At 65.5% G+C, this 55946-nt stretch carries 53 protein-coding genes (1 of these 53 only partly in view); 35 read left to right on the top strand and 18 right to left on the bottom strand.

The annotated features are described in order from the left end of the window. Positions 1-111: 111 nt before the first annotated feature. The 4 genes from ACSQ3P_RS06350 (at position 112) to ACSQ3P_RS06335 (ending at position 6291) form a co-directional block, all read left to right on the top strand. A complete protein-coding gene (locus tag ACSQ3P_RS06350; RefSeq protein WP_436165172.1) occupies positions 112-2190 on the top strand; it encodes a hydantoinase/oxoprolinase family protein in 2079 nt (692 codons plus the stop codon). Between the two features lie 18 nt (positions 2191-2208). Continuing rightward, on the top strand, positions 2209-3927 hold the full coding sequence (locus tag ACSQ3P_RS06345) for a hydantoinase B/oxoprolinase family protein (protein ID WP_436164734.1): 1719 nt from the start codon (positions 2209-2211) through the stop codon (positions 3925-3927). Between the two features lie 164 nt (positions 3928-4091). Then, positions 4092-4907: an NAD-dependent epimerase/dehydratase family protein gene (locus ACSQ3P_RS06340; protein WP_436164733.1), complete on the top strand. Its 816-nt coding sequence runs from the start codon at positions 4092-4094 to the stop codon at positions 4905-4907. A gap of 100 nt (positions 4908-5007) precedes the next feature. Continuing rightward, on the top strand, positions 5008-6291 hold the full coding sequence (locus ACSQ3P_RS06335; protein WP_436164732.1) for an NAD(P)/FAD-dependent oxidoreductase: 1284 nt from the start codon (positions 5008-5010) through the stop codon (positions 6289-6291). An 18-nt stretch (positions 6292-6309) separates the two neighbouring features. On the opposite strand, the gene ACSQ3P_RS06330 is transcribed toward ACSQ3P_RS06335, so the two are convergent. The 6 genes from ACSQ3P_RS06330 to ACSQ3P_RS06305 are packed head-to-tail and all read right to left on the bottom strand — an operon-like array spanning position 6310 to position 10966. Further along, the gene (locus ACSQ3P_RS06330) at positions 6310-6741 is read right to left on the bottom strand and encodes a PPC domain-containing DNA-binding protein (protein WP_436164731.1); all 432 of its coding nucleotides are present in this window, start codon (positions 6739-6741) and stop codon (positions 6310-6312) included. A gap of 8 nt (positions 6742-6749) precedes the next feature. Next, positions 6750-7529 carry an SDR family NAD(P)-dependent oxidoreductase gene (locus ACSQ3P_RS06325; protein ID WP_436164730.1) on the bottom strand — a complete coding sequence of 260 codons (780 nt, stop codon included), beginning with the start codon at positions 7527-7529 and terminating at the stop codon, positions 6750-6752. A 12-nt stretch (positions 7530-7541) separates the two neighbouring features. Further along, positions 7542-7868, bottom strand: coding sequence for a MoaF-related domain-containing protein (locus ACSQ3P_RS06320; RefSeq protein WP_436164729.1), 327 nt, complete (start codon positions 7866-7868; stop codon positions 7542-7544). Positions 7869-7918: 50 nt separating this feature from the next. After that, the gene (locus ACSQ3P_RS06315; RefSeq protein WP_436164728.1) at positions 7919-9127 is read right to left on the bottom strand and encodes an MFS transporter; all 1209 of its coding nucleotides are present in this window, start codon (positions 9125-9127) and stop codon (positions 7919-7921) included. Between the two features lie 10 nt (positions 9128-9137). Continuing rightward, on the bottom strand, positions 9138-9962 hold the full coding sequence (locus tag ACSQ3P_RS06310) for an aldo/keto reductase (protein ID WP_436164727.1): 825 nt from the start codon (positions 9960-9962) through the stop codon (positions 9138-9140). Between the two features lie 20 nt (positions 9963-9982). After that, positions 9983-10966 carry a TIGR03571 family LLM class oxidoreductase gene (locus ACSQ3P_RS06305; RefSeq protein ID WP_436164726.1) on the bottom strand — a complete coding sequence of 328 codons (984 nt, stop codon included), beginning with the start codon at positions 10964-10966 and terminating at the stop codon, positions 9983-9985. A gap of 89 nt (positions 10967-11055) precedes the next feature. Between ACSQ3P_RS06305 and ACSQ3P_RS06300 the strand changes: the two genes are divergently transcribed. From ACSQ3P_RS06300 to ACSQ3P_RS06270, 7 genes are all read left to right on the top strand, one after another. After that, positions 11056-11961, top strand: coding sequence for a LysR family transcriptional regulator (locus ACSQ3P_RS06300; protein ID WP_436164725.1), 906 nt, complete (start codon positions 11056-11058; stop codon positions 11959-11961). A gap of 359 nt (positions 11962-12320) precedes the next feature. Continuing rightward, positions 12321-12983: a DUF1028 domain-containing protein gene (locus ACSQ3P_RS06295; protein ID WP_436164724.1), complete on the top strand. Its 663-nt coding sequence runs from the start codon at positions 12321-12323 to the stop codon at positions 12981-12983. 166 nt (positions 12984-13149) lie between these two features. Continuing rightward, on the top strand, positions 13150-14658 hold the full coding sequence (locus ACSQ3P_RS06290; protein WP_436164723.1) for an ABC transporter substrate-binding protein: 1509 nt from the start codon (positions 13150-13152) through the stop codon (positions 14656-14658). 1 nt (position 14659) lies between these two features. Next, positions 14660-15616 carry an ABC transporter permease gene (locus ACSQ3P_RS06285; protein WP_436164722.1) on the top strand — a complete coding sequence of 319 codons (957 nt, stop codon included), beginning with the start codon at positions 14660-14662 and terminating at the stop codon, positions 15614-15616. Beyond that, on the top strand, positions 15616-16467 hold the full coding sequence (locus ACSQ3P_RS06280; RefSeq protein ID WP_436164721.1) for an ABC transporter permease: 852 nt from the start codon (positions 15616-15618) through the stop codon (positions 16465-16467). Before ACSQ3P_RS06285 ends, ACSQ3P_RS06280 begins: the two co-directional genes overlap by 1 nt. Continuing rightward, positions 16460-18502: a dipeptide ABC transporter ATP-binding protein gene (locus tag ACSQ3P_RS06275; RefSeq protein WP_436164720.1), complete on the top strand. Its 2043-nt coding sequence runs from the start codon at positions 16460-16462 to the stop codon at positions 18500-18502. Before ACSQ3P_RS06280 ends, ACSQ3P_RS06275 begins: the two co-directional genes overlap by 8 nt. Positions 18503-18726: 224 nt before the next feature. Further along, complete coding sequence (locus tag ACSQ3P_RS06270) at positions 18727-19674, top strand: LysR substrate-binding domain-containing protein (protein WP_436164719.1); 948 nt, start codon at positions 18727-18729, stop codon at positions 19672-19674. Here the strand turns inward: ACSQ3P_RS06270 and ACSQ3P_RS06265 are convergent. Beyond that, positions 19638-20618, bottom strand: a complete 981-nt coding sequence (locus ACSQ3P_RS06265) for an agmatinase family protein (RefSeq protein WP_436164718.1) — start codon at positions 20616-20618, stop codon at positions 19638-19640. The genes ACSQ3P_RS06270 and ACSQ3P_RS06265 overlap by 37 nt on opposite strands. 276 nt (positions 20619-20894) lie before the next feature. Here ACSQ3P_RS06265 and ACSQ3P_RS06260 point away from each other — a divergent pair, with 276 nt between their 5' ends. From ACSQ3P_RS06260 to argH, 10 genes are all read left to right on the top strand, one after another. Then, positions 20895-22109, top strand: a complete 1215-nt coding sequence (locus ACSQ3P_RS06260; RefSeq protein WP_436164717.1) for an amidohydrolase family protein — start codon at positions 20895-20897, stop codon at positions 22107-22109. A gap of 17 nt (positions 22110-22126) precedes the next feature. Next, positions 22127-23158, top strand: a complete 1032-nt coding sequence (locus tag ACSQ3P_RS06255) for an ABC transporter substrate-binding protein (RefSeq protein WP_436164716.1) — start codon at positions 22127-22129, stop codon at positions 23156-23158. 42 nt (positions 23159-23200) lie between these two features. Continuing rightward, positions 23201-24259 carry an ABC transporter ATP-binding protein gene (locus tag ACSQ3P_RS06250; protein ID WP_436164715.1) on the top strand — a complete coding sequence of 353 codons (1059 nt, stop codon included), beginning with the start codon at positions 23201-23203 and terminating at the stop codon, positions 24257-24259. Next, on the top strand, positions 24256-25110 hold the full coding sequence (locus ACSQ3P_RS06245) for an ABC transporter permease (protein WP_436164714.1): 855 nt from the start codon (positions 24256-24258) through the stop codon (positions 25108-25110). The genes ACSQ3P_RS06250 and ACSQ3P_RS06245 overlap by 4 nt, the downstream gene beginning before the upstream one ends. Next, the gene (locus ACSQ3P_RS06240) at positions 25107-25922 is read left to right on the top strand and encodes an ABC transporter permease (RefSeq protein ID WP_436164713.1); all 816 of its coding nucleotides are present in this window, start codon (positions 25107-25109) and stop codon (positions 25920-25922) included. The genes ACSQ3P_RS06245 and ACSQ3P_RS06240 overlap by 4 nt, the downstream gene beginning before the upstream one ends. A gap of 67 nt (positions 25923-25989) precedes the next feature. After that, entirely contained in the window at positions 25990-26874 is an 885-nt protein-coding gene (locus ACSQ3P_RS06235) for an amino acid ABC transporter permease (protein WP_436164712.1), read from the top strand. Next, the gene (locus ACSQ3P_RS06230; protein WP_436164711.1) at positions 26871-27653 is read left to right on the top strand and encodes an amino acid ABC transporter ATP-binding protein; all 783 of its coding nucleotides are present in this window, start codon (positions 26871-26873) and stop codon (positions 27651-27653) included. Before ACSQ3P_RS06235 ends, ACSQ3P_RS06230 begins: the two co-directional genes overlap by 4 nt. 11 nt (positions 27654-27664) lie before the next feature. Beyond that, entirely contained in the window at positions 27665-28543 is an 879-nt protein-coding gene (locus ACSQ3P_RS06225) for an ABC transporter substrate-binding protein (RefSeq protein WP_436164710.1), read from the top strand. Positions 28544-28572: 29 nt separating this feature from the next. Next, positions 28573-29952, top strand: a complete 1380-nt coding sequence (locus ACSQ3P_RS06220; RefSeq protein WP_436164709.1) for an MmgE/PrpD family protein — start codon at positions 28573-28575, stop codon at positions 29950-29952. 64 nt (positions 29953-30016) lie between these two features. Next, the gene (gene argH, locus ACSQ3P_RS06215; RefSeq protein WP_436164708.1) at positions 30017-31522 is read left to right on the top strand and encodes an argininosuccinate lyase; all 1506 of its coding nucleotides are present in this window, start codon (positions 30017-30019) and stop codon (positions 31520-31522) included. 185 nt (positions 31523-31707) lie between these two features. Here the strand turns inward: argH and ACSQ3P_RS06210 are convergent, their stop codons facing one another. From ACSQ3P_RS06210 to ACSQ3P_RS06200, 3 genes are all read right to left on the bottom strand, one after another. Next, on the bottom strand, positions 31708-32379 hold the full coding sequence (locus ACSQ3P_RS06210) for a 4-carboxy-4-hydroxy-2-oxoadipate aldolase/oxaloacetate decarboxylase (RefSeq protein WP_436164707.1): 672 nt from the start codon (positions 32377-32379) through the stop codon (positions 31708-31710). Positions 32380-32498: 119 nt separating this feature from the next. Next, the gene (locus ACSQ3P_RS06205) at positions 32499-33434 is read right to left on the bottom strand and encodes a LysR substrate-binding domain-containing protein (protein ID WP_436164706.1); all 936 of its coding nucleotides are present in this window, start codon (positions 33432-33434) and stop codon (positions 32499-32501) included. A gap of 90 nt (positions 33435-33524) precedes the next feature. Continuing rightward, positions 33525-34217: an SDR family NAD(P)-dependent oxidoreductase gene (locus ACSQ3P_RS06200; RefSeq protein ID WP_436164705.1), complete on the bottom strand. Its 693-nt coding sequence runs from the start codon at positions 34215-34217 to the stop codon at positions 33525-33527. A 246-nt stretch (positions 34218-34463) separates the two neighbouring features. On the opposite strand from ACSQ3P_RS06200, the gene nac reads away from it, so the two are divergent. The 5 genes from nac to ACSQ3P_RS06175 all read left to right on the top strand — a co-directional run bounded on the left by nac (position 34464) and on the right by ACSQ3P_RS06175 (position 38623). Beyond that, positions 34464-35408, top strand: coding sequence for a nitrogen assimilation transcriptional regulator NAC (gene nac, locus ACSQ3P_RS06195; RefSeq protein ID WP_436164704.1), 945 nt, complete (start codon positions 34464-34466; stop codon positions 35406-35408). A gap of 138 nt (positions 35409-35546) precedes the next feature. Further along, positions 35547-36302, top strand: coding sequence for an SDR family oxidoreductase (locus ACSQ3P_RS06190; protein WP_436164703.1), 756 nt, complete (start codon positions 35547-35549; stop codon positions 36300-36302). A 48-nt stretch (positions 36303-36350) separates the two neighbouring features. Continuing rightward, complete coding sequence (accB, locus tag ACSQ3P_RS06185) at positions 36351-36803, top strand: acetyl-CoA carboxylase biotin carboxyl carrier protein (RefSeq protein ID WP_436164702.1); 453 nt, start codon at positions 36351-36353, stop codon at positions 36801-36803. A gap of 51 nt (positions 36804-36854) precedes the next feature. Continuing rightward, a complete protein-coding gene (accC, locus tag ACSQ3P_RS06180) occupies positions 36855-38219 on the top strand; it encodes an acetyl-CoA carboxylase biotin carboxylase subunit (RefSeq protein ID WP_436164701.1) in 1365 nt (454 codons plus the stop codon). Then, a complete protein-coding gene (locus ACSQ3P_RS06175; protein ID WP_436164700.1) occupies positions 38216-38623 on the top strand; it encodes an acetyl-CoA carboxylase biotin carboxyl carrier protein in 408 nt (135 codons plus the stop codon). Before accC ends, ACSQ3P_RS06175 begins: the two co-directional genes overlap by 4 nt. Positions 38624-38780: 157 nt before the next feature. Here the strand turns inward: ACSQ3P_RS06175 and ACSQ3P_RS06170 are convergent, their stop codons facing one another. After that, entirely contained in the window at positions 38781-39983 is a 1203-nt protein-coding gene (locus ACSQ3P_RS06170; RefSeq protein WP_436164699.1) for a pyridoxal phosphate-dependent aminotransferase, read from the bottom strand. Between the two features lie 640 nt (positions 39984-40623). On the opposite strand from ACSQ3P_RS06170, the gene ACSQ3P_RS06165 reads away from it, so the two are divergent. The 7 genes from ACSQ3P_RS06165 to ACSQ3P_RS06135 all read left to right on the top strand — a co-directional run bounded on the left by ACSQ3P_RS06165 (position 40624) and on the right by ACSQ3P_RS06135 (position 47214). After that, complete coding sequence (locus tag ACSQ3P_RS06165; RefSeq protein ID WP_436164698.1) at positions 40624-41475, top strand: ABC transporter permease; 852 nt, start codon at positions 40624-40626, stop codon at positions 41473-41475. Then, positions 41472-42275 carry an ABC transporter permease gene (locus tag ACSQ3P_RS06160; RefSeq protein WP_436164697.1) on the top strand — a complete coding sequence of 268 codons (804 nt, stop codon included), beginning with the start codon at positions 41472-41474 and terminating at the stop codon, positions 42273-42275. Before ACSQ3P_RS06165 ends, ACSQ3P_RS06160 begins: the two co-directional genes overlap by 4 nt. A 70-nt stretch (positions 42276-42345) precedes the next feature. Continuing rightward, positions 42346-43410, top strand: a complete 1065-nt coding sequence (locus ACSQ3P_RS06155) for an extracellular solute-binding protein (protein ID WP_436164696.1) — start codon at positions 42346-42348, stop codon at positions 43408-43410. Position 43411: 1 nt separating this feature from the next. After that, a complete protein-coding gene (locus ACSQ3P_RS06150; protein WP_436164695.1) occupies positions 43412-44518 on the top strand; it encodes an ABC transporter ATP-binding protein in 1107 nt (368 codons plus the stop codon). A gap of 180 nt (positions 44519-44698) precedes the next feature. Next, the gene (gene pxpB / locus ACSQ3P_RS06145; RefSeq protein WP_436165171.1) at positions 44699-45403 is read left to right on the top strand and encodes a 5-oxoprolinase subunit PxpB; all 705 of its coding nucleotides are present in this window, start codon (positions 44699-44701) and stop codon (positions 45401-45403) included. Continuing rightward, positions 45400-46401 carry a biotin-dependent carboxyltransferase family protein gene (locus ACSQ3P_RS06140; RefSeq protein ID WP_436164694.1) on the top strand — a complete coding sequence of 334 codons (1002 nt, stop codon included), beginning with the start codon at positions 45400-45402 and terminating at the stop codon, positions 46399-46401. The genes pxpB and ACSQ3P_RS06140 overlap by 4 nt, the downstream gene beginning before the upstream one ends. A gap of 45 nt (positions 46402-46446) precedes the next feature. Then, positions 46447-47214, top strand: coding sequence for a LamB/YcsF family protein (locus tag ACSQ3P_RS06135; protein ID WP_436164693.1), 768 nt, complete (start codon positions 46447-46449; stop codon positions 47212-47214). Between the two features lie 196 nt (positions 47215-47410). Here the strand turns inward: ACSQ3P_RS06135 and ACSQ3P_RS06130 are convergent, their stop codons facing one another. Beyond that, complete coding sequence (locus tag ACSQ3P_RS06130; protein ID WP_436164692.1) at positions 47411-47629, bottom strand: hypothetical protein; 219 nt, start codon at positions 47627-47629, stop codon at positions 47411-47413. Between the two features lie 60 nt (positions 47630-47689). Between ACSQ3P_RS06130 and ACSQ3P_RS06125 the strand changes: the two genes are divergently transcribed. Continuing rightward, positions 47690-47911 (top strand): hypothetical protein, encoded by a 222-nt coding sequence (locus tag ACSQ3P_RS06125; RefSeq protein ID WP_436164691.1) that lies wholly within the window; start codon positions 47690-47692, stop codon positions 47909-47911. Between the two features lie 76 nt (positions 47912-47987). Then, positions 47988-50060: an ATP-dependent helicase gene (locus ACSQ3P_RS06120; RefSeq protein WP_436164690.1), complete on the top strand. Its 2073-nt coding sequence runs from the start codon at positions 47988-47990 to the stop codon at positions 50058-50060. A gap of 207 nt (positions 50061-50267) precedes the next feature. Here the strand turns inward: ACSQ3P_RS06120 and ACSQ3P_RS06115 are convergent, their stop codons facing one another. From ACSQ3P_RS06115 to ACSQ3P_RS06090, 6 genes are all read right to left on the bottom strand, one after another. Continuing rightward, entirely contained in the window at positions 50268-51680 is a 1413-nt protein-coding gene (locus ACSQ3P_RS06115) for a M20 family metallopeptidase (RefSeq protein ID WP_436164689.1), read from the bottom strand. 100 nt (positions 51681-51780) lie between these two features. Then, positions 51781-52659 carry an ABC transporter permease gene (locus ACSQ3P_RS06110; protein WP_436164688.1) on the bottom strand — a complete coding sequence of 293 codons (879 nt, stop codon included), beginning with the start codon at positions 52657-52659 and terminating at the stop codon, positions 51781-51783. A gap of 1 nt (position 52660) precedes the next feature. Beyond that, entirely contained in the window at positions 52661-53596 is a 936-nt protein-coding gene (locus ACSQ3P_RS06105) for an ABC transporter permease (RefSeq protein WP_436164687.1), read from the bottom strand. Further along, positions 53596-54591, bottom strand: a complete 996-nt coding sequence (locus ACSQ3P_RS06100) for an ABC transporter ATP-binding protein (RefSeq protein WP_436164686.1) — start codon at positions 54589-54591, stop codon at positions 53596-53598. Before ACSQ3P_RS06100 ends, ACSQ3P_RS06105 begins: the two co-directional genes overlap by 1 nt. Beyond that, positions 54588-55604, bottom strand: a complete 1017-nt coding sequence (locus tag ACSQ3P_RS06095; protein WP_436164685.1) for an ABC transporter ATP-binding protein — start codon at positions 55602-55604, stop codon at positions 54588-54590. The genes ACSQ3P_RS06100 and ACSQ3P_RS06095 overlap by 4 nt, the downstream gene beginning before the upstream one ends. Before the next feature lie 250 nt (positions 55605-55854). Then, a protein-coding gene (locus tag ACSQ3P_RS06090; RefSeq protein WP_436164684.1) for an ABC transporter substrate-binding protein crosses the window boundary here: on the bottom strand, positions 55855-55946 show its 3' portion. It continues 1549 nt past the right edge of the window; 92 of the gene's 1641 nt are visible here — the last part of the coding sequence; its start codon lies beyond the right edge, outside the window; the stop codon is at positions 55855-55857.

Genomic DNA, 55946 nt, shown 5'->3' with positions numbered 1-55946 from the left:
ATAGGTATTGAAAGGTGGCTTTCCGTGAGCGGTGTTGCATCGTCCCAAAGTACATCGTCCCCAAGTCCATCGTCCCAAGCTACATCGTCTCAAGGCAATCTCGGCGCCGATATCGGCGGCACCTTCACCGACGTCGTGCTGGAGATCCGTGGCGAGACCTTCTCGGCCAAGGTGCTGACGACCTATGATGCCCCCGAGCGCGCCATCATCGAGGGCATGCACCGCGTCTGCGCGAAGGCAGGGGTGACGCCCGCCGCGATCGGCCGGATCATCCACGGCACGACGCTCGCGACCAACGCACTGATCGAACGCCGCGGCGCGAAGACGGCGCTGATCACGACGGAGGGCTTCCGGGACGTGATCGAGATGCGCACCGAGAGCCGGTTCGAGCAGTACGACCTCAACCTGACGCTGCCCCAGCCCCTGCTGCCGCGCAACCGGCGCTATACGCTGCGCGAGCGCATCGGTGCCAATGGCGCGACGCTCATCCCGCTGCTGCGCGAGGACGTCGTTGCGCTGGCCGAGGAGATCGCGGAAGCGGGCTATGAGAGCGTCGCCGTCGGGCTGATCCATTCTTATCTCGATCCGGCGCATGAACGGCTGGTCCGCGAGGTTCTGCTGGAGCGTATTCCGGGCCTTGCGGTCTCGATTTCATCCGAGGTTTCGCCCCAGATGCGCGAATATGAGCGCTTCAACACCGTGGTGGCGAACGCCTACGTCAAGCCGATGATGAAGCGCTATCTCGCCAGCCTCGCAGCGAAGCTGGCCGATGAGGGCGCCAACTGCTCGATCTTCCTGATGCATTCGGGCGGCGGGATCATGTCGCTGGAAGGGGCGGCGGAGTTTCCTGTTCGCCTCGTCGAATCCGGGCCTGCGGGCGGGGCGATCTATGCAGCCGATGTCGCGGCGCGCTTCGGCCTCGACCGCGTTTTGTCCTTCGACATGGGCGGGACCACGGCCAAGATCTGCCTGATCAAGAACCAGACGCCGAAAACGAGCCGGGTCTTCGAGGTCGCGCGGAGCTATCGCTTCAAGAAGGGCTCCGGCATGCCGATCTCTATTCCCGTGATCGACATGGTCGAGATCGGCGCCGGCGGCGGCTCGCTCGCCCAGGTCGACTCGATGCGCCAGATCCGGGTCGGCCCCGAGAGCGCCGGTTCGGAGCCGGGGCCGGCTTGCTACGGCCGCGGCGGAGCAAGGCCTGCGGTGACGGATGCCGACGTGATGCTCGGCAAGATCGACCCCGCCAGCTTCGCCGGCGGCAGCATGGTGCTGGACATCGCCGCATCGCGCCGGGCCGTGCTGGCGCATGTCGCCGACCCGCTGGGGATGACGGACGAGACCGCAGCTTTCGGCATCGTCGAGGTGGTCGACGAGAACATGGCCAATGCCGCCCGCGTCCATGCGGTCGAGAATGGCGAGGACCTCTCCGCTTACACGATGATCGCCTTTGGCGGTGCGGCGCCGCTGCATGCCGGGCGGCTCTGCGAAAAGCTTGGCATCCAGCGTCTGCTCGTGCCGCCAGGCGCCGGCGTGGGCTCGGCGATCGGCTTCCTGCGGGCGCCGTTCAGTTTTGAGGCGACACGCAGCGTCTATATGCGTCTGGCTGCATTCGACGCGTCGACGGTGCGCGGTCTCCTGTCAGAGCTTGAAAACGAAGCCACGACCTTTGTGCGCTCCTGCGACGCAGAAGCGCCGCTCAGCGTCGAGACCAAGGTCTATATGCGCTATGTCGGCCAGGGTTGGGAAATCCCGATCGACGTCAGCCACGCCGCGCCGACGATCGACGCCTATCGCGAGCTGTTCGAGGCCGAATACGCCAAGCTGTTCTCCCGGACCGTCCAGGGGCTGGATATCGAGATCACCGTCTGGGCGGTCAATGCAAGCACGGCGAAAGCGGTGCCGGTGAGGGCCGAGTCGCTGGGACCCCTGGTGCCGCTGACGGCGATCTCGCAACGCGAGGTCTTCGATCCCGCCCTCGGGGCTCGGCTGACGGCGGGCGTGTTCCAGCGATCGCAGATCGCGGTCGGCCGGGTGGCGGAGGGGCCCTGCGTCATCGTCGAGGATGAAACCACCATCATCGTGCCGACGGGCTGCTCGGCGACGTGCCGCAGCGATGGCTGCATCGAGATCTTCAAACACGGGTCCGAGCCTGCGAAAGCGCGCTTGGCCGAGATGGCCGAGGCCTGAGCCATGACACAGCTATCCATGACACAGCTATCCACCGTTTCGCTGCAGGTGATGTGGAACCGCCTGATCTCGATCGTCGAGGAGCAGGCCCAGGCCCTGATCCGCACGGCCTTCTCGACGTCGGTCCGCGAGGCAGGCGACCTCTCGGCCGGTGTCTACAACCGGGCCGGGCTGATGCTGGCGCAGGCCGTGACCGGCACGCCGGGCCATGTCAACGCCATGGCCGATGCCGTCGCACATTTCATCCGCGAGATCGGGCCTGCGAATATTCTCGAAGGCGACATCTACATCACCAACGACCCCTGGATGGGGACCGGGCACCTTCACGACATCACCGTCGTGACGCCGTCCTTCTACGAGGGGCGGCATGTCGGCTTCTTCGCCTGCACGGCTCATGTCGTCGACATCGGCGGGCGCGGCTTCGGGGCGGACGCCAACTCCGTCTATGAGGAAGGCCTCTACATCCCGATCATGAAGTTCGCCGACCAGGGCAAGGTCGACCAGCCCTTCGTCAGGCTGGTGCGCGGCAATATCCGCGAGCCCGACCAGGTCGTCGGCGACATCTTCGCGCTCGCGACCTGCAATGATGTCGGCCATCGGCGGCTGATCGGCATGCTCGACGAATTCGCTCTCGACGGGTTGGAGCAGGTCGGGGATTTCATCCTCGAGAATTCACGCCGCGCGACGCTGGAACGGATCGCGGCGCTGCCCCACGGCGAGGCCGAGGGCTCGATGCTCAGCGATGGCTTTGCCACGCCGATCGAACTGAAGGTCAAGGTCACGATCGGCACCGACGAGGTCTGCGTCGATTTCGCCGGCTCTTCCGGCGTCGACCCCAAGGGCATCAATTGCCCGATGGTCTATTCCAAGGCCTATGCCTGCTATGCGCTGAAATGCGCGATCGCGCCCGAGATACCCAATAATGCGGCCTCGCTGGAACCCTTCCGCATCACCGCGCCGGAGAACACGATCGTCAACGCCCTGCACCCGGCGCCGGTCGCGTTGCGCCATGTCATCGGCCATCTGATCCCGGACACGGTCTACAATGCGCTCGACAAGCTTCTGCCCAAGACGGTTCCGGCCGAGGGGGCAGGGCCGCTCTGCAATTTCCAAGTTTCGCTGCGGCCGGCCTCGGAGGCCTCGCGCCTGGCCGGGGCAAGGCGCGCCGAGGTGTTGATGTTCAACTGCGGTGGCTCGGGGGCGCGCCCGACGCTCGACGGCATGAACACGACCGCCTTCCCATCCGGCGTCATGACCATGCCGATCGAAGCGACGGAGCATGCCGGCCCGATCATCATCTGGCGCAAGGAGCTGCGGCCTGATTCCGGCGGCGCCGGCCGCTTTCGCGGCGGCCTCGGTCAATTCATGGAGGTTGGAGCCGTCGAAGGGCATGTCTTCGACATGTCCGCGATGTTCGACCGCGTGAAGCATCCGCCGCGCGGACGCCTGGGTGGCGCTGATGGCGGCGCGACCGAGATCCGGCTCGACGACGGCACGGCGATGGCCGGCAAGGGGCGTCAGGGCGTCCCCGAGGGCCGCAAGGTCATGCTGTCGCTGCCTGGCGGCGCCGGCTACGGTCCGGCCGCCGAGCGGGGCCGCGCCGAGGTGCTGCGCGACCTTGCGCTCGGCTATATCTCGGCCAAGACCGCCAGAATCGATTACGGGCTTGGCGACGCCGAGATTGCGGCGGTTGAATCCGGACTGAAGCGCGGCGAACTGCCATCGGCAGAACGATGATGCGCCACGACATGAGAGCAATGCTCTAAGCTTTTAGAATCGATCACGTTTCCTGCATTCTGACGGAGTCGTCCGAATGCGACGTGATCTAAGGACGCCGATTATCTCTATCGCTGCCGCGCTGGCATGGTGTGGCGGTCAGCCTGTGACGACGCGAGGACCGAATGCCACATTACGACCGAATCCTGATCACTGGCGCGGCCGGCCGTCTCGGCTCGCAGCTTCGCACCGGCCTTGCGCCGCTGGCCAGGACGATCCGCGTCGCCGATCGCGAGCCGCTCGGCCCGCTTGCCGCCAATGAGGAGCAGGCGATCTTCGACTTGGCGGATATGGAGGCGACGATCGCAGCGACCGAAGGGTGCGATGCTATCGTCCATTTCGGCGGCGCGCCGACCGAACGCGAGTGGCAGACCATCCTCGATGCCGGTATTCGCGGCTCCTACCACATCTACGAAGGCGCCCGGAAACACGGCGTCAAACGCATCGTCTACGCGTCATCGGTCCATGCGATCGGCTATCACGAGGTTGGGGCCCAGATCTCGGTCGATGCACCGGTTCGCCCCGACTGCCTGTACGGCGTCGGCAAGACCTTCGTCGAAAGCCTGAGCCGGCTCTATTGGGACAAGTTCGGCATCGAGACAGCGTGCCTGCGCATCTTCTCGTCCTTTCCCGAACCCGTCGACCGCCGGATGCTCTGGTCCTATCTGTCCTTCGCCGATTGCGTGCGCCTCGTCGAAGCCGCGCTGACGGCGCCCTTCGTCGGCCACACGATCTCGTTCGGCACCTCGGACAACAAGGTCAAGGCCGTCGACAACAGCGGTGCCGGCCATCTCGGCTACCACCCGCAAGACAGTTCGGAGCCGTTCCGCGCCAAAGTCGAAGCCAACGCGCCGGCTCTCGACCCGAAATCTCCAGCAGGCCGATATCTCGGCGGCAAGTTCTGCGAGATGGGCCATCCCGACGACGAAGCGACGGCATGATCCTCGCAGCGGCCAAGGTCTTCGCAGGGGCATAATCGCGGTCGATGTGACGGCGACCGTCCGCGATCCTAATCAGATCACATGAGAACGGAGCAGACAGATGCTGGATGACAAGCGGTCGCATGGGCTGTGGGAGCTGTCCGCGCCGCCGCCGCCGCCGACTACCGCTCTGACCGGCGCCGTCTCGGCCGATGTGGTCGTCGTCGGCGCGGGCTATACCGGGCTGTCGGCTGCCCTGCATCTCGCCAAGGCCGGCAGGTCGGTCGTCGTGCTCGAAGCCGTCGAGATCGGCTTCGGCGCGTCCGGCCGCAATTCCGGCTTCGTCAATGCGGGCCTCTGGGTCATGCCCGACGACCTGATCGCGACGCTCGGCCCGGTCTATGGCAACCGCCTGATCGGGCTCCTCGGCGAGGCGCCGCGAGAGGTCTTCGCTCTGACGGAACGCTATGGCATGCAATGCCAGGCCGACCACCGAGGAACCTATCACTGCGCTGTCGGCGCCAGCGGCCTGAAGCAGCTTCGGGAGCGCCAGGCGCAGTGGAGCCGTCTCGGCGCCAAGGTCGAGCTGCTGAGCGCCAGCGACACGCAGTCCAGGACCGGGGCTACCGGCTATACCGGCTCGCTGTTCGACCCCCGCGCCGGCACGATCCAGCCGCTTGCCTATGCTCGCGGCCTGGCGAGCGCCGCGATGACCGAAGGCACAACCATCCACACCGGCAGCGCGGTAACGTCCTTCGACCGCACCGGCGACGCCTGGCTGGTCAAGACCGCCGGCGGCAGTGTCAGCGCCGATTGGCTCATCCTGGCGACGGACGCGTATTCGACCGGAGCGACCTCCGCCATCCGCGAGGAGCAGGTCCATCTGCCCTATTTCCACGTCTCGACCGCGCCTCTGAGCCACAACCTCCGCAAGACCATCCTGCCGAATGGCGGCGCGGGCTGGGACACCAAGACCATCCTGAGCGGCTTCAGGCTCGACGCGGAGGGGCGGCTGATCGTCGGCAGCGTCGGCGCATTGCGCGGGACCGGGCTCAGCGTTCATCGCGCCTGGATCAAGCGGCATATCCGCAAGCTGTTCCCGCAGCTCGGCGAATTCGAGCTCGAGACGGAATGGTACGGCAAGATCGGCATGACGCCGGATCACCTGCCGAGGCTGCACAGCTTCGGCCCGAACGCGATCGGTTTCAACGGTTACAACGGGCGCGGCATCGCGCCAGGCACGGTCTTCGGGCGCGAGCTCGCCCGCCTCATACTCGGCGAAATCGATCTCGAAGGCATGCCGCTTCCGGTGTCCGAGGTCGCCATGCCAGCCTTCCGGGCCATGAAGGAGGCCTATTACGAGGTCGGTGCGCAGGTGGCGCATCTTCCGATCGCGCCGGCATGAAGCGCTTAGGTCAATCGCTCAGAGCTGCAGCACGTTTGCGCCGATGCCGGGATCGACCGCGCGCTCCAGGCGGGTCGGGATCACGGTCACGCTGATCTCCAGCGAACCGCGCCCCACTTCGAGCGCCAGCAGATGGCCGCCGAAGGTGCGAAAGCTGTCGTCTCCGGCGGTGCCATGGGCATGGATGGATGGCTCGCCGTCCTTCCAGGCCAGCGTCCCGGACAGGTTCGTCAGCTCCAGGTTGTTCATCGTCTTCGGCGCGTATTCCTTCTTCTCGTAATCGAAGAAGCCGAAGGTCACATGGCCTGCGAAGCCGAGGCCACTGATGAAAGCGGATGGGATTGCCTCCTCCCGCATCAAGGCCTCAAGCCGCGCGAAGACATCGTCGCCCGGGCGCAGGACCATCAGGAAACCGGTCGGCGTCGCGATATGGCGTCTGGGCTCGCGCATGGCGGGGCTCATATGATCGTCGGCGTGATGCCGCCATCGACCCGCAACGCGGCGCCGTTCGTCGCCGCCGAGAGCGGGCTTGCCAGATAGGCGACAAGGCTGGCGACCTCCTCGGGTTCGATCATGCGCTGGATCAGCGAGCTTGGGCGTTCCTTGGCGAAATACTCCTGCTCCATCTCGCCGGCGGGAAGGTTAGGGTCGCTGGCGACACTGCGCAGGAAGTCCTCGATACCTGCAGAGCGCGTCGTGCCGGGCAGCACGGAATTGACGGTGACACGCGTGCCCTTGGTCGTCGCCGCCAGCCCGCGCGAGATTGCGAGCTGCGCCGTCTTGGTCATGCCGTAATGGATCATATTCGGTGGAACCAGGACCGCGCTTTCGCTGGAAATGAAGATGATCCGCCCCCAGTCCCGTGCGAGCATGCCCGGCAGATAGTGCCGCGAGAGGCGGGCGCCGCTCAATACGTTGATCTCGAAGAAGCGACGCCAGTCCTCGTCGGTGATCTCGCCGAATTCCTTGGATTCGTAGATGCCGAGATTGTTGATGAGGATATCGATGTCCGGCACAGCGGCGGTCAGTGCCGCCGCCCCTTCAGCGCTGGCCGGGTCGGCGAGCACGGCGCGAACGCTGCCGCCGATCGCGCTGGCGGCAGTATCGAGATTGGCCTGTGAGCGGCCGCAAATGACGACCTTCGCGCCTTCCGCGGCAAGTGAGCTGGCGATCGCCAGTCCGATGCCGGCGGTCGCGCCGGTGACGAGCGCGGTCTTGCCGGTGAGTTGCAGATCCATGGGGTCGTCTCCTCAATTCTGATGGACGGGTTCCAGCGGCTTCAGACTGCCTTCCAAGCGGAAGAACTGAGCGTCGGGAGTGGTGAAGAAGGCCAATGAGCGGCCTGCTTCGAAATCGTCGATATGAACGACGGTCGAGCCGTCGGCCTCCTGCCAGGAGATCGCATAGGTGCCGCCGAATAGATGGCGCCACGCGAACGCGACGGTCGCGCTGTTTCCGGTGAGCGCACCGCTCGTGATCTCGTAGGTCAGCGAGAGGCTCGCTTGGGCATAGGCGTTGGTGGCGACGAGATCGCCATAGTCGACTTCGAAGCGTTGTCCGGCCAGCGGAAAAGACATCTCATTCATCCCTGTTCTATCTCGCTTGTTCGATCTCGAAACGCGGCATGTCACGCTTCGCATGCCCTTAGCTTCGGGCGGGCGCGTCCGAGCCAGACCAGGCCCAGCCCTGCAGCCGCGAGCAGCCCGCCCGCGACCGGCACGGCCGCATAGCCGAGGCCGAGACTGATCACGGCGCCACCGACGGCCGCGCCGAGCGCATTGCCAAGGTTGAACGCGCCGACATTGATCGACGAGGCAAGGCCCGGCGCCTCCGATGCCGCCTGCATCACCCGCATCTGGACCGGCGGCACGATGGCGAAGGCCGCTGCGCCCCAGACGACGAGCCCGATCGCGGCGCCGACATGGCTGGAAAGCACGAAGGGCAGCGCCAGCATGATGAGCGCGAGCGCGCCCAGGAAGATCCTGGTCGCACCGTTGAGCGACCAGTCGGCGAGCTTTCCGCCGAGTCCGTTGCCGATGGTGAAGCCGACGCCGATCAGCACGAGGGCGAGCGTGACGAAGCCCTCCGAGGCGCCGGTCAGTTCGGTCAAGGTCGGCGCGACATAGGTGTAGAGCGTGAACATGGCGCCAGCCCCCATCACCGTCGTCGCCATGGCGAGCAGCACGGCCGGGCGCGTGAGGACACGCAGTTCCCGCCTGACATCCGGCATCGTGCCGGCTTCGCCCCTCGGCAAGGCGAGCCACAGCGCCGCGATGGCGATGAGCCCCAACCCCGCCGTGCCCGCGAAGGCCATGCGCCAGCCGATCTGCTGGCCGATCCAGGTCGCCGCCGGCACGCCGCCGATATTGGCGATGGTCAACCCCATGAACATGGTTGCGACGGCGCTGGCTTGCTTCTCCTTCGGCACCACGCTCGCGGCGACGATCGAGCCGAGCCCAAAGAAGGCGCCGTGATTGAGGCTGGTGACGAGGCGCGCGGCCAGCAGCGTCCAGTAGTCGGGTGACAGCGCCGACAGGAGATTGCCGATGGTGAAGATGCTCATCAGCAGCATCAGTGCGGTGCGCTTGCCGAACCGGCTGAAGGTGAGCGTCATCACCGGGGCGCCGATCATCACGCCGATCGCATAGGCGCTGACGAGCAGGCCGGCAGTCGGGATCGAGACATTCACCCCCTCCGCGATGACGGGCAGGAGCCCCATCGGCGCGAATTCGGTCGTGCCGATGCCGAAGGCGCCGACGGCCAGGGCTAGAAGCGGCCAGTTGATACCGGCTGCATCACCCTGTTTGGGCTGGATGCTTGAGGTTGCAGTGGTCATGTCCTGTTCCTCAGGCGTCCCAGGCGGGTGCCAGGCCGGGAGGACTGACGAGCCGGCCATCGGGACGAGCCAGCTTGCCGATCGCCGCCATGTCCTCGTCGCTGAGAGAAAAATCGAAGACGGCGAAATTCTCGGCGACACGCTCGGCCTTGGCGGTCTTGGATAGCGCGATGAAGCCCTGCTGGATCAGCCAGCGCAGCCCGACCTGCGCGGCGCTCTTGTCGTAGGTCTTGCCAATGCGCTGGAGCAGCGGATCGCGCGGCACCGCGCCGTCTGCCATGCCGTAATAGGCGGTGAGCGCGATGCCGGCCGCCCGGGCAGCCTCGATCATCGCGCTTTGGTCGAGATAGGGGTGCAGTTCGATCTGGTTGGTGACGATCGCTGCCTTGCTCGACGAGATCGACTCCCTGAGCTGCGCGACGTTCTGGTTGCTGACGCCGATGAAGCGGGTCTTGCCGGCTGCCTGCACGGCATTGAGCATCTCGATCTGAGCCGCGATGGTGACCTTGTCGGCCGGCCAGTGCAGCAGGAGCAAATCGACCTGATTGACCCTGAGCTTGTCGAGGCTCTCGTCGACCGACGCCGCGAATTTTTGCGGGCTGTAGTTGTCGACCCAGACCTTGGTGGTCAGGAAGAGATCCTGCCGCCGCGCGCCAGCGACGTGCAAGGCCTGGCCGAGGGCCGCTTCGTTGCCATAGATCTGGGCGGTGTCGAAATGTGTGAAGCCGGCTTCCAGAGCGGCTGGAACGACGCGCTCCACTTCAGCGTCCGACATCCGGAACACGCCGAAGCCAAGGGCGGGGATTTCGGCGCCGTGCGCCTTTACGATCTGCATGGGTCGTTCTCCTGTGATTGTCACGCGGCCAGTGCCGCCTTGTTGTCGGCGAGCGCCGGAATGACCTCCGACGCCAGTTCCTCGATCACCTCGCCAAGCGGTCGCGCCGACTGCCGCAGATTGATCGCGATATGGTCGACACCTCCGCACCCAAGCGCGCGGAAATGCGTGATCAGCGCCTTGCGCCCGATCCGTGCGCCAAAGCGGATCGGTTGGGCCGGAGCGTCGGGATCGTCGAGGAGATCGAGATGGAAGGCGCTGATGAAGGGGCGCATGCCGCCGGTCGCGTTCGTCCAATCGCTCGCCTGCGCGATCAGCCGATCAACGCTGCCGGGATAGACGAAGCGGCCATCCATGGTCGCCGCGAGCCATTCCTCGTCCTGCTGGGCGCGGCCGGCGACGATGAGCGGGATGCTCGCCTGTGCCGGCCGAGGCAGGAGATCGAGCGACGGCAGGCGCTGCCCGTCAACCGGCAGGCCGCCGTCCTGCCAGGCGGCACGGAGATAGCCGACCGCATCGCGGAAAGCCTGCCCGCGGCTGTCGAAGTCGATCCCGAGCAAGGGATACTCGATCGGCCGGTCGCCACTCGCCACGCCGAGGATCAACCGTCCGCCGGAAAGGGCGTCGATCGAGGCCGCGGCCTTTGCCGTCATCAGCGGATGGCGGATGGGCAGGACCACGGCGGCGGTGCCGAGCGCAACGTAGCGGGTGATACCCGCGAGAAAGCCGAGAAAGGCGAAAACATCGTAGACTGAGCCGGCATCGCCCATGTTCACGGCATCGAAGACGGGGACGTCGCGCACCCAAAGCGCCGCAAAGCCCAGGCTGTCGATCTTGCGGAGGAGGTCGCTTTGCGCGGAGAGGCCGGGTACGCCGCGCGGGCGTCCGTCGAGAATGCGACGCGCCTCGCCGTCGGGAGACCAGTCATTGTCGAGCGGGAGCTCGATTCCGAGCGTCAGCCGGTCGGTCGTCCTGATCAGGTCGAGTGCGGAAATTTTTGACATGCAGGGAAGATGGGCCCCGCAGACGTGCTTGATAATCCGCTCACCCTCCACATTATCTGTGAAGCAGATTCACAGATAGGAAGGCCGTAATGGATAACCGCGCTGGCGAGATGCAGGTCTTCCTCAGGGTCGTCGAAGCCGGGAGCTTTTCCGAGGCGGCACGGCTGCTGCGCATGACACCCTCGACGGTCAGCAAGCTGATCGGCCGGATCGAGGCGCGCCTCGGCGTCCGCCTGCTGGAGCGTTCGACCCGCCGTCTCTCGCTGACCAACGAGGGCCAAATCTACTACGAACGAAGCCTCGCGCTGCTGTCGGAGCTTGAGGACATGGAGCGTGACCTGGCGCAGGGTGGGGCGAATACGGGCGGCACTGTTCGCGTCAATGCCTCCGTCGCCTTCGGCGTGCTCGGCCTGGAGCCCTTGCTTCCGGCATTCTGGCAAGCGCATCCCAACATCATCGTTGATCTGTCGCTGTCTGATGAGATCGTGGATCTTTATCTGGACCGTACCGATGTCGCCTTCCGCGTCGGGGCGTTACAGGATTCGACCATGATGGCGCGGCGGATCGGCGTCGCCCACCGCAAGATTGTCGCGGCGCCGGATTATCTCACCCGCTACGGGACACCCCGGACGATCGACGATCTTGAGCGGCACAACTGTCTTGGCTTCAACTTCCGCCGCGCTGCTCCCGTCTGGCCGCTCAGGGAAAGCGGCCGCATTGTTGATCGCACGGTGAATGGCGCGCTGCTCGCCAATAATGGAGAGACGGTACGGCGCATGGCGCTCGCGGGTGTCGGCCTGGCACGCCTCGGCGACTATCACGCCCGCGCCGACATCGCCGCCGGACGATTGGTCGAAGTTCTGTCGGACGCGGTCAAGGGCGACGAGGAGGAGATTCACGCGCTCTATCTTGGCGGTCCCCGGTTGCCGCAGCGCGTTCGCGTCTTCCTCGATTTCGTCAGCCCGCGGCTTCAGCACTTCTTGAACGAGCCATAGCTCGTGCCGGCGGATGAATTTGAAGCGGCTTGCGAGCCGGAACCTCCGAGATCGGTATTCGCCGGCCAAATGGCACCATCGCATAAAGCATAGCTGCCCCGATTGCTGCGCCTGCCCATTCGTCACACTCTGCCTCGGTGGGACGTCGGTCGGTTGGGGATGCTCCAGCCCATGTTTCTGGCGGCGCCGCTGGCCGAGGCTCGGTTCTTGCTGGCGGCAGAATGGACTGCGGAGAGGGCGTCAACGTCCGATGGAGAGGCAATGCAGAATGACGCGACAGTGAGCGATCGACGGGTCTTTGTGTGGATCGCTCCAATGGCTGGACACAGCCTTGTTCGCCGAGCGATGAGCCGGCTGCGATGACCTATTCCATCGCCGGCATGTGCCGACGAACAGGCATGTTCGGTCTTGCGGTCACGACGTCGTCGATTGCCGTGGGAAGCCGCTGCCCCTTCGCGAAAGCTGGCGTCGGGGCCGTTCTGACCCAGCATTGCACGGATCCCCGGCTGGGGCCGCGCGGCATAGCCCTGCTTGAGGAGGGCAAGACGGCGGCGGAGGCCATCGCCACCCTCACGGATGCCGGGCCCGAGATCGAGCACCGGCAGCTCGCGATCATAGACAGGCACGGTGGCACGGCCTGGTTCCATGGCAAGCGCATCCTCTCGACGCATCACGCCTCGCAGGCCGACGGTTGTGTCGCGATCGGGAACATCATCCGCACGCCATCCGTCGTCAGCGCGATGACCGAGACCTTCGCGAGCCTTCCCGACGCGCATCTCGGCGAAAGGCTGATGGCGGCGCTGGAGGCCGGCTACGAGGCCGGTGGGGAGCTCAAGCAGGAGAAGTCGGCCGCCTTGCTCGTAGTCCACGAGGAAACCTTCCCGCTGGTCGATCTGCGGGTCGATTACGACCGCGCCGCGATCGCCCAGCTGCGCTTCCTCTGGGAGAACTACACGCCGGTCATGGCCTCCTATGTCGAGCGCGCGCTCGATCCCGAAGCTTCGAAATACTGGGTCAAGTGAGCCTGCGTCGCCTTTCCCGGGGTAAAGCGTTTTCGAGCGAATCGGACACCGCTTCGCTTGAAGAAAACGCGTTAAGACAAAGACATAGGGCAATTGAACGATCCAATAGGATCCGAAATTGCTCCAGCACGATCATCCAACGCCGCATCTGTGAAGGAGAACAGCCGTGACGATCCTCTCCCGCCGCGACCTTGTCGCGGGTGCCGGCGCTGCCGCCTTGCTCGGTCCCATGCCCGCCCGCGCCCAAGGGGCCAATATTGCCCGCATCGCCATGGCTGGCTCGATCCGGACGCTCGATCCCACCATGACCAGCAGCGCCGACGAGTACATCTACGACGTGCTCGTCTTCAACGGCCTGGTCCGGATCAAGGAAGACATGACGATCGCCCCCGATCTGGCGGAGAGCTGGAGCTGGGACAGCAGTTTGAAGTCCTGCACCTTCAAGCTGAAGCCGGGCGTGAAATTCCACAACGGACGCGAAATGACCTCCGCCGACGTGGTCGCCACCTTCCGCCGCATCGTCGACCCGGCCACGGGCGCGATCGCCCGCAATACCTTCGAGATGATCGAGGCGATCGAGGCGAGCGACCCGCTGACCGTCACCTTCACGCTGAAATATCCCTATGCCGGCTTCGTCGACATCCTCGGCGATCGCCAGGCCAAGATCGTCCCGGCCGACGCCATCGCGACCATGGCGACCCAGCCCATAGGCACCGGCCCGTTCCGCTTCCGCAGCCATACACCAGGCGACCGGATCGTGCTCGTGCGTCACGACGACTATTTCGAGAAGGGCTTGCCCAAGCTCGCCGGCGTCGAGCTTCGCATGATGCCCGAGATGAGCTCTCGGCTGAATGCACTCAAGGCGGGAGACATCGATATCGTCTGGGAGCTGAACCCTGAGGATATCAAGGTGCTGCGCGAGAACCCCAGCTTGCGGGTCGAAAGCGTCACCTCTGCATCCTGGGATACGGCGGTGATGAACAACACCATCGCTCCCTTCAACGATGTGCGTGTCCGCAAGGCTTTCCATCTGGCCGTGGACAAGCGCGACGTGATCGATCTGACGCTCTTCGGCGAAGGGGCACCGGTTCACAGCCCGATCGCGCCGTCGAGCGCGGCCTTTGCAACTGATCTGCCGATCGCCAAGTCCGATCCGGCGGCGGCGCGGAAGCTGTTGCGCGAGGCTGGTTATCCCAACGGCGTCAAGGTTCCGCTGGTCATTCCGGTCGGCCGCGCCACTCGCGAACGGCTCGGCGTCACGCTGCAGCAGCTTGCTCGCCCCGGCGGCTTCGACATCGAAATCCAGCGCGTGCCGGCGGCGCGCTATCTGGCGGAGGTGTCCGGCAAGGCGCCGCTCTATGTCGACGGCTATCTGGCGCGCCCGACGCTCGATACCGCGACCTATTCCTTCCTCCACTCGACCGGCGTCTTCAACAACCTGCTCTGGCACTACAACAATCCCGATGTCGACAGGACGCTGGAGGCGGCGCGAAGAGCCATCGATCCCGCCCAGCAGCGCGAGCACTATGTCCAGCTGCAGCGCCTGCTCTTCGACAATCCGCCGGGCTTCTTCGCCTATGCGGTGAATTTCGGCTGCGCCTATCGCAGCGCGCTGAAGGGCGTCACCGCCCATCCGATGCGCTGGTTCGATCTGCGCAACGCAAGCTTCGCCTGACATGCTGGTCTATGCCGCGCGCCGCATCCTGGGCATGGTCGTCGTTCTCTTCGCCATGTCGGCGGTGGTCTTCGCTGCAATCCATCTGCTGCCCGGCTCGGTCGCGCATATGGTGCTGGGCGAATACGCCACGGCCGATGCCGTGGCGGCACTGGAGCTGAAGCTCGGCCTGCGCGACCCGATCCTGGTGCAATACTGGCGCTGGCTCTCGGGCGTGCTGCGTGGCGAGTTCGGCCAGGCGCTCTCGATCGATCAGCCGGTCGCCAGGCTGATCGGCGGGGCGCTCGAACGCTCGGCTGTGCTCGGCGGCATGAGCCTGCTGCTGGTTGCGATCATGGGCATCGCGCTGGGCATTCACTCCGCCGTCCATCGCGGTTCGTTGAGCGATCGTGCTCTAACCATGATGCAGTACACGCTGATCGCCATCCCCGAATTCTTCTGGTGCACCGTCGCCATCATCGTCTTCGCGGTCTGGCTCGGCTGGCTGCCGGCGACTGGCTATACGCCGCTTGCGGATGCCGGCCTGCTGCAATGGCTGCGGCATCTGATCCTGCCGGTGATCTGCCTGTCGCTGGGCCTGACGGCGCATGTCTCGCGCATGGTGCGCTCGTCGATGCTGGAGGCGATCGAGAGCCGCTACGTCCTGGCCGCGCGCGCCAAGGGCGTGCCCGAGCGGCTGGTGCTGCTGCGGCACGCGCTGCCCAACGCCATGCTGCCGGCGATTACGGTGCTCGCCATCGACGCCGGCATCCTGATCGGCGGCATCGTCGTGGCGGAAACTGTGTTTTCCTTTCCGGGGCTGGGAAGCCTGTTGATGTACGCCATCCAGAATCATGACATCCCGTTGCTGCAGGCCGGGATGCTGGTTGTAACGGCGGTCTATTCATTGGCGACGCTGGTCGCCGATCTCGCATCGGCCATGCTGAACCCGCGCATCCGCTTGGGGGCCGCGCACTGATGACGGCCGTCGCGCAGAAACGCCGCCGCCGGCATGTGCCGCTCATTCTCGTGGCGGGAGCCGCCATCGTTGTCGTCATGGTCCTGCTCGGGCTGATCGGGCCCTGGATCGCACCTTACGATCCCACCATGTTCGCGGTCCGCAGCCGCATGCAGCCGCCCTCCGGCCTGCACTTGTTCGGCACCGACGAGTTCGGCCGCGATGTGCTCTCGCGCATCCTGGCCGGCGGCTATTATTCGTTGGCGATGGGCTTCGGCGCCACGGCGATCAGCCTCGTCATCGGTGTTCCGCTGGGGCTGATCGCAGCCTTCTATCGCGGCTGGGTCGACGACGTGATCATGCGGATCATCGATCTGATGATCTCGCTGCCGCCGATCCTGGTCGGGCTGCTGATTTTGGCCGTGACCTCGCCGGGGCTGGGTAAGACCATCGTCGCGGTGGGGCTGGTCTATGTGCCGATCATGACGCGCCTGACGCGCTCGGTGGCGCTCGGCGTGCTGGCGCAGGATTTCATCGAGGCCGCCGCCGCCCGCAGGGAGAAGACCTTCTACATCCTCTGGCGCGAGGTTCTGCCTAATGTCTGGCCGACCATCATCGTGGAGACCTCGCTGCGCATCACCTTCGCGATCCTGCTGGGTTCCGCGCTCTCCTTTCTCGGTCTCGGCCCACAGCCGCCCGCCAGCGAATGGGGCTTGATGATCGCTGAAAGCCGGCCCTTCCTCGATCGCGCGCCCTGGATCGGTCTCGCGCCGGGGCTGTGCCTCTGCGTCCTGCTGGTCGCCGTCAATTTCGTCGGCGAGGGCCTGCGCGACCTGCTCGATCCTCGCATGCAGGGGCGCGGTCATGGCTGACCTCCTGCTCGATATTCAAGGCCTGTCGCTGCGCTACGCCACGGCCAACGGCCCGGTCACGGCGCTGAACGATGTTTCGCTGGCGATCCCGCGCGGCGGCGCGATGGGCCTCGTCGGCGAAAGCGGCTCCGGCAAATCATCGATGCTGCTGGCCATGCTCGGCCTGCTGGGCAAGGGTGCTGCGGTCACGGCCGATGCAGCCCGCTTCGACGGGCAGGATCTGCTGAAGGTCGCCGCATCCCTGCGCGGGCGACGGATCGGAACCGTTTTCCAGGATCCTTCGGCGGCACTCAATCCCGCCTTGACCATCGGCATGCAGGTGGCCGAACCGCTGACTCTGCATCGCGGCATGAACTGGCGCGAGGCAATGGAGCGAGCCGAAGGGCTGCTGGCGGAGACCGGCATCCACGATCCCGCCGCGGTGCTGAAGGCCTATCCGCATCAATTGTCGGGCGGCATGAAGCAGCGCGCCGTGATCGCCCAGGCGCTCGGCTGCGAGCCGGAGCTGCTGCTGCTCGACGAGCCGACGACCGCGCTCGACGTCACGGTCGAGGCGCAGATCCTCGATCTGCTCGACGCGCTGCGGGCGCGGCGCGGGATCTCATTGCTGTTGGTCAGCCATAATCTCGGTATCGTCGACCGGATCTGCGACGACCTGACGGTGCTCTATGCCGGCCGCGTGGTGGAGCAGGGGCCCTGTGCCCGGGTTCTCGCCGGGCCGCGCCATCCCTATGCGCGCGGGCTGATGGCTGCCATGCCGGTCATCAGCCATGCCAAGCAGCGCTTGACCTCGATCGAGGGAAACCTGCCGGATCTGACGCTGGTCGATCCCGGCTGCAATTTCGCGCCGCGCTGTCCCTTCGCGGCGCCGTCATGCGTCGAGCCCCAGGCCCTGGCAGGTGAGGGCGATCATCGCGTGCGCTGCCACCGGGCGGCGGAGACAGCCGCTCTGCCCTGGCCGGAGCAGAAGAAAGAGTCCCCGGCGGCGATGGAGGCCGCGTCGGAGCGCAGGCCCTTGCTCGAGGCGCGGGGCATGAGCCGGCGTTTCGCTGGCCATGGCGGCCTCTGGCGCAGTCTCGACTGGCGTGGCGGCTGGCCGAAGCTGGCGCCGCGCAAGAGTGTCGTCGCGGTCGACGATGTGACGATCGAGGTCCGCAGCGGCGAGGTTCTGGGCCTTGTGGGAGAATCCGGCAGCGGCAAGTCGACGCTTGGGCGGTTGCTTCTGCGTCTGGTCCCGGCCGATGCGGGGCAGCTCGAATTCGGTGGCACTGAGGTTCCGCTGCGCCCCTCCAGCGGCTTCTGCCAGCAGGCGCAGATCATCTTCCAGAATCCGGATTCCGCGCTTAACCCGCATCATACGGTTCAGGAGATCCTGAAGCGTCCGCTCGAACTGTTCGGGATCGCCAAGGGGGCGGCGGTGGGCGCGGAGATCGACCGGCTGCTGGATCTGGTCCGGCTGCCGCGCAGCTATCGCTCGCGCTATCCGCACCAGATGTCGGGTGGGGAGAAGCAGCGCATCGGCATTGCGCGCGCCCTTGCGGGGCGGCCGAGATTTATCGTCTGCGACGAGGCCGTCTCGGCGCTCGATGTCTCCGTTCAGGCCGCCGTGCTGAATCTGCTTTCCGACCTGCGGGCGCAGTTCGGCCTGTCCTATCTGTTCATCTCGCACGATATCGGCGTGATCGCCCATATCTCCGACCGGATCGCGGTGATGTATCGTGGCGTCATCGTGCAGCAGGGCGAGGCGGCCCAGCTCCTGCGCGGTCCGCACCACCCCTATACGGCATCGCTGCTGTCTGCCGTTCCTGTCGTGGGTTCGGCAAGGTCACAGGCGGGCAGCCGCATCAGGCTGGCCGAGAACGCCATGGCTACTCCCGGCGAAAAAGGCTGTTCCTTCGCCTCGCGCTGCCCGCAGCAGCTCGGCAGCCTGTGCCGGACGCAGGTGCCGACGCAGCGCCGGCTGAGCAATGGCGTCATGATGGCGTGTCATTTGCCGGACACGCAGCTGGAGACGGTCGCACTGGGTTTGTCCTAGAGAAACTTCCGATCAAATTAGATCATTAAATTACTCTAGGTCATTGTTTTAATGCGCTTTCTACATGCGACCGGTGTCCGCTTCGCTCGAAAATACTCTCGTCGTCTTCGGCGACTTTGCCGGCAATGCCACCGAAATGCAGGGCGCGGCCGGAAGTTGATGACGGCTGGCAATTTGGCACTACGATTGCCGATCCTTAGAACGATGCCCGGAATCTCGACGCCGTGATCCGCAACCTGCCGCTCGCCACGCTGCGCACCTTCGAGGCTGCTGCCCGCCACCAGAGCCTGGCGAAGGCCGCGGTCGAACTGAGCCTGACCGACAGCGCCGTCAGCCATCAGCTCAGGCGGCTGGAGGAGGCGCTTGGCGTCGACTTGTTCGAGAAATCGGGCAGGGGCGTCGTCCTCTCCGATGCCGGGCGGATTTTCTCGCGCACGGTCGGCACGGCGCTGCAGGATATCGCCCGCACGGCCCATAGCCTCGCAGATGCCGATCAGGTCGGAGGGCGGCTTACCATCGCTTGCTCGCCCATGTTTGCCAGTAAGTGGCTCGCAAAATATCTCGCGGATTTCTGCTACGACCACCCAGCCATCGAGTGCCATATCCAGCTGGTCGAGAATGATCGCGTCGCCGAGGTTGCCGATGCGGATCTCGGCATCCAGTTCGGCAGCGGCTCATGGAAGGCGAAATGGTCGGCTCTGCTCGAGCACATCGCCATCGCGCCTGCCTGCAGCCCGCTCCTGTTCCAGCGCGCCGGCCGCAGCTTCGCCAGGCCGTCCGACCTTCAGGACGTGATGCTGTTGCATCAGGACGACGGTACAGAATGGCGGCGCTGGCTTGCCGGCGAAGGCGAGCATGATTTCGAGATCTTCCGCCGCCATCTGTACTGCAACGACCTCAGCATCGCGATCGATCTCGCCGCCGAGGGGGCCGGCGTGGTTCTCGTCAGCGACACGCTGTCGGCCTCGCATATCGGCGAAGGCACGCTGCTGCGGCCCTTCGCCGGCACGATCCAGGCGACGGGCGGCTGGTACGTGCTGTGCGATACCTCCAGGCTGGAACGCTCGAACACCAGGCTGTTCCTGCACTGGCTGCTCGGGCGTTTCGGCCAGGCGGTCAATCTGAACGGAGGCGATCAGGCGGCGGCAATAGGCTTCGACGACAACCCGTAGAGCAGGCTCAGGATCAGCGAGGCGCCGGTCGAGCCGGTGATGTTGCGCGGATCGAAGGGCGGTGAGATCTCCACCAGATCGGCGCCGATCACCTTGCCGCTCGCGCCGATCCGGCGCAGCGCATACTGGATGTCGTGAGCGGAAAGGCCGAACGGGTTGGGCGCCGCGGTGCCCGGCGCCTGCGACAGGTCCAGCACGTCGATGTCGACGGAGACGTAGATCGCGTCCGTACCGTTCCCGGCGACCGCGAGCGCCTGCTCGACCACGGCGGCCATGCCGCGCTCGCGAACCTCCAGGCCGGAGACGACGGTGACACCCATCTCCTTGGCGTAGTCGTCGAGTTGCGGCGAGTTGGTGAACTCGGCCATGCCGATCTGCACCAGATTGGGGCCGCTCAGCAGCGTGCCGGGCATCTCCAGCGTCTTGCGGAAGGGCACGCCGCTCGATTCCGCGCCCAGATGCGCCTTGCGCAGATCGTGATGGGCATCGAAATGGATCACGCCGAGCTTCTTGCCCGGGCCCATCGCCTCGATCACGCCGCGCATATTGGGATAAGCGATCGAATGGTCGCCGCCGATCATCACCGGCACGATCCCGCGCGAGACCAGCGTGCTGACCGTCTGCGTGATGCGCTTGAAGGTGCCCTCCATATCGGTGAGCACCACCTGAACGTCGCCGATATCGGCGGCGCGGAAATCCGTCATGGTGCGGCGGTCGCGGCTCGAATAGGTGGTGAAATACATCAGGCCCTGGCGCACGGCATCGGGGCCATGCCGCGAGCCTGTCCTGACCACCGAAGCACCGTCATAGGGCACGCCGACGATGGCGCAGTCGAGATCGAGCGTGCCGTCCCAGCTCAGCCAGGCGCCGGCGCGATGCTCCGCCACATCGCCCTTCATGGTGTTGACGATCAGGCCGGGTGGGAGAAGATCGAGATGTTTCAAGGTGCGCTCCTTGCTGTCCGTGGAGCGAGATTAGACATGCCGGGCGCGGCTTGGTGAAGTGAAGCTTCATCAGCCTTCAGGTGAGAGATTTTCAGCTATGAAGGCAGCGCTCAACAATTAATCGAAATGGCTGCGTTTTATACGTGATGCCACGTCATGATTTGACTGAGGATTCATCATTTGCCCCGGCGAGCCGCGTCTTGCTTGATAGCTGTGCAAGGGCCGTGAGAGCCCGGTTGGCGAGCGCCATGCAGGCGCTGCGAAGAGGGGATCGCAATGAGCCGTGGAGACCATCACGGTTTAGGCGTCGTCACGAGTTCGGACGCGGCACCGTTGCGTCTGCTGCGTGCGCCGGAGGTGTTCGCACCGGCCGCGATCGGAACGCAGGACATTCTGATCGGTGGCGGCCGGATCCTGGCGATCGGACCCGATCTGGCCGCGACCACGCTGCTGCCCGGTCTCGTCGAGGTGGTGACGCTGCCTCCGGGCAAGCTGGTCCCGGGCCTGATCGACCAGCATGTGCATTTCATTGGCGGTGGCGACGGAGATGGGCCGCAGGCACGCATGCCCGAACTGTCCTTCGAGGCCTTCACCTCGGCCGGGGTCACGACGGCCGTTGGTCTGCTCGGCAGCGAGATCGAGGCCAAGACCCTGCCGCTGCTCCTGCGCAAGGCGCATGAGCTCGACCGGGCCGGGCTCACCAGCTTCATCTATTCCGGCGCGATGGCGCTGCCGGCGCCTTATCTGACCCAGAGCGTGCGCTCGGACATCGTTCTGGTCGACAAGGTCATCGGCGCCAAGAGCGCGATTGCCGAGCGGGCCTTCCCCAATCTCGACTTTCCCGCCTTCGCTGCTCTGGCGGGGGAGTTGGTGCAAGCGAAGGCGATGAGCGGCAAGGCTGCGGTGCTGCATCTCCATGTCGGCCGGCTGCAAAGCGGGCTGACCATGCTGTTCGACCTCGTCGAGAGAATGGATTTCCCGCCGGCACAGGCGGTCCCCACCCATGTCAATCGCGCTCCCGATGTTTCGCCCGTCTTCGAGCAGGGCATCCGCTTCGCCAGGGCTGGCGGCATCATCGATTTCACCTGCTGTCTGGGGCCGCGAGACGGCATTCCCACGGGTCTCGATGCTGTCGAGGCTGTGCAGCGCGCGCTCGATGCCGGCGTACCGGAGGACCGGATCACCCTGTCGTCGGACGCCGGAGTGGCTGTGCCGGCAGCGGGCGGGCAGGGCGGCTTCGTCGCCGTGCCGCCCTCGATCCTGTTTCGGGATCTCAAGCGCCTCGCGACCGAGGGCGGGCTTGGCTGGGCGCAGGCGTTGCCCTTCGTGACGAGCAACGTCGCCCGGGTGCTGGGCCTTGCCGGCCGCAAGGGCGGCATCGCGCCGGGCATGGATGCCGACCTCGTCTTCATCGGCGAGGACGACCGCATCGCCTGGGTGATGAGCGCCGGTCGGCTTGTTTTCAGCAGAGCAGATGACGCCAACCAATGACGAAAAAGGGGACGGTCATGACATCGAACAAGACATTTTCCAGGCGCGGCCTCCTGGCGGCGATCACGGCTACAGTGGTTCTCGGCGCCGGGTCCAATGCCTTCGCGCAGGGCAAGCAGGTCAAGGTCATGACCTTCGGCTCGACCTGGGAGCGCGTGCTGAAGCCGCTGGCGCCGGCCTTCAAGCTGGAGACCGGCATCGAGATCGTGCCGATCATCCAGAACAGCTCCGCCGAGGGGCTGGCGAAGCTGCAGGCCTCGCGCCAGAGCCCGGGCGTCGACGTCTGGTTCACCGGCGAGGCCATCGCCATGCGTGCCGCGACCGACAAGGAGCTGTTCCTGCCGCTCCCCAAGGACAAGCTGCCCAATCTCGGCAAGCTGATCCCCGGCGCCTCCAACGATATGTTCGTCGCCTATTGGTACTTCCCGACCGGCATCGTCTACCGGCCCGATCTGGTGCCCGGAGGCAAGGTCACGGCCTGGAGCGACATCTTCCAGCCGGCCTTCAAGAATGCCATCGCGCTGCCGGCGCCGACCGTCTATCCCGGCCGCACCATCCTGATCACCTCGCTTCTGAACGGCGGCTCGATCGACAATGTGAAGCCGGGCATCGAGTTCCTCGGCAAGATGCGCGACCATGTCGCGATGTTCAATTCTTCCGACACCAACGCCCGCCGGGCGCTGGCGCGCGGCGAGATCATGGCGATGATCGGTTCGCCCTCGGCAGTGAAGGAACTGGCCGACCAGAATATCGCGGTCGCGATGGTCAGCCCGAAACCGACGCCGCTGATCTTTGAGGGCATGATGATGGTCAAGAACGGCAATGAGGATGCCGCCGCCACCTTCATCAACCGCTCGCTTGCCTCCGACTGGCAGAAGCACATGACCGACATCTACAATCTCGGCCCGGTGAACAAGGAGGTCGCCCCGGCCGAAGCGCTGGTGAAGGTGCTGCCGACGCCGGAGAACGCCGTGACCTTCGACGAGGCGAAGATCAACCAGCGCCTCGGCGAATGGACCGAGGAGTTCAACAAGGCCATTGCGAAATAGCGCTGCCGCAAACCCGAAGCCCTGAAGAAAGCGGTTTGCGCGATGAGCAAGGCATCCTCGTCCCGATTGGAGATCGACGGCGTCGCCAAGGCGTATGGCGCGGTCAAGGCTGTCGAGAGCGTCTCGCTTGCCGTCGAGCCGGGCGAGGTGCTCGCCCTGCTCGGGCCGTCGGGCTGTGGGAAGACCACCCTGCTGCAGTCGATCGCCGGCTTCGTGGTGCCTGACGCCGGCGATATCCGGCTGGATGGTACCTCGATCCTGGTGACACCGCCGGAGAAGCGGCGCACGGCGATGCTCTTCCAGCAATATGCGCTGTTTCCGCATATGAGCGTGCGCGACAATGTCGGCTTCGGCCTGCGCATGGCGCGTGTCCCCAAGGTGGAAGCCGCCAGGCGCATCGAGCAGGCGCTCGCGCTCGTGCGCATCACGCAACTGGCAGAGCGGCGCCCGGCGCAGCTTTCCGGCGGCCAGCGCCAGCGCGTGGCGCTGGCGCGCGCCGTTGTCACCGAGCCGCGCCTGCTGCTGCTCGACGAACCGCTTGGCGCCCTCGACCAGAATCTGCGCGAGGAGATGCAGGTCGAATTGCGCAAGCTCCAGCGCAATCTCGGCCTGACCACGGTGATGGTCACCCATGACCAGCGCGAGGCGATCGTGCTGTCGGACCGCATCGCGGTGATGAAGGAGGGGCGCATCGAGCAGATCGGCACGCCGCTCGATATTCATGATCATCCACGGACGCATTATGTCGCGACCTTCACCGGCGTCGAGAACCTGTTGCCTGGGCGCTCCCTCGGCGACGATGTCGTCGAGCTGGCCGGCCAGCGGATCGTCGGGGTCGGTGCGTCCGCTGCAAGGCCCGGCGCCGTCACGCTGGCGATCCGCTCCGAGGCAATCACCGTCCTGCCGCCCGGTCAGGGCGATATCGAAGGCACGATCGGCTTCGTCCAGATGCTCGGCGCATCCGTACGCTACGAGGTGGCAATCGCAGCCGGCCTGACCGTGACGGTGACGGAAGTGCGCCGCGATGCGCCGCCGTTCGAGCTTGGTGCTGCCGTCTCGATCAGGCTCGCGGCCAGCCGCTGCACGGTGCTGGCGTCATGAGCCGCGCCACCATCCTGCTCGTGCTGCCGGCTCTGCTGGTTCTGACGCTGTTTGGGGTCGTGCTGGCCTCGTTCGCGAGCGTCAGCCTGATGGTGCTCGATCCCGGCAGCGCCGTCTTCCACGGGCCGCCGACGCTGGCGAACTATACCAAGCTCCTGGGCTCAGAAGGGGCCTGGCGCGCAGTCCTGACGACCTTGCGCCTCTCCGCCGAGATCACCGTTCTATGCGTGCTCTTCGGCTATCCGCTGGCACGCGTGCTGGCGCGTTCCCACTCCCGCAGCCTGCGCCGCACTATCCTGTTCTGCCTCGTCGCGACGTTCCTCTCCGGCGGGGTGACGCGCGCCTATGCCTGGCTGATCATCCTCGGCAATCAGGGGCTGATCAATCAGGGGCTGCGCGCGGTTGGACTACCGAGGGCTGCGCTGATCAACAACGAGTTCGCCGTCGTCGTCTCGGTCTTGAACTTCGTGCTGCCCTTCTTCGTGCTGACGCTGTTTGGCGCATTGCGGACCATTCCCGAGCAGCTCGAACACGCCGCGCGCAATCTCGGCGCCTCGCGGCTGCGCAGCTTCGTCTCGGTCACGCTGCCTCTCTCGCTGCCGGGGCTGGCGGCTGCGACCTCGCTGTGCTTCGCGCTCTCGCTCGGCGCCTTCCTGTTCCCGCAGATGCTCGGCGGCGGGCGGGTGCATGTGCTGGCGACGGCGATCTATGACCGCATCCAGGCGAGCTACGACATTCCCTCCGCAGCGGCGCTGGCGGTGCTGTTCTTCCTGCTCGTGCTGCTCATGCTTGCGGTCGTCGGCGGACTGCGCCGCCTCGTTGCGGTGCGCTTCGCGGGGGAGGCGGCATGAAGCGCCGCGCCATCGATCATACCCGGCCGGTTTCGGCGGTCGTCACCATATGGGGGCTGGCGACGCTCGCCTTCGTGCTGCTGCCGCTGCCCTTCATCGTGCTCTACGCCCTGAGCCGCAACAACTACGCGCTGTTCTCGGCGCAGGGTTTTACGCTGCAATGGTTCCAGCGCTTCTTCGAGAACGACCGCTTCATGGCGGCGCTGCAGAACTCGCTGGCGATCTCTGCCATCACCACCGTTGTGGCGCTCGCCATCGCCGCGCCGACTGCGATCGTCGCGGTCCGGCATCGCTTCCCCGGCCGAGACCTGATGATGGCGCTGATCTCGGCGCCGCTCCTGGTGCCGGGCGTCATCAGCGGCACGGCGGCGCTCAGCTTCGTCGCGCAGACGGGCATAGGCCCCGGCTTCTGGCCGATCACGGTCGCAATGATCTGCTTCACCCTGCCGCTGGTGCTGCGCCCGCTGGTCGCCAACCTGTCGGGGCTCGATCCCGATCTGGAGAAGGCGGCGCGCAATCTCGGTGCGAGCCCGTTCGCGGCGTTCTGGCGGGTGACGATGCCGCAGCTTGCGCCGGGCCTCGTCGCCGGCGGCACTTTCGCCTTCGTCGAGGCGATGGACAATTTCTCGATCGCCGTCTTCCTGACCAATATCAACACGACGACGCTGCCGGTCGAGGCCTACAGCTATATCCGCGACATCGACGACCCGACGGTGGCGGCGATGGCGACGTTGCTGATCCTGCTGAGCATCGGCGTGGTCCTCGCGATCGAATGGCTGCTGGGGCTCGACCGTTTCCTCGACATGTCGTGACGGGACATCCGCGCGCGAAGAATGACCCAGCTCGAAGAATGATCCAGCTGAAAGGACGACCGGCGCCATGAGCGCGACAACCACAGATTCCGGACTGCCTGTCCTAGCGAATGTCGCGCGGGTGAGGCTCAGCCACCCCTCGCGCTGGGTGGTGGCGATCGTTTGCCTCGTCGGCCTGGCCCTGGTCGTCCGGGCTTTCGCGCTCGGGCAGATCGAATGGGCCTTTGTCGGTCGCTTCCTGACGGCGCAGGCCATCATTACCGGCTTCGCCAACACCGTGCTGATGACGGTCCTGGCCATGGCGCTCGGCATCCTGCTTGGGCTGATCGCGGCCCTGATGCGGCTCTCGGCCAATCCGGTCGCACGCGTGGTCGCAGGCGCCTATATCTGGTTCTTCCGCGGCACCCCGGTCTATCTCCAGCTCCTGCTCTGGTTCAACCTGGCGCTGATCTTCCCGACAATGGGCATCCCCGGTCTCTGGGAGGCACGCACCGTCGATGTGATGACGCCTTTCCTGGCAGCGCTGCTGGGCCTCGGCGTCTGTCAGGGGGCCTATACCGCCGAGGTCATCCGCGCCGGCATCACCTCGGTCGATGCCGGCCAGGTCGAAGCGGCCAAGGCCGTCGGCATGACCGGGCCGCAGGTGATGCGCCATGTCGTGCTGCCGCAGGCGCTGCGCGTCATCACCCCGCCGATCGGCAATGAGGTGATCGGCATGCTCAAGCACACCTCGCTCGCCGCGGTGATCTCCTACAACGAGATCATGCACACGGCGTCGATGATCTATTTCGTCAACAACCGCGTCATCGAGATGCTGATCGTCTGCTCGATCTATTATCTCGCCACGGTCACGCTGCTGTCGATCGGCCAGTCCTGGCTCGAACGCCATCTCGGCCGCGCCGCGCGCCGGACGTCCGGAGCGGCTCCGGTGATCCAGGGAGAGCCGGCATGACCCCGGCGGTGGTGGCGCGCGACCTGCGCAAATCCTTCGGCAGCGTCGAGGTCCTGCGCGGCATCTCGCTCGAGGTGAAGCCGGGCGAGGTCTTCGGCATCATCGGCCCCTCCGGCAGCGGCAAGAGCACCTTCCTGCGCTGCCTCAACAGCCTGGAGACGGTCGACAGCGGCGATCTCTACGTCAATGGCGAGTTCGTCGGCCATCGCTTCCGCGACGGACGCCTGCACGAGCTCTCCGACAGGGAGTTGTCGGCCCAGCGCATGCGCACGGGCATGGTCTTCCAGCGCTTCAACCTGTTCGCCCATATGACGGCGCTCGAGAACGTCGTGCGCGGGCCTGTCGTCGTGAAGAAGACCCCGCGCACTCAGGCGGAGGCCGCAGGCCGCCGGCTGCTCGACCTCGTCGGGCTGAAGGGACTCTATGAGCGCTATCCCGTGCAGCTTTCGGGCGGGCAGCAGCAGCGCGTCGCCATCGCCCGCGCCATGGCGATGCAGCCCGACATCCTGCTCTTCGACGAGCCGACCTCGGCGCTCGATCCCGAACTGGTCGACGAGGTGCTGGAGACGATCAAGCGGCTCGCGCGGGACGGGCGCACCATGGTCGTCGTCACCCATGAACTCGCCTTCGCCCGCGATGTCTGCGACCGCGTCGCCTTCATGGAGCAGGGGCAGCTCGTCGAATGCGCGCCCGCTGCCGAACTCTTCGCCAATCCGCAGATGCCGCGCACCCGCGATTTCCTGCAGCGGCTCAATTCCACGAATCCAGCACAACAATGAGGGAGATTCCCATGCCATCGACGAACAGCACGCTTCGCCTGGCCTTCGGCTTCAGCATCGCCACCTTGCTCGCCTGCGCCTCGGCGCAGGCCCAGGATCTCGCCGCGCGCGTTCCCGCCAGGATCAAGGAGACGGGAAAGCTCGTGGTCGGCACGAGCCCGACCTATCCGCCGCTCGAATTCAAGGACCCGATGACGCTGAAGCTGACGGGCCTCGATATCGATCTGTCCGAGGAGATCGGCAAGCGTCTCGGCCTCAAGGTCGAATGGCGCGAGCAGTCCTTCGACCAGCTCATCAACTCGCTCGATACGGCCCGCATCGACATGGGCGCCTCGGGCATGACCGACATCCCGGCGCGACGCGAGAAGACGGATTTCGTCGACTATTTCTCGACCGGCACGCAGCTCTTCACCATGCCGGCCGTCGGCGCCGATCTGAAGAAGGTCGAGGATGTCTGTGGCAAGCCGGTCTCGGTCAACCGCAACGGCATCTTCTATATCCGCATGCAGGACTTCGACCAGAAGACCTGTGTCGCCAAGGGCCTGCCAGAGGTCAAATACGTGCTTGTCGACAAGACCGCCGACGCCCGCGTCCAGCTCCTGCAGGGCCGCGTCGTCGCGGCCGCGATGGGTGTCGACGCGATCCGCTACCTCAACGAGCAGAAGGACTCGCCCGATCGCGGCAAGTTCACCCTGATCGGCGAGCCGGTCGCCATCGACTATGCCGGCTTCGGCTTCGCCAAGACCAATTCCGCCCTGCGCGACGTCGTCGCCGATGCGGTCGACGCCATGATCAAGGACGGCACCTACGGCAAGATCTTCGACAAATGGGAGATGCCCTACGCCACGGTCAAGGCGACGATGATCAACGCCGAACCGCGCCAGAAGTAAGCGGTCCTGGAAGAGCCGAGGATCATCGCATGCGCCCAGACAATACCCGTCCGGCGGCCGAGACGCTCGCCGCCTTCTATGCCGGCCTGCGCGTGCAGGATCTGCCGCCGGAGACGATCCACGCCGTGCGCCGGCATGTGCTCGACACGCTCGGCGCCGCGCTCGCGGGTGTCCGGCAGCCCGAGCCGGAAGCTGCCTTCGCGACGGCCCGGATCGCCTATGGCGACGGTGGTCCGGCGCTCCTCTGGGGCAGGGCGCAGACCGCGGCGCCTGCCGCTGCCGCGCTCGTCAACGGTACGGCGGCGCATGCGCTCGAACTCGACGACGCCAGCGGCTGCGACCATAGCGGCGCGGTCGTGGTGCCGGCCGTGCTGGCTGCGCTGCCTCTCGCTGCCGGTGCCGATGAGGGTGACCTGATCGCCGCCGTCGCGATCGGCTATGATCTCGGCCGGCGCGTGCTCGAGGCATCGGGCGGCTATAATGCGCACAACAATGCCGGCTGGCATTCGACCGGCACCTGCGGGGTTTTCGGGGCTGCTGCGGCCGTGGCGCGTCTCCTGGCTTGCGACGAAGCGACGACGCGCAACGCGCTCGGGATTGCTGGATCCTTCGCTTCGGGGACATGGGCGTTCATGAGCGACGGCGCGATGACCAAGCGCCTGCATCCCGGCCATGCGGCTGCGTCCGGCGTGCTGGCGGTGCTGCTGGCGCGCTCCGGGATGACCGGGCCGGCGGCGATCTTCGACGCGCCCTGGGGCGGCTTCCTGCCGACTTATGCCCGGGGCGAGGCCGACTGGGCGGCACTGACCATTGGTCTCGGCTCGGACTGGCGCATCCACCGTTCCTCGATCAAGCCCTATGCCTCCTGCCGTGGCACGCATGCGGCTGTCGAGGCCATGCTGCGCTTGCGCGGGGAGGGGGCGAGCGTCCGCAACGTCTCCGCCATTCGCGTCAATGTGCATCCGACCATCGTGCGCATGTGCGGCGCGACCAGCGTCACGACCCTGCTCGATGCCCAGATGAGCCTGCCCTATGCGGTCGCGGTCGCGGTGGTTCACGGAGCTGCAGACCTGCCGATGTTCAGCGAGGCGGTGCGGCGCGATCCCGCGGTTCTCGACCAGGCGCGCCGCGTCGAGGTGGTCGAGAGCACTGAGCCCATGACCAATGTCGCGGCCGAGCTGGTGCTCGATTTCACGGATGGCGTCCAGCGGCGTTTGCGCATCGATGTGCCGGCCGGCTCTGCCACCAACCCACTGCCCGACGATGGCGTGATTGCAAAGTATCGTTCGCTGGCGGCGCCGATCCTCGGTGCGAGGCAGGCGGCTGCGCTCGAAGATGCGGTGCTACGCCTGGGCCGGGGCGTGCAGCCGGCCGAGCTGCTGGGCGCGCTGCATCTGCCGGTGCTCTAAGCGGCAGATCACGATTTTCATGACGCCGGCACTGGCTGGCGCACCGATTGACTGGAGCAAGATCATGACCAAAGCCTCGGATTATCGCGGGTTCCGGACCGCCGGCGCCCGGCTGACCGAAGAGCCACTGGCCCATCTCGATTTCCACCGCTCGAGCCTGCTCGGCGAGTCCGTCCATGCGATCCATGCCTTCGACAAGGCGCATGCGCTGATGCTGGGCGAGGAGGGCATCCTGCCGCGCCAGACTGCCGTCGCGATCCTCAAGGCCTTCCGTGCGATGGAGGCCGAGGGCGTCGAGAAGGTGCGCGCCGAGGCCGATGGCGGCATGCATTCCGGCGAACACTATCTGACCAAGACTTTGGGCGAGGAGATCGGTGGACGCCTGCATCTCGGGCGGAGTTCGGGCGACCTGATCGAGGTGGCGCGGCGCATCACCTTCCGCAACCACATCCATCGCATGCTGGCGGCGCTGATCGTCTTGCGTGGGACGCTTCTCGATCTGGCGCTCGAACACCGTGAGACGGTGATGCCGGGCTATACCCATGGCCAGCATGCCCAGCCGACGACCTATGCGCATTGGCTGACCATGTTCGAGGTGGTCTTCGCCCGCGATACCGAGCGGCTGCTCTCCTTCTACACGCGCGTCAACCGCTCGCCGGCCGGCGCGGCGATCATGACCGGCTCCGATTTCCCGCTGAATCGCCAGCGCGTCTCGGATCTGCTCGGTTTCGACGCGCCGCTCTCGCACACCATGGACGCCATCCTCAGCCACGACCTGGAGATGGAATATGCCGGCGTGCTGGCCGTGTTGGCCCAGAATATCGGCCGCCTCGCCGACGATCTCTTCATCTGGTCGACGATGGAGTTCGCCATGGTCGAACTGCCCGATCGCTATTGCGGCACGAGCTCGATCATGCCGCAGAAGAAGAACCCCGATGGGCTCGAGGACATCAAGGGCGTCGCGGCCCAGTCGCTCGGCATCGTCGCCACGGTGATGATGGCGGAGAAAGGCCCGACCGGCTTCCCGATCATGGAGCGGCGCAACAGCCAGGCGATCCTCTGGGACATGGGCAAGGCGCTCGGCATTAGGCTGGAGACGCTCTCGCCCCTGATGCGCGACCTCAAGATCAATGTCGCGCATATGGGAAGGCGCGCCGGCGCCAACTGGGCGCAGGTGACGGATCTCGCCTCCGCCCTGGTGCGCGAGGCCGGCATCGACTGGCGCACGTCAAACCAGATCGTCAGCGTCTTCGTGCGCCGCAACATCGCCGCAGGAATCGCTCCGCGCCAGGCGACAGCGGCTTCAGTCGACGAAGCGGCGGCCGAACTCGGCCTGGCGGCGCCGCGCTTGTCCGAAAAGGTGTTCACCCAGGCGATGGACCCGGCCGTCTTCGTTCAACGTCGCAAGCTGCTGGGTGGCCCGGCGCCAGAAGCGATCAGCCGCGAAGTCGCCACTGGGCGCTCCATCATCGCCGCCGATGCGCAGGTCATCGACATCGCCTTCTCGCAGATCGCCCGGGCTACCGAGATCATGGAACTGGCGATCAGCGATCTCATCGGCACCGCCTAGAGTATTTCCGCGTTTCTCCGAAACGCGGAAATACTCTACCTCTTTGTTTTATCGCATTTTCTTCACGCGAAGCGGTGTCCACTTCGCTCAAAAATGCGCCAGGCCCGCGGATCATTGCTCAAGCCATAAGGTGACAGCTGTGGCGAGGCAGATGGGGCATGAAGACGCAAGCCGGGGAGGCCGCTTCAGCCATATGTGCAGTTCTTCGCGGCCAGGACCTTGTCCATGCCGGACAGCTCGAGGATGTTGCCACCGTTCCTGAGCGCAGCCATGACCTCGGCTTCCTTGTCCTCGCGCGCCGCGGAATTCTTCGCGACATCGAGGAGCGTGGCCTTGGGAACGACCACGACGCCGTCATCATCGGCGCTGATGAAATCACCGGGATTGACCACCACGCCGCCGATCACGATGGGCTGGTTGATCGTCCCCAGCGTCTCCTTGACGGTGCCCTTCATGCACAGGCCGTAGCAGAACACGTTGAAGCCGAGGCCGTGGATGGCCGGGCCATCGCGCACGCCGGCATCCGTCACCAGCCCGACAATGCCCTTCGCCTTGCAAGCCGTGGCGAGCACCTCGCCAAAGCCGCCCTGCTCGGGATGGTCGCCGGCGCTCACCACCAGCACGTCGCCCGGCTGGGCCATGCTGATCGCGGTGATCAGCATCAGATTGTCGCCGGGGAAGCATCTCGCGGTCAGGGCCGGGCCGCTGGCCCGCATGCCGGGATAGATCGGCTTGATCCGCGAGGTGAGGGCGCCGCTGCGGCCCTGTGCCTCATGCAATGTCGCCGGGGGAAATTTCGAGATGGCCGCCAAAGCGTCGGCGTCCGGCCGATCGAACGATCTGATCACATGAACCATGGAGCCCTCCGTCTTTCCCATCCGAACAGGTTCTGGCGCCTGCTGGCATCGCGCCAAGCGCTGACCCTTCGGTCTTAGGAAGGCGAGAAATCCCGCGCCAATAGATTATTGCGTGACCCTCATAGGGATTCGCGATGGTCTGCGGGCCAGCGCGCCTTCAACGCCTGGATCTGTTCGTTGAGGACCCCGTAAACCGCGAAGGCAGCATCCGACAGCGCGACATTGTCGGGGATGCCGAGAGACATCGGCAACGAGGCGCTTGCCGATGCGATGCGGCGGATGACCGGCTTCATGCCGACCAGCAGCGTGCTCGCGATCGGCCATGGCAGGACTGTCGCCGCCATGCCTTCGAGGACGGCGGTCGCCAGCGTCGGCAGCGCGTGGATCTCGGCGACGACGCGCGCCCGCACGCCGGCCTCGCTGCAGGCCCGTTCGATGGCCTGGCGCAGATAGGATTCGCGTGCGGGCAGCACCAGGTCGATCTTGGCGAGCTCGGATACGGAGATCGCTGTTTCGCTCCCGCCACCGATATCGAAGGCAGGCGGCGCCACGAGATAGAACGGCTCGTCGAATAACGGCGTATAGCTGAGCCCGCGCACGGGCGTGTCGCCATAGAGCACGGCCATGTCCATGCGGCCCTTGAGTGTCATTTCGCTCAAGGTCACCCCGAAACTGTCGAAGATGTTCAAAACGATACCGGGAAAGCGGCTGCGCACCTCGCGCAGCAGCGCCGGCGCGATCAGGCTCGCCGTGCTCAGCGGCGCAAGGCCGACCGTGACGTTGCCGGAGACCGCGGCGCCGGAATCGAGGATGCTGCGGCGCGCCTCCTCGATCTGCCGTTGAACCATCTGCGCATAGCGGTAGAGGATCTGGCCGGCCTCGGTGGGCGTCACCCCGCGTGTGCTGCGGATCAGGAGCTGCTTCTTGAACTCTACCTCGAGGCTGGCGATCTGCTGGCTCAGGGCCGGCTGCGCGACGTTGAGCACATTGGCTGCGCGCGTGACGCTGCCGAGATCGACGACCTTCAGGAAAGCTTCGAGACGTTTCGTGTCCAAGCGCGCTTCACCCCCGCAACGTATCCCCCGACGATGCGACAAGCGGGAGGGAAACGCGACAGGCAGCTTACGCTCGCCGCAAGCTTTGCCTCACAGCATCGGCTCATACTGACAATGCACCAGCAATTCCGAAACCGCGGCATTGTTGGGCAGGCGCAGCAGGGTCTCGACGAGTTCGGCAAGATCGCCCGGCTGGGTCATCTCATGCCGCGGGATCTCGTCGTCCTTGAGCGTCATGTCGGTCGCAACATAGCCGGGGCAGATCACCGTGGCGCGGATGCCGGCATCGCGCCCCTCGCGCCGCACCCCATGCGTCAGCGCCGCGACCGCGAATTTGGTCATGGCATAGCCGACATTCGAGGCGACGCGCTTGCTGGAGAGCGAGCCGAGATTCACGACGCGGCCATGCCCGCACACGGCCAGATGCGGCAGTGCCGCGCGGATGACGCGCAGCGGGCCCTTCACATTGATGCGCCACATCTCGTCGAGGAGGTCTTCGCCCTCGTCCGAAACCTTGACCTTCGGGTTGATGCCGGCGGCGTTCACCAGGGCGTCGATCTGCCCGAAGCGTTCCAGCGTGGCCGCGACCCAGGCTTCCGCAGAGCCGGCTTCCTCGGCGTCGTAGCGGTGGACCATCTCGTTTTCGCCCGCGAGCGCCGGGTCGGGACGGCGCATGCCGGACGAAACCCTGAAGCCGCGGCTCAGCAGCCGATCCGCGACGGCGCGCCCGATGCCGCGCGAGGCTCCCGACACCATGACCACACGGCCTGCAGGTTCCAGCATGGCTCGATTTCTCCCGGTTTCGAGCGCAGCGTCGAAGGTGTGCGCATCTGGCGCAAGTGTAGGCCCGGCCGGGCGAGGGCGGCTAAGATGATCTGCATCTGGAGCCATAAGCACCAGCTATGGCGGGCGCTGCGGGGCGGGAGGAATTTGGGCCGCTTGCCGCATCGTTGCCCTTCAACCTAGATGGTGCGTCAGAGCGGCTTTGACGGCGCTCCGGCCAGGTGAGGTCCTGCCAAGCGAGGTTTAGTGGATACGCGGCGCCTGAAATCGTTCCTGAAGATCGTCGACACCGGCAGCCTGACGAGGGCGGCGGCGGCGCTCAACATCGCCCAGCCCGCGCTGAGCCAGCAACTGGTCAGCCTGGAGAACCACTTCAAGCAGAAGCTCCTGATCCGGAGCCAGCAGGGCGTCACGCCGACGGAGGCCGGGCTCGTGCTCTATCGGCATGCGCGCACGATTCTGAAGCAGCTCGAGCACGCCGAGAACGACGTCAAGCGCGCCGCGACGACATTGGGCGGCGCGGTCTCGGTCGGACTTGCGCCCTATAGCGCCGGCTCGACCTTGTCGCTGAGCTTGCTGACGGCCGCCCGCGAAAAGCATCCCGACATCCTGCTGCACATCAATGAGGGTTTCGGCGGTCCCTTCAGCGAACTGATCATGACCGGGCGACTGGATATGGCGGTCATGCATGGTGCCGGGCCGATGCGCGGCCTCAGTTTCCAGCCGCTGCTGGTCGAGGAGTTCGTTCTGGTGGCGCCGCTGGCGGCGACCCTGCCTGGAAACCCGGACGAGCCGATTTCCCTGGGCGAGCTCGTCGACATGCCGTTGATGCTCCCCAGCCGGGTGAATTTCGTCCGCAAGGCCGTCGATGCGGCCTTTGCCGGGATTCGTCACGATCCGCGCCTCGTCGCGGAGATCGAGTCGCTCGGCACGCTGCGCGATGCGGTCAGCGAAGGCGCCGGCGCCACGATCCTGCCCTGGTCGGTCGCGAACCAGGTGGTCGTGCCGGGACGCTCAGTGATCCGCCAGATCGCATCACCGAAGATCGAGGACACCGTCTCGCTATGCGTGTCCGATTTGATCCCGCTCTCCGAGGCTGCCGTCGCGATCCGCGGCATCCTGTTCGAGATCGCGACGCAGGCGGTGTTGTCGGGCCGGCTCTCGGCGGCAAAGAAAGACACGGCGAAATAGCTCCAGCCCTTGTTGGGAAGCGGTCATCGCCTTGGCTTATGGCCTCAGAGCGAATTGGTTGTGTTCAAGGCCTAAGGACGATCCTAGCCTGACTTCGAGGATCCGCATGGCGCGGGCCGAGCTTGGGACCGTACGCAAGTGGCCTTTTCAGATTATCGGACCGCATTGGTTACGGGCGCATCGTCGGGAATCGGCGCGGCCACGGTCAGGCGCCTGCGCAAGGAAGGGTTGGAGGTGCATGCGCTGGCGCGCGATGCGCAGCGTCTCAAGGCGCTGGCCGACGAGACCGGCTGCCTGCCGCATGCTCTGGATGTCAGCTCGGTCGACGACATCACTGCGCTTGCTTCCGAGCTCGCCATCGATGTCCTGGTCAACAATGCCGGCCAGTCGCGGCAGGGCGACATCCTGAACACCTCCGCGGCCGATGTGGATTCCCTCATCGACGTCAATCTGCGCGGCGTGCTGCACCTGACCCGCCTGTTCGTGCCCGGCATGCTGGAGCGCAATCGTGGCCATGTCGTCAACATCACCTCGATCGCCGCGCATTATGCCTTCCCCGGCGGCAACACCGTCTATCATGCGACCAAGGCCGGCGTTCACGCGCTGTCGAAGCAGCTGCGGACGCATCTCTACGGCTCGCGAGTGCGCGTAACCGAGATCTCCCCGGCCCGCGTCGAGACTGAGGTTTTCGCGCGTCTGCTCGGCGATCCCGTCGAGGCCCAGAAGCGCTTCTATGAGGGCTACGAGGCGTTGCAGCCCGAAGACATCGCGGATTCGATCGCCTTCGCTGTGGGCTCACCGGCGCGCATGAATGTCAGCTTCATGGAGGTGCTGCCGACGATGCAGGTGGTCGGCGGCCTGAATTTCGCCAAGAGCAAGCCAGCGTCGGCCTAGCGCGGGCGGCTCGATCGGCTCTCACTCACTGAAAGGCCATGGTCCGGGATGGAACTCGCCAGGCTGAAGGCGTTGATCGATCTGGTCTCGCGCTCGCGGATTTCCGAACTGGAGATCACGGAAGCGGGCGAGCGTATCCGCATCAGCAGATCGTCGCCGCTGTCCGCGTCGCCTGAGACGCCTCGTTCCACCGAGCCACGACATGAGCCGGCGGCAGAATCCCGGCACCTGGGCGGCGCTATGGAGGCCCGGGTCGAGACGGACGGCCACATCGTCGTCGCGCCGATGTTCGGCATCTTCCATCGCGCGCCTTCGCCCGATTCAGCGCCTTTCGTGGAGATCGGTCAGGCGGTCGAGCTGGGCCAGAAGCTTTGCATCATCGAGGCCATGAAGACCTTCAACACGATTGGTTCGGACGTAGCCGGAACGGTCGCCGAAATCCTTGTCGAGAGCGGGCAGGAGATCGAGGCCGGCCGCCCCTTGCTGCGGATCGCGCCATGATGGGCGCGAGCGCCATGCGACGCGGTTTGGCCGCCGAGCCGAGGCAGGCCCATGTTCGATAATGTCCTGATCGCCAATCGCGGCGAGATCGCGCTGCGCATCCTGCGCGCTTGCCGAGCGCTCGGGCTCAAGACGATCGTCGCCCATTCCGAGGCCGATCGTGACGCCCGCTATGTCGCCCTTGCCGATCAGGCCATCTGCATCGGCCCTGCCGCGGCACGCCTCAGCTATCTCAGCCCGGCAGCGCTCCTGCTCGCAGCGGAAGCGACCGGTGCGCAGGCGATCCATCCCGGCTATGGCTTTCTCTCGGAGAATGCGGGTTTCGCCGAGCAGGTCGAAGCCGCTGGCTTGAGCTTCATCGGTCCGACGGCCGCCTCGATCCGCATCATGGGCGACAAGGTCGCCGCTAAACGGGCCATGCGCGAGGCGGGGGTTCCCTGTGTCCCGGGTCCCGACACCGCCTTGCCGGATGATGCCGGGGAGATCGCCGCCATCGCCGCGGAAATCGGCTACCCCGTCATCGTCAAGGCGGCCGGCGGCGGCGGTGGGCGCGGCATGCGTGTCGTGCGCGTGCCGGGCGAGCTCGCGGAAGCCATCGCCGTGACCCGCGAGGAGGCGCAGCGCGGCTTCGCCAATCCCGAGATCTATATCGAGAAATTCCTCCAACATCCCCGTCATGTCGAGATCCAGGTGCTGTGCGACCAGCATGGCACGGCGCTGTGGCTGGGCGACCGCGACTGCTCCCTGCAGCGCCGCAACCAGAAGGTCGTCGAGGAAGCTCCGGCGCCGGGCATCGCGCGCGATCTGATCGGCCGGATCGGGGAGGCCTGTGTCGAGGCCTGCCGCCGGATCGGCTATCGCGGGGTCGGAACCTTCGAGTTCCTCTATGAGGACGAGGCGTTCTATTTCATCGAGATGAACACGCGGCTGCAGGTCGAGCATCCCGTGACGGAGATGACGACCGGGCTCGATCTCGTTTGCGAGCAGATCCGGGTCGCGCGCGGTGAGCGCCTGATCTTGAAGCAGTCCGAGATCCGGTTGTCGGGACATGCGATCGAATGCCGGATCAACGCCGAGGACCCGGAGAGTTTTTCAGCCTCTCCTGGCCGCGTCACACGCTGGGATCTGCCCGGTGGGACCGGCGTGCGCATCGATACGCATGTCGTCGCGGGCTACGTCGTGCCGCCCCATTACGATTCCCTGATCGCCAAATTGATCGTCCATGGTGCAACGCGGGAGGAGGCGTTGATCCGCGCCCGCATCGCCTTGTCCGAGATGAATGTCGAAGGGATCAGCACAAACATTCCGCTCCATCGCGAGATCCTCGAAGATGCGGATTTCGTCGCCGGCGGGGTCGATATTCATTTTCTGGAAAAGCGACTGGCGCTGCGCCAGCGCGGGGCGAGGCGGCCATGATGGAGATCGCCGAGATCGAGCAATTGGTGCGCTGGCTGGAAGAGGCCGATCTCGATTCCATCGAGATTGAAGGACCCGGGCATGGCCTGCGGTTGAGGCTGCAGCGCGACGCGGGCTCGGCTTCCGCCGGCGAGCAGTCCGCTAATTTGGAGCCGCCGCAGGACGATGCGGCGGAGATCGTGACGGCTCGGGGCCCCGGCCAATTCCAGGATCGCCATCCCGCGCGCGAAAAACCGTTCGTGCGTGTCGGAGACAGCGTCCGCTCCGGCGACATCCTCGCCTTGGTCCGGACCGGGCCGGTCTACGCGCCGGTCACCGCGCCGCGCGACGGCCGCGTCGAGCAGGTCTTCGCGGCGGCCGGCGATCTGGTCGGTTTCGGATCGCCGCTGTTCCGGATTCGATAGCGGCCCTCGAGCCGCTGGCGGGCCGCCAGAGCGTTTTCGAACGAAGTGGATGCCGGTTCGCGCAAAAAATCGCGTTAAAACAAAGCGATATAGCTGTTTTATGATCCAACTTGATCGGAAGCTGCTCTAGCTTGGCCGCCGAACCTCAAGCCCGCTGTCAGCGCAGCCCGCCGCAGAACTCCTGGATGCGGCGGCAGCCTTCGCGCAGGCTTTCCGTGTCGGTCGCATAGGACACCCGGAAATAGGGGCTCATTCCGTAGGCCGAGCCCTGCACGGTCGCGACATGCTGTTCCTGGAGCAGGGCGAAGACGAAATCGGTGTCGGTCTCGATCTTGCGGCCGCCCTTGCTGGTCCTGCCGATACAGCCCGCGATGTTGGGGAAGACATAGAAGGCGCCTTCCGGCTTGTGGCAGAGAACGCCGGCCGCCTGGTTGAGCTGCTCGACCACGAAATCGCGCCGCTCGCGATAGATCTCCGCGCGCTCGACCAGCAGATCCTGTGGGCCATCCAGGGCGGCGATCGCGGCAGCCTGGGCGAGCGTGCAGATGCCGTTGGTTGCCTGGCCCTGCATGTTGTTCATCAGCGCGATCAGAGATTTCGGGCCGCCGCAGAAGCCGACGCGCCAGCCCGTCATCGCATAGGCTTTTGAGGCGCCGTTGACCGTCAGCACGCGCTCCTTCAGGCGCGGCTCGACCTCGGCGATGGTGCAGAATTCGAAGCCGTCATAGATCAGGTGCTCATACATGTCGTCGGTCAGGATACCGACATGGGGATGCTTCAGCAGGACATCGGCGAGGGCCTGCATCTCCGCGCGCGAACAGGCGGCGCCGGTCGGGTTGTTCGGAAAGTTCAGGATCAGCCATTTCGTCCTGGGCGTGATCGCGGCTTCCAGATCCTCAGGCCGCAGCTTGAACTGGTTGTTCTCGGGGCAGGGCGCCGCGACCGGCGTCGCCTGCGCGACCATGACCATGTCGGCATAGCTGATCCAGCCGGGGGCGGGGATCACGACCTCGTCGCCGGGATTGCAGGTCGCCATGATGGCGTCGAAGATGATCTGCTTGCCGCCATTGCCGATCAGGATCTCGTCCAGTTCGTAGTCGAGCCGATTGTCGCGCTTGAACTTGCGCTGGACTGCAGCCTTCAGCGCCTTCGATCCGTCCTGGGGCGGGTATTTGGTGTCGCCGGCCAGGGCCGCGTTGTGCGCAGCCTCGATCGCATGGGCGGGCGTGGCGAAATCCGGTTCGCCCGATGACAGGCTGATGATCTTCACGCCCTGGGCGCGCAATTCACGGGCCCGGTCCGTCATTGCCGCGGATGCGGAAATCTTGACGTTCTTGATGCGGTCTGCGGCTTCGAACATCGAGATTTCACCTCACTGGGATCCGGACGCGCATGCGCCGACCGGCCGGCCTCGCGGTATTTGAACCGCTGCGAGGATAGGGCGCGCGGCGATGCGCCGCTAAGACGGGTTCGTTCTGACGTCATAGCGCTTGCCTATGGCGCGGCCGTCGTCCGGGCATAAGGTCTCCCGGCTGGTCAAGGCGGTGGCTTGCATGAGCTTTTTGCCCAAGGGAGCGGCCGCAGGCCGTCGCACCGGGCTGGCTATGCTGCTTTCGTTGCCAACACGCTCAGATCCTCATCATCCCGGCATGGCGCAGCCATAAGCAGGGCCGATGACCCTAAACGAAGTTTGTCTTATCCGGGCCGGAGGGACGCGGATAAAAGCAAAGGGGCAGGGGCGAGCAGCTTATCAGCAGCCAAGGGACGCAGCTATCGGCGGCGGAGGCTCGGCCAGATCCTGCCGATGATCTCCGCGGCTGGTGCGCCGGCTCAGGGAAGACCGTTGACGGGCCGAGAGGGCCCGGTTTGAGCGTTTGGAACGACTAAAGACACCACGACGATCCGTTGACTCAGGAGACTGCTCCGGAATGACAGATGTCGCGCAAACGACCGCGCAAACGCCAGGCGACCTTGATGAGCGCTCTCCTTGGCGCCTCACTTTGTCCGTCGGTTTCCTGGCCTTGCCGATGCTGGCATTCCTGTCGATCTTCTTCTTCTACCCGGCCGCCAATCTGCTGTTCTACAGCTTCCTCTCGCAGGACGCGAAAGGCATCATCGGGCGGCCTTTCACCTTGTCGCACTATGTGCACATCGCCGAGGTCGATCTCTACCTGAAGGTGTTCTGGAACACGCTGCAGATCGCCTTCGTCACCTCGATCGTCGCCATCGTGATGGCCTATCCGGTCGCCATCGTGATGGTCAAAAGCAACCCGATCGTGAACCGCGTGATCAGCCTGATCGTGATCGCGCCGCTGATCGTCAGCGTCGTCGTCCGCGCCTATGGCTGGCAGCTCATCCTGGTCAATACGCCGACCGGATTGCTCAACTGGCTGCTGCTGACGCTGCGGATCATCAATGAGCCGCTAGAGCTGCTCTATACCAAGACGGCGGTCGTCATCGGCTCGCTGCACGTCTTCTTCCCGATGATGGTGCTGCCGCTGGCCTCGGCGCTCGGCAAGATCGATCCCAATCTGGAGGATGCGGCCAGGATGCTCGGCGCACCCTGGTGGAAGGTCTTCGCGCGGGTGACGCTGCCGCTGAGCATTCCAGGGCTCGTCGCGGGCTTCACCCTGGTCTTCTCGCTGACCGCGGGGTCTTTCGTCATCCCCGTCCTGCTCGGCGGTACCTCGTCGACGATGCTCGGCAACCTGATCGAGCAGCAGATCTTCGTCGTCTATGACTGGCCCTTCGGCGCCACGATCGCGGTCGTGCTCGTCATCGTGGTCTTCGCCATCAACGCCTTGTCCATGCGCATCCTCGAAGGGCGCCGCTTCCGGAGGATCGCCTCATGAGCGGCCGTCTCGAAGGCGTCGGAGCCTGGGTGCTCTACTGCGTCACCGCCGCGATGATGATCTTCATCCTTGCTCCGCTCCTGGTCGTGATGTCGGTCTCGGTCTCCGACAGCTATTTCGTGACCTTTCCGCCGCAGGGCTTCACCCTGAGCTGGTACGCCAAGGTCCTGCAGGACCGCGACTTCCTGGCGGCGCTCCAGCTCAGCGCCGTGCTCGCTTTCAGCACGACCATGGGTTCGCTTCTGCTGGGTGTCCCGGCCGCCTTCGCCCTGGTGCGCGGCAGTTTTCTCGGGCAGTCCTTCCTCAAGAGCCTGGTGCTCTCGCCCCTGGTCTTTCCCGCGCTCGTGACCGGCCTTGCCTTGCTGCAGCTGCTCTCCAGCTTCGGCTCGGGCGATGCGCGCCTGAACCTGTTGATCGGCCACATCGTCGTCACGGCGCCTTACGTGGTCCGGACGGTGGTCAGCAGCCTCCAGCTCATGGACATCAATCTGGAGGAGGCGGCCCGCACGCTCGGGGCGAGCCGGATGAAGACCTTCTGGCGCGTCACCCTGCCTCAGATCGCGCCAGGGGTGGCGGCGGGCTCGCTCTTCGCCTTCATGGTCTCCTTCGACAACTATCCGATCTCGATGTGGCTGGCGAACTCCGAATACAGCCCGGTTCCGCTCGTCCTGATGCGTCAGTTGGTGAACGTCTTCGACCCGTCGGTGCCGGCGATGTCGACGATCATCATCCTGCTTGCCGTGGTCGGCGTGCTGATCCTGGAACGCCTCGTGGGGCTGCGCCGCGCCGTCGCGATCTGACTGAGCAACACTGGAGTTCACCGACGAGGCCGACCCGTTCATCACCAATAAAAAAGGGGAATGCAGAACCATGACAATCGACCGCAGAACGCTCATCGCATCCGCCGCCGCCAGCGCCATCGTCATGCCGACGATCATCAGCCGGGCCTACGCCCAGGAGAAGCAGCTCCATATCGGCGTCTACAACTCGGCCCTGGGCAAACTCGTCCAGAAGGAAATCATCCCGGCCTTCGAGAAAGAGCATAAGTGCCGGCTCTTCACGATCGAAGGCGCGACCCTGTCCAACATCGCCGCGCTCCGGGCGACGCGCGCCACACCGAAATTCAGCGTCATGATGATGGACGATGTCGGCGTGCCGCAGGCCAAGCAGGAGGAGCTGATCGACAAGCTCGATCCGGCCAAGATTCCCAATCTCGCCAAGGTCTACAAGCGCTTCCTGTTCGAGGACAGCTACGGCGTCGGCTTCAACATCTCCAGCGCGGGGATGTTCATCAATCCGCAGAAGACGACCGGCCTGACGAGCTACGAGCAGATCTTCGATCCGAAATACCGCAAGCGCATCCTGCTCAACACGCCCAAGAACACGCAGAGCGTGCTCATGCTCATCGTCGCGACGGCGCTGGCGACCGGCAAGCCGCTCAAGGAAGCGCAGTATCTCATCGATCAGGGCTGGGACAAGCTCGCCCAGCTCAAGCCCAACGTGCTGACGATCTATGACAGCGAGGCGCTGGTCCTGATGGTGGCCCAGGGGCAGGCCGATATCGGCGGCATCGACTACTCCAAATCGATCTATCCGCATGCGGCCAAGGGCGTGCCGCTCGACATGGCGCCGCTGAAGGAAGGCTCCTTCACCGGCATCAACAGCCTGACGCTGGTCAGGAATGCGCCCGAGCCCGAGCTCGGCGCGGCTTTCATCAACCGCATGCTCGACCCTGCCGTGCTGGAGATGCTCTCCTCGCAGACTTTTGGCGCGCCCTCGGTGGCCGGGATCAACTTCAAGCCGGAGGTCGCCAAATATCTCGCCTATCCCGACACCAAGATGGACGAGATGGGCCTGTTCACGCCGGACTGGAACTTCATCATTCCCAAGCGTGCCAGCCTGCTCGAGCGCTACAACCAGGTCTTCAGCAGCTGACATGCCCCAGATGAAATCCGCGAATGTCCGGCTGGAAAAGCTCAACAAACACTATCATCGGGTGGTTGCGGTCGAGGACGTGTCGCTCACCATCGAGCCGGGCAGCATGGTTGCGCTGCTCGGCCCCAGCGGCTGCGGCAAGACGACGTGCCTGCGCATGATCGCCGGGCTGGTCCAGCCCAGCTCCGGCGAGATCTTCATCAATGAGCAGCGCGTCACGCGCGTGCCGGTGCATAAGCGCAATATCGGCATGCTCTTCCAGAACTATGCGCTGTTCCCGCATATGACCGTGGCCGAGAACATCGCCTTCGGCCTCGACATGCGCGGCGTCGGCAAGGTCGATGCCAGCAAGCGCGTGACCGGGGCGCTCGACCTCGTCCAGCTCGGCAAGTTCGGCGACCGGTTTCCGACCCAGCTCTCGGGTGGGCAGCAGCAGCGCGTCGCGCTCGCCCGCGCTTTGGTCATCGAGCCCGCCATGCTCCTGCTCGACGAGCCGCTCGGCGCATTGGACAAGGGGCTGCGGGAGAGCATGCAGGTGGAGCTGCGCGCGCTGCAGCGCCGTCTCGGGCTCACCACAGTCATGGTGACCCATGACCAGGACGAGGCGCTGACGATGGCGGACCGCATCGTCGTGATGCGCGACGGACGGCTGGAGCAGGTCGGCGGGGCCACAGAGATCTATCAGAAGCCGGCTTCACGCTTCGTCGCGACCTTCCTTGGCGCATCGAACCTGTTCAGCGGCAAGGTCGAGACGCGCGACGGGGCAGGGGCACTGGTTTCCGTTGCGGATGGTTTCGGCCTGCTCGTCGATGGACTGCCCAATGAGGCTCGGGAGGCGACCGTCTCCGTGCGCCCCGAGGCCATCGTCGTCGAGCCTCTGGGCAATGGAGTGCCCCGGGCGGAAACGCCCAACAGCGTGGTCGCGACCATCGATCAGGTCGTCTATCGCGGCTTCATCAATCACTATTACCTGAAGCTGCACAGCGGTTCCGAGATCATCGCCTATCAGCAGAACCGGACCAGCGAAGGCGCGAGTTCCTTCGCCCCCGGCGACAAGGTCATCGCCCGATGGGACACATCGAGCAACCATGTCCTGCCCAATGGCTGATCGCATGATGCGCTTGCGCCATGCCGGCGCGCTCCAGAGCGCGCCGCGATGCCCGCATAAGCAATGGGTCTTGGCCGTTCCGCCGCTCCGCAGCGCAAAGCAGGGCGACGCCCGACAAGCCCGGCCGGGGCAGCACCGCCACCTGGGCCGTTTCGTTCTGGAGATGCCGTTTCCGTGTCGCTGGACCTGACGATCGCCACAGCTGCCGACGAGGCGCCTCTCGCGCCGGCTGAAGAGCTGCCCAAGCTCAGCAATATCGGAACGCGCGCGCTCATCATCGAGGCGCCGGGCGCGTTCGACCTGCTGCAGCAGCGGCGCATCCTGGCGCTGGCTGATGAGGTGGCCACCTGGCCAGGCGTGGTGGAGGTGGTTCCCGGCGTCACCAATCTGATGGTGATATTCGCCGAGCCCCCGCGCGATCTCCAGGCCTGCCGGCGCGCGCTTGCCGAGGCCTGGCGGCGTCTGCCACCGAAGCAGCTGGCCAGCCGCGTGATCAAGATCCCCGTCATCTATGGCGGTGAGCTCGGCTCGGACCTCGCCGCCGTCTGCGCCTATTCCGGCCTATCGCGGGAGGAGGTCATCCGCATCCACAGCAGCAGCACCTACACCGTCTGCTGCCTCGGCAGCTCTCCCGGATTCGGCTATCTGCACGGTCTCGATCCCAAGATCTTCATGCCGCGCAAGACCGTGCCGTCTCTGCGCATGCTGGCGGGCACGGTGACGATCGGCGGCATGCAGGCCGGGGTCTCGGTCTCGACCGGGCCCAATGGCTGGAACGCGATCGGCTTCACCGCGGTGTCGATGTTCGATCTGGCACGCGACACTCCGGCCTTGCTGGCGCCTGGCGACATCCTTCGCTTCACCGTCGAGAGAGTCGAGCCGTGATCGAGGTTCTCTCCACCTTCGCGCTCAACACCGTGCAGGATCTCGGGCGCTTCGGCTCCCGCCATCTCGGCGTCAGCACCTCCGGGGTGATGGACCCGCTTGCCCTGACGGTCGGCAATATCCTGCTCGGGAACCCCGACGATGCGGCCGGCATCGAAATCCAAACCTTCCCGTTCGAGCTGCGCTTCCAGGCCGACACCGCCTTCGCCGTGACCGGGTCGGACTGCACCGCGACATTGGACGGCCGCCTGCTGCCGCCCTGGTGGACCACTCCTGCGAAGGCCGGGCAGGTGCTGAAGCTGCATCCGCCTTTGAGAGGCGCGCGCAGCTATCTGACGCTTTCCGGCGGCGTCGACGTGCCCATCATACTCGGCTCCCGCAGCACGCATCTGCGCAGCGAATTCGGCGGCTTCCTGGGGCGAGCCTTGTCGAAGGGCGATGTCGTCGGAACCGCAGGTGAAGCCGGCGGGCCAGCTCGGCCGCAGCCCGACGAATTCGGGGCCGAGCCCGCCGACATCGCGCTGCCACCGGGCGCACCCGGCGAGACCGAGCCGAGCGACGACGCATTGCCGGTCAGGGTTCTGCGCGCGGGCGAATACGAACTCTTCCCGCAGGAGGCCCGCCAGCGCTTCTGGAGGACGGCCTGGAAGATCACCCATCAGAGCGACCGCGCCGGCTACCGGCTGGGCGGCGAACCCTTGAAGCTCGCATCCCGCGTAGAGATGCGCTCCTACGGTATCGTCGCCGGCGTGGTTCAGGTGCCGCCCTCCGGAGAGCCCATCATCCAGCTCAGCGATGCCAACACCGCGGGCGGCTATCCGAAGATCGCCGGCGTCATCGAGGCCGATCTCTGGCGCCTGGCGCAGGCTCGGATCGGCAGTTCCATCCGCTTCGTCGACACGAGCTATGACGATGCCGTCGCCGCAATGGCGCCGGTGAACGCCTATCTCGCGCAGGTTCGCCGGGTGGTCGAACTCTACCGGCGCCGGCCGCGCTAACCGCTGTGCGACGACTGCGCGACCAAGAGAACGAGGAACGCGAAGATGAAGATCGATCTCAATTCCGACATGGGCGAGGGCTTCGGGCCCTACAGGATCGGCGATGACGAGGCGCTGATGGAGATCGTTTCTTCAGCCAATGTCGCCTGCGGCTTCCATGCCGGCGACCCGGTCATCATGGATCGCACCGTGCGATCAGCCAAGGCGCGCAAGGTCGGCATCGGCGCCCATCCGGGCCTGCCGGATCTGATGGGCTTCGGCCGTCGCATCATCCAGATGGACAGCGCCGAGCTGGAGAAGCACCTCGTCTACCAGATCGGCGCCCTGCAGGGCATCGCCGCGGCGGCAGGTCACAAGGTGACCCATGTCAGCTATCACGCCGCGCTCGGGAACATGGCGACCGCCGACAAGGATGTCGCGGATGTGCTCGCGCGCGCCATCGCCGCCATCGACCGCGACCTTATCGTGTTCTCGATGCCGGATACGGAGGTGGAGCGCGCGGCCGAGCGCGCGGGCCTACGTGTCCTGACGCTGTTCCTCGCGGACAGGGCCTATGACGAGCATGGCGAACTGGTCTCGCGCAAGCGCCCGAATTCAGTGATCACCTCGCCGGACGAGGTCGCCGCACGGGTGCGGCAATTCCTCGACGACGGCACGGTGACGACGATCGAGGGCAAGCGCCTCAAGATACGCGCGAGATCCATCCTGGTGCACAGCGACACGCCGGGCTCGACACAGCTTGCTCGGACCGTCCGTGCCACGATCGAGGCGGGCGGTGGCACCGTGGCCCCTGCGACCGAGATCCTGGCTTGATCTGCCTGGCCTTATACCGGGCGAGATAGCGGGTCCGTTCCTTAAAGCATTTTCGAACGAAGTGGATACCGGTTCGCGTGAAGAAAACGCACTAAAACAAAGAGCTAGAGCTGTTTAATGATCCAATTTGATCGAAAACGGGCTCTAGCCGGGCCGATCGATGGCCGCGCTCCGGCTCGTTCCATCCCGCATCGCGTCAGGTGCAGACCCATTCGCGCACCGCGCATTGCGTGCCTGTCCGCTCGCAGGCCTGCACGGCCTGATCCTCGGCCTCCCGGCGCGTCGGCGCCGCCTTTGCGCTCCAAGGCCTGACCCGGTCGCTCGTGATGCGGTCGTCCCTGTCCTTGGCGACGCCCCGGTGTGAGACGCTTGCGATGCGTTTTGAAGGATTGGAGGAAGAACGTCTCTGCCCCATGGCTTGACTTCGCAGGCAGGTATGTTCTCACTACGTTCGCTTTTTTTGGGAACGCAGTCGATGTGGTCGCAGCCGCTTGAAAAGACCGAATTGGAGGTTTCGGAGCAGGAAATCGACGACGTCCTGGCCGAATTCAACGGGGATGCCCGGACAGCGATTCGAGCCCTGCTGCATGATCAGGCTGAGTTGATCCGGGACGCGCAGCAGGCAGTATCGCGCGGCTTCATCCGCGGCGTGTTCTCGGCTGGCGCCCGACGCCTGGACGTTGAGGACGAGGTCTGATGGTCCAGAGAACCAAGCGCGGCACGTCGACGGCGTTCGCTTCGAACGGCGTGCCGGCGAGGGCGGGCTGGAATAGATGAACGCCATAACCCCGATCTCCTATCTGGACACGCTGAACCCCGCGCAACGTCGCGCCGTCATTCACGGCGTCGGTTCCCTTTTCGCTTCCCCGCTTCTTGTTATCGCGGGTGCCGGCTCGGGCAAGACCAACACGCTCGCCCATCGCGTGGCGCATCTGATGGTCAGCGGCGTCGATCCACGCCGCATTCTGCTGATGACCTTCTCCCGTCGCGCGGCCGCGGAGATGGCAAAGCGCGTCGAGCGGATCGCCCGGAAGGTGCTTGGCGATGGCGCCGGCGTCCTGGCGGACGCGCTGACATGGGCCGGCACCTTCCACGGGATCGGCGCGCGCCTGCTGCGTGACTATGCCGACCAGATCGGGCTCGATCCTGCCTTCACGATCCATGACCGCGAGGACGCCGCCGACCAGATGAACCTCGTCCGGCACGAGCTCGGCTTTTCCAAGACCGAGACACGCTTCCCGACGAAGGCGACATGTTTGGCGATCTATTCGCGCTGCGTGAATGCGGAGATGCCGATCGAGGATGTCCTTGGCCGATCCTTCCCCTGGTGCGTGGCCTGGGCGGCAGAGCTGCGGGACCTGTTTGCGGCCTATGTCGAGGCCAAGCAGAACCAGAACGTGCTCGATTACGACGACCTGCTGCTCTATTGGGCCCAGGTCATGGCCGACCCTGACCTCGCCGCCGATATCGGCGGGCGCTTCGATCACGTCATGGTCGACGAGTATCAGGACACCAACCGGCTCCAGTCCTCGATTCTGCTCGCGATGAAACCAGGAGGCCACGGGCTCACCGTCGTCGGGGATGATGCCCAGTCGATCTATTCCTTCAGGGCCGCGACGATCCGCAACATCCTCGACTTCCCCGCGGCCTTCTCGCCTCCGGCCGAAATCATCACGCTCGATCAGAACTACCGCTCAACCAGCGCCATCCTGGCAGCAGCCAATGGCGTCATCGACCTGGCCGCCGAGCGCTTCACCAAGAATCTCTGGACCGATCGGGCAGCCGGCGCGGCGCCGCAACTCGTCAATGTGCGTGATGAGGCCGATCAGGCTCGCTTCATCGCCGAGCAGGTGCTGGAGAACCGCGAGGCGGGATCCACGCTGAAGCAGCAGGCCGTGCTCTTCCGGGCGTCTCATCACAGCGGCCCGCTGGAGATCGAATTGACCCGGCGCAACATCCCTTTCGTCAAGTTCGGCGGTTTGAAGTTCCTCGATGCGGCCCACATCAAGGATGTGCTCGCCTTGTTACGCTTCGTCGAGAATCCGCGCGACCGGGTCGCCGGCTTCCGCATCCTGCAGCTTCTGCCCGGCGTCGGGCCGACCTCGGCACAGCGCGTGCTGGACCACATGGCCCGAGCCTGCGACCCCATCGAGGCGCTGCATGATGCTCCCGCGCCGCCGCGCGCTGGCGAGGACTGGCAAAGTTTCCAGACCGCCGTCGCCGAGCTGCGTTCGGGCGGCTGTGGCTGGCCTGCTGAGATCGGGCGCGCGCGGCTCTGGTACGAGCCCCATCTGGAGCGCATCCATGAAGACGCCTCGACACGACAAGCCGACCTTATCCAGCTCGAGCAGATCGCCGGAGGCTATTCCTCGCGAGAGCGCTTCCTGACCGAACTCACGCTCGATCCGCCTGACGCGACCAGCGATCAGGCCGGAGTGCCGCTGCTTGACGAGGACTACCTGATCCTTTCGACGATTCATTCTGCCAAAGGCCAGGAGTGGAAATCGGTTTTCGTCATGAACGTCGTCGATGGTTGCATTCCGATCGATCTCGGTGTCGGTACGTCCGAGGAGATCGAGGAAGAGCGGCGGCTGCTCTACGTCGCAATGACGCGGGCCAAGGACGATCTGCATCTCGTCGTGCCGCAACGTTTCTTCACCCATGGCCAATCATCGACCGGCGACCGCCACGTCTATGCGAACCGGACGCGGTTCATTCCCAACGGCCTGCTCGGGCATTTCGAGGGCTGCGTCTGGCCGCGCATCGCTGCGGGAGACGCCGGCCGGACAGCCAGCAATGGACCGAGGATCGATGTGCGTGCGCAAATGCGGGGCATGTGGCGATAATCGGACAGTTAACCCGGCTTGCAGCATCGATACGCCCCGGCCGAGAAATTCCGTCACATAATTCTCGTGAACCAACCTCAACGCGATGTCCGGGTATTGACGAGCTCACGCAAGCGCGTGGGCATGGCCCGGCCAATCGTCGACCGGGCCAAAGCTTTCCATACGTCAGAACTGGCTTTCCACGTGTCAGAATTGGCTTCCCACGCGTCAGAACATATGGAAAGGCGGCTTGGCGTCGTCTGGCAGGAGCGGCTTATAGGGTGTCCGGACAAGGCGCTCAGCGAAGTCGGCCTTGGCTTTTTCCAGCAAGCCCGGTTCGACGAGCGCGTCCACGGCGACGCCCGCCATGACCTTGGCAACGTGAACCATGCCTTTGTGCGCCAGCGGCGATTGACCATGGGCCGTCAGCTGCCAGGAATGCCCGGGCGTGCCGATCGTATAGGTCGCGCCGCGCGCCTGGACCGTGGGAACGGCCCAGGAGACATCGCCGACATCGGTCGAGCCCATCATCCGCGGTCCCGGCACCTCCCTGGGTGCGATCGCGTTGCACAAGGGGAAATCCGTCACCGGCAGCCCCGAGCGGCGAAAGGCGCTTTCGATATGCGCGGGCGTCACGGTCTTCTGCATGCGCCGGGCGAAGGCGACGTCATCTGCATCGAAAGGAGGCGGGCCGAGCCGATCGAAGTTGCGCTGCATCGCATCTTCCAGGGGCGTGTTCGCCAGCAGGCTGCTCATCGCGCTGACGACTTCGCTGGTGACGGTCGTCTCCGTCATCAGCGCCGCGCCTTCAGCGATTTTCCGGACGCGGGCGATAAGCTCATGGACCTGTGAGACCATCGTCGCGCGCACGACATAGCGCAGCCTGGCCTTGGCCTGCACGACGTTGGGCGCGATGCCGCCGGCATCCAGATAGGCATAGTGAATGCGGGCGTCCGACGGCATATGCTCGCGCATGTAGTTGACGCCGACATTCATCAACTCGGCGGCATCGAGCGCCGAACGGCCGAGATGCGGCGCGGCGGCGGCATGCGAGGCGCGACCGGAGAACTCGAAATCGAGCGTCGTATTGGCCAGGGATATGGCTGCCGTCACCGCCGCGAAATCGGCCGGATGCCATGAAATGGCGATGTCGACGTCCTTGAAGGCACCGTCCTTGACCATGAACGCTTTGCCTGCCCCGCCTTCTTCGGCCGGGCAGCCATAATATCGGACGCGGCCCTTGAGCCCACGCTCCGCGAGGAAATCCTTGACCGCCGCAGCCGCCAGCATGGCGCCGGCACCGAGCAGGTTGTGGCCGCAGCCATGGCCGGCCGGCTGGTTGGGAAGCGGTTGATGCTCGGACACGCCAGGCGCCTGCGAAAGCTCCGGCAGCGCGTCGTACTCCCCGAGGATGGCGATCACCGGCCCGCCTTCGCCCGCTTCGCCCATGACGGCGGTCGGCAAACCGGCAATGCCCGTCTCCACGCGAAATCCCTCGCGCCGAAGCTGCTCGGCATGGGCTGCAGCCGACTTGACCTCGCGGTAGTTGAGCTCGGGCATCTCAAAGACGCGGTCGCTGAGCTCGATATAGTCCGCCTGCTTTGAATCGACGATCGTCCAAATCTTATCGGTATTCTGCACAGCCTTCTCCCGAGATTACGGTCGCGCCCGTAGCTCTTTGATCTTCCATCGGCTTCTTCCGAAAACTGCATTACATTTTTCGGGCCGATGCTCTAGGTGTTCAGCGCAGGGTCGGGTCGAGGCGGTCGCGCAGCCAGTCGCCGACGAGGCTGACGGCGAGAGTGGTCAGCACGATGGTCGAGGCCGGCGCCAGCATGATCCAGGGCGCGCGGGTGAGATACTCGCGACCATAGCCGACCATGTTGCCGAGAGACGTCATCGGTGGCTGCACGCCGAGCCCCAGGAAGGAGAGGCCGCTTTCGAGCAGGATGACCTCGGGAAAGGTCAACGTCATCGAGACGATCAGCGTCGAGGCGATGTTGGGCAAGATATGCTTGAGATAGACCCGCGTCGGTGACGCTCCGATCTGGCGCACCGCTCCAGCATAACCCTGTGCGCCCGCCGAGATGGCGAGGCCGCGCGCGATGCGAGCATAGCGCTCCCAGCCATAGAGCCCCATCAGGCCGATGAGGAGCGGCAGCGCATTGCCGAAGAAGGCCAGCACCGAGAGCGCCAGGATCAGGAACGGCATCGCAGCCTGGAAATCCGCCAGCATCAAGACGAACTGCTCGACCAGTCCACGGAAATGCGCGGCGAGGAAGCCCATCAGCGTGCCCAGAACCGCCGAGATGATGGTGGCTCCGAAGGCGACGAGCAGCGAGATACGGATCGAGACTATCAACCGCGAGAGCACGTCGCGGCCGAGTTCGTCGGTGCCGAGCCAGTGCAGCGGATGGAAGGGGACAGCCAGCCGGTTGCGCAAGTCATAGGCCGTGAAGCGATAGGGCGTGATCCAGTCGGCGGCGAGCGCGACGACGATGATGATGGCGATCCAGACCAGGCCGAACCAGACGAGCAAGGGGATGCGTTGCCTGCGCCTTGGCGCTGCCTTTTCGGCCGGGACGGCAAGAACGGAGTTGGCAGCCGCGATGTCGGCCATCTCAATGCGCTCCCGCCTTGGCACCATTGCGCAGGCGTGGGTCGAGCACGCCATAGAGTAGGTCGACGATCAGATTGGCACCGACCATGGTCATCGCGACCAGCAAGAGGATGCATTGCACCACAGCCAGGTCGCGGTTCGAGACCGCCACCACCAGGAGCCGTCCAACGCCAGGCCACGAGAACACGCTCTCGACCACGACGGCACCAGCGATCAGGCTGCCGACCATGAAGCCGACGACCGTGACGGTTGGCACCGCCGCATTGGGCAAAGCATGGCCGCGCACCACGGCTGCCCAGGGCACGCCCTTGGCGCTGGCGGTGCGGATATAGGACTGGCCGAGCACCTCCAGCATGGCGCTGCGGGTGAAGCGTGCAAGCACGGCTGCGCCGCCGATGCCGAGCGTCAGAACAGGCAGAATGCCGTGGCGCCAGCTGTCCTGCCCACCCGAGGGCAGCCAACCGAGCTGAACCGAGAAAATCAGCACCAGCACGAGGCCAAGCACGAAGCTCGGCACCGTGAAGCCCGCCACCGCCGTCACCATGACGATACGATCCATCAGGCTGTCGCGGTGAAGCGCGGCATGGATGCCGGCGGGAATGCCGATGCAGAGCTTGAGCGCCAGCGCCGGCAAGGTGAGTGCCAGGGTTGCCGGGATGCGCTCCAGCACGAGCTGGATCGCCGGCCTGCCATCGCGCATCGACTGGCCGAGCTCGCCCCGGCCGATGGCGGAGAAGTAGCGCAGATATTGCAGCCAGATCGGATCGTCGAGGCCCCATGCCTTGCGGAAGGCGGCGATGGCCTCGGGCGGAGCATCGACGCTCATGATGATCAGGGCGGGATCGCCCGACATCCGCAGCACGACGAAGGCGAAGGTGACGACCAGCGCCACCGTCAGCGCGGCGCGGGCGAGTCGGGTCAGGAAGAAGCGCAACATCAGCTTGCAGCCTTCAGGAAATTGGCCTGATCATGCGCGACATGGCAAGCGGCCAACCGCCCGTCCGGCAGCGGCATGAGCTTCGGGCTTTCGGCCTTGCAGCGCTCGCGCACGGCGTGGCAGCGCGGGTGGAAAGCGCATCCAGAAGGGCGTGCCGCAGGGTTCGGCGGGTCGCCCTGCAAGACGATGCGCGGCCGGGCGCGCCTGCCTGGCACCGGGGAGGCCGAGACGAGCGCCTCGGTATAGGGATGCGCCGGGTTCGACAGCAGAAGATCGGCCTCGCCCTCTTCGACGATGCGGCCGAGATACATCACCGCGACGCGGTGGCTGACCTGGCGCACGACCTTGAGATCATGGCTGATGAACAGCATGCCGAGACCCAGCTCCTGCTGGATATCGACCAGCAAGTTGACGACTTGCGCCTGGATCGAGACATCGAGCGCCGAGACTGGTTCGTCGCAGACCAGGAGGTCGGGCTTAGTGGCGAGCGCGCGCGCAATCACCGCGCGCTGGCGCTGGCCGCCAGAGAGTTCATGAGGATAGCGCGCACCCTGGTCCGAGCGCAGGCCGACCGATTGCAGGAGGGCCAGTGCCATGGCGTCGCGGCCGCTTGGGTCGCCAATGCGGTGAATGTCGTAAGGCTCTCGGACCTGCTCCAGGATCGACAGCCGCCGGTCGAGCGCGCCGAGCGGATCCTGGTAGATCATCTGCATGCGAGCACGCATCACGCGCCAGGCCGGGCTTCCGCTGGGTGGGATTGCCGTGCCGTTGAACAGCACATCGCCGTCATCGGACGGCTCGAGGCCAAGCGCCAGACGCCCGATGGTAGATTTACCCGAGCCGGACTCGCCGACCAGCCCCAGCGTTCTGCCGCGCTCGACCGTGAGGGAGACGCCGTCCACGGCTCGGACATCGACCGAGCGACCGAGCAGGCCCTGGCGCATCGCATAGCGCCGCGCGACACTCCGCGCCTGGAGAAGCGGCGGGGCGTTCATGCGAAGACGGGCTCCGTCTGGCGCTGCGGCTGGACGAGTGGCGGCGTGCGAATGCAGGCGGCGAGACGGCCAGGCGCCTTCAGGTCGAGCGGTGGCAGGCGCATCTCGCAGGCATCGACCCGACATGGGCAACGCGGCGCGAACGAACAGCCAGGTGGCAGGTTCCAAGGCTCGGGCACATTGCCTTCGATGGGATCGAGCCGGCGGCGCACGCCCTCCAGCGGCGGCAGCGCCGCCAGCAGGCCCTGCGTATAGGGATGCAGCGGCTGCGCGAAGAGCGCGTCGGATTGCGCTGTCTCGATGATCCGGCCGACATACATCACGCAGACGCGGTCGCAGGTCTGCGAGATCACGCCGAGATCATGGCTGATCAGGACCAGAGCCATGTTGGTCTCGCGCCGGATCAGCGTCAGCAGTTCGAGGATCTGCGCTTGAATCGTCGCATCGAGCGCGGTGGTTGGTTCGTCCGCCACCAGAAGGTCGGGTTCGCCGGCGAGCGCCATGGCGATCATGACGCGCTGGTTCTGGCCGCCCGAAAGCTCATGGGGAAAGGCGTCGAGCCGGCGCGCCGCGTCGGGAATGCCGACGAGATCGAAGAGGCGCTTGGCTTCCGCGCGGATCGCGCCGCCCGAGAGCCCGCGATGCAGCGCCAAAGCTTCGCCGACCTGTTTGCCGAGTTTGATGACGGGGTTCAGCGCGCTCGCCGGGTCCTGAAAAATCATGGCGATGCGGCCGCCGCGGGTGGCGTCAAGCAAGGCCGGCTCCGCATTGATCAGTTCGCAGCCCTCCAGCGTGACGCTGCCGGTGACATCCGCCTTCTTCGGCAGAAGGCCGAGCGCGGCGAGCCAGGTCACCGACTTGCCGCAGCCGGATTCGCCGACGAGCCCGACGGCCTCGCCACGTTCCACGGTGAGGTCGATACCATGCAGCACCTTGACCCCGTCGAAGGCGACCGCGAGATCGCGGATCGCGACGAGCGGGCTCTGGTTGCCCCTGCCGGCTTGCGCGCTCATGAGCGGATCCCGCCCCAGCTGCCCGATCGGAAGTCCATCACGATGGACTGCGCCGCCCTCCATGGGATGATCGAGGGGTGTGTTTCGGTCTGTCCGATGGCGAAACGCGACAGCGCCAAGGCGGCGCGAGAGCCCGCGGCGAGAGCCAGGGCATGGCGGCGAGAGAGAGCGGTCATCGGCAGATCTCTTCGAAGCGTCCAAAAAGAAAACGGCGCGACCGATCAGGTCGCGCCATGCGTGGTCTCGCGGCTCAGCTTCGTCCGCCCCAATTCTCGGCGCGGAAGTCCATGGCGAAGGCCGGCGAGGCCTTCCAAGCGAGTGCTTTCGGCTTGGCCGTAAAGG

It is taken from the genome of Allobosea sp. LjRoot9, from assembly GCF_964252745.1.
Classification (GTDB): domain Bacteria; phylum Pseudomonadota; class Alphaproteobacteria; order Rhizobiales; family Beijerinckiaceae; genus Allobosea.
Note: the sequence above shows the minus strand (reverse complement) of the source record. Positions and strands in the feature narration are given on the sequence as shown.

Excerpts from the sequence above, each read along its gene's own strand:
- accB (WP_436164702.1), top strand. The coding sequence starts at position 36,351 with ATGGAACTCGCCAGGCTGAAGGCGTTGATCGATCTGGTCTCGCGCTCG.
- ACSQ3P_RS06100 (WP_436164686.1), bottom strand. The coding sequence starts at position 54,591 with ATGAACGCCCCGCCGCTTCTCCAGGCGCGGAGTGTCGCGCGGCGCTAT.
- ACSQ3P_RS06125 (WP_436164691.1), top strand. The coding sequence starts at position 47,690 with ATGTGGTCGCAGCCGCTTGAAAAGACCGAATTGGAGGTTTCGGAGCAG.
- ACSQ3P_RS06250 (WP_436164715.1), top strand. The coding sequence starts at position 23,201 with ATGAGCAAGGCATCCTCGTCCCGATTGGAGATCGACGGCGTCGCCAAG.
- ACSQ3P_RS06230 (WP_436164711.1), top strand. The coding sequence starts at position 26,871 with ATGACCCCGGCGGTGGTGGCGCGCGACCTGCGCAAATCCTTCGGCAGC.
- ACSQ3P_RS06120 (WP_436164690.1), top strand. The coding sequence starts at position 47,988 with ATGAACGCCATAACCCCGATCTCCTATCTGGACACGCTGAACCCCGCG.
- ACSQ3P_RS06105 (WP_436164687.1), bottom strand. The coding sequence starts at position 53,596 with ATGTTGCGCTTCTTCCTGACCCGACTCGCCCGCGCCGCGCTGACGGTG.
- ACSQ3P_RS06240 (WP_436164713.1), top strand. The coding sequence starts at position 25,107 with ATGAAGCGCCGCGCCATCGATCATACCCGGCCGGTTTCGGCGGTCGTC.
- ACSQ3P_RS06300 (WP_436164725.1), top strand. The coding sequence starts at position 11,056 with ATGGATAACCGCGCTGGCGAGATGCAGGTCTTCCTCAGGGTCGTCGAA.
- ACSQ3P_RS06210 (WP_436164707.1), bottom strand. The coding sequence starts at position 32,379 with ATGGTTCATGTGATCAGATCGTTCGATCGGCCGGACGCCGACGCTTTG.
- ACSQ3P_RS06295 (WP_436164724.1), top strand. The coding sequence starts at position 12,321 with ATGACCTATTCCATCGCCGGCATGTGCCGACGAACAGGCATGTTCGGT.
- ACSQ3P_RS06225 (WP_436164710.1), top strand. The coding sequence starts at position 27,665 with ATGCCATCGACGAACAGCACGCTTCGCCTGGCCTTCGGCTTCAGCATC.
- ACSQ3P_RS06220 (WP_436164709.1), top strand. The coding sequence starts at position 28,573 with ATGCGCCCAGACAATACCCGTCCGGCGGCCGAGACGCTCGCCGCCTTC.
- ACSQ3P_RS06330 (WP_436164731.1), bottom strand. The coding sequence starts at position 6,741 with ATGCGCGAGCCCAGACGCCATATCGCGACGCCGACCGGTTTCCTGATG.
- ACSQ3P_RS06260 (WP_436164717.1), top strand. The coding sequence starts at position 20,895 with ATGAGCCGTGGAGACCATCACGGTTTAGGCGTCGTCACGAGTTCGGAC.
- ACSQ3P_RS06315 (WP_436164728.1), bottom strand. The coding sequence starts at position 9,127 with ATGACCACTGCAACCTCAAGCATCCAGCCCAAACAGGGTGATGCAGCC.
- argH (WP_436164708.1), top strand. The coding sequence starts at position 30,017 with ATGACCAAAGCCTCGGATTATCGCGGGTTCCGGACCGCCGGCGCCCGG.
- ACSQ3P_RS06170 (WP_436164699.1), bottom strand. The coding sequence starts at position 39,983 with ATGTTCGAAGCCGCAGACCGCATCAAGAACGTCAAGATTTCCGCATCC.
- ACSQ3P_RS06305 (WP_436164726.1), bottom strand. The coding sequence starts at position 10,966 with ATGTCAAAAATTTCCGCACTCGACCTGATCAGGACGACCGACCGGCTG.
- ACSQ3P_RS06150 (WP_436164695.1), top strand. The coding sequence starts at position 43,412 with ATGCCCCAGATGAAATCCGCGAATGTCCGGCTGGAAAAGCTCAACAAA.
- ACSQ3P_RS06340 (WP_436164733.1), top strand. The coding sequence starts at position 4,092 with ATGCCACATTACGACCGAATCCTGATCACTGGCGCGGCCGGCCGTCTC.
- accC (WP_436164701.1), top strand. The coding sequence starts at position 36,855 with ATGTTCGATAATGTCCTGATCGCCAATCGCGGCGAGATCGCGCTGCGC.
- ACSQ3P_RS06245 (WP_436164714.1), top strand. The coding sequence starts at position 24,256 with ATGAGCCGCGCCACCATCCTGCTCGTGCTGCCGGCTCTGCTGGTTCTG.
- ACSQ3P_RS06135 (WP_436164693.1), top strand. The coding sequence starts at position 46,447 with ATGAAGATCGATCTCAATTCCGACATGGGCGAGGGCTTCGGGCCCTAC.
- ACSQ3P_RS06255 (WP_436164716.1), top strand. The coding sequence starts at position 22,127 with ATGACATCGAACAAGACATTTTCCAGGCGCGGCCTCCTGGCGGCGATC.
- ACSQ3P_RS06325 (WP_436164730.1), bottom strand. The coding sequence starts at position 7,529 with ATGGATCTGCAACTCACCGGCAAGACCGCGCTCGTCACCGGCGCGACC.
- ACSQ3P_RS06345 (WP_436164734.1), top strand. The coding sequence starts at position 2,209 with ATGACACAGCTATCCACCGTTTCGCTGCAGGTGATGTGGAACCGCCTG.
- ACSQ3P_RS06280 (WP_436164721.1), top strand. The coding sequence starts at position 15,616 with ATGACGGCCGTCGCGCAGAAACGCCGCCGCCGGCATGTGCCGCTCATT.
- ACSQ3P_RS06155 (WP_436164696.1), top strand. The coding sequence starts at position 42,346 with ATGACAATCGACCGCAGAACGCTCATCGCATCCGCCGCCGCCAGCGCC.
- ACSQ3P_RS06335 (WP_436164732.1), top strand. The coding sequence starts at position 5,008 with ATGCTGGATGACAAGCGGTCGCATGGGCTGTGGGAGCTGTCCGCGCCG.
- ACSQ3P_RS06175 (WP_436164700.1), top strand. The coding sequence starts at position 38,216 with ATGATGGAGATCGCCGAGATCGAGCAATTGGTGCGCTGGCTGGAAGAG.
- ACSQ3P_RS06130 (WP_436164692.1), bottom strand. The coding sequence starts at position 47,629 with ATGGGGCAGAGACGTTCTTCCTCCAATCCTTCAAAACGCATCGCAAGC.
- ACSQ3P_RS06275 (WP_436164720.1), top strand. The coding sequence starts at position 16,460 with ATGGCTGACCTCCTGCTCGATATTCAAGGCCTGTCGCTGCGCTACGCC.
- ACSQ3P_RS06200 (WP_436164705.1), bottom strand. The coding sequence starts at position 34,217 with ATGCTGGAACCTGCAGGCCGTGTGGTCATGGTGTCGGGAGCCTCGCGC.
- ACSQ3P_RS06285 (WP_436164722.1), top strand. The coding sequence starts at position 14,660 with ATGCTGGTCTATGCCGCGCGCCGCATCCTGGGCATGGTCGTCGTTCTC.
- ACSQ3P_RS06235 (WP_436164712.1), top strand. The coding sequence starts at position 25,990 with ATGAGCGCGACAACCACAGATTCCGGACTGCCTGTCCTAGCGAATGTC.
- ACSQ3P_RS06320 (WP_436164729.1), bottom strand. The coding sequence starts at position 7,868 with ATGTCTTTTCCGCTGGCCGGACAACGCTTCGAAGTCGACTATGGCGAT.
- ACSQ3P_RS06110 (WP_436164688.1), bottom strand. The coding sequence starts at position 52,659 with ATGGCCGACATCGCGGCTGCCAACTCCGTTCTTGCCGTCCCGGCCGAA.
- ACSQ3P_RS06310 (WP_436164727.1), bottom strand. The coding sequence starts at position 9,962 with ATGCAGATCGTAAAGGCGCACGGCGCCGAAATCCCCGCCCTTGGCTTC.
- ACSQ3P_RS06095 (WP_436164685.1), bottom strand. The coding sequence starts at position 55,604 with ATGAGCGCGCAAGCCGGCAGGGGCAACCAGAGCCCGCTCGTCGCGATC.
- ACSQ3P_RS06160 (WP_436164697.1), top strand. The coding sequence starts at position 41,472 with ATGAGCGGCCGTCTCGAAGGCGTCGGAGCCTGGGTGCTCTACTGCGTC.